A 57,671-nucleotide genomic window follows, 5' to 3' on the forward strand; every position below is an offset into this window, starting at 1 on the left:
AGGCAAAATTTGTGACTACATCATTTAATCCGGCTGACTCATTGTAAACCGTAAGATCATCTTCCATTAAAAGTTTTTGAATGCCTTTTTGAAGTCCCATCCATAAAATATTTTCATCATCTTTATACAAATCATATACCTGATTGGTAGCTAATCCATTTTTCTCGGTAAACATTTTCAGAAGTTTACCATTGTTATCTATAAAAACTACTCCTCCGGAAAGAGTAGCAATGGCATATAAACTGTCATTTATGACCTCAAAATCATAAATGAGATGTTGTTTTAGATAATCATCTACTTCGGTTTCAAAAGGGACAAAATCTGAACCGTCATAATTCTGAAACAAATTTTTCCATCCTCCAAAAAGAATATGTCCCGGTTTATAGTTTTTTGCGATCCACACCTGATCTCCTGAAAATATTTCTGAACCTTTAACTCTTTTAAACCCATCTTCCCTTTTCAAGTCGAATGAGACCATTCCAAATTGAGAACCAATTAGTAAGGAATCCCCTAACATTACAGAATGACTTAAGCTGCCACTATCTGACTCAAAACGAACGAGCTCTTTTCCGTCATATTTATTTAATCCTTCTGAATATCTGAAGTAAAGATTCCCGGTTTTTTCATGAGTGTCGAACTGTTCGGGAACCCTTTCTCCCGGTGAGTAGAATACATCAGACAAGGATTTATATGATAAAGATGACAATGAATCTGAAGCTATAAAGCCAAAGTTGCCGGAACCACTTACAAAGGTAGTTCCATTGGTTGCCGTGAAAATTGAACTGCCCCTTCCTCTTTCACCAATATGATTATTGTACCATTTATTTCCATCAAAGGTTAGCAGGCCTCCTCCATTGCCAAAATGAATATATCCTTGAGTGTCCTTTTCTGCTGTCCAGTTTTGAACATGCCCCCCATATTGTTGGGGAGAAAAATATTGATGCAAAGAAAATCCCTGCCCAAATACAGGCAGGGATATAAGACCAAAAATATTAAGCAGTAGTATGAACCTTATCTTCATGTTTTATTTACAGACATTCTTCCTTGGTAGGATCACAAAAATGACCTTCTATGTGGATTCTTTCTTGAGGATGTGGTTCAGTATTTCTTACAGGCAATCCTTTTTCATATCTGAATATGATCTGATACCCATCTTTTTCATTCAAGAAATTGATCTCAGTATAAGTTGGTGCATGCCTTTCTCCCAGATCCCATTTAACCGGTTTGGTAGTCCAGTTACCCTGTGCATCTTGTACCCCCGGAACTGTAACCACCAATTTTACCTGTATATCTTTGCCTCGTCGTAGTTTCTTAAAATTGATCTGTTTACCCGCGTTGTTTTCCAGTTTATTGGTGAACTGTGGCTGATTAGGGATATTAGATGGATTCTTAAGTCCCGGGAACGTGGAATCAGAAGGTCCGACTATATGCACTAAAAGATCGATCCCTGTATTATTGAACAAGCTGTCGGGTATCTTACCGTGTCGTATCTCAGCATTTAAGTTTTCTACAAAATCAGAAAGTTGATCGATTTCCTGCCCCTCAGGAAAAGAACGTATTTGATATTGCGCATTCACCTGATTAAAAAAAAGCCCGAAAAACATCATAAAAATAAAGACAACCATTGATCCTTTCATGATTCAATACCTCATTAATTTTGTTATTTATTATTATAGGGAAAGCCTAAGAAACTTAAAAATATCAAGGAGTACACCACATAAATGTGTTGTATTGGTAGCTGTGAAAAAGAAAAGCGAATAAAAAAAAGCCTGTTCGTCCATAAACAGGCCTTTTTAGCAGTTTTTAAGATCAATGTAATTAAGATCTTGAGTTTTGCACCCCAAAAAACCCAAACCGTAATTAACGTCTGATACACTTCATTATCGGTAATTTATTCATGAGTCACACTACATACTTATGTGGTTTTATCTAAAAGATCAGATCAAATCAAACGGTCTCTAAGAGCTTTGGCGACGGCTTCACTTTTATTACTCACTTCAAGTTTATTATATATGTTACGGATATGATATCGCACCCCATCTACCGATAAATACACTTTTTTTGAGATTCCTTTGTATGAACAACCCTCCGCCAAAAGCTGCAAAACATTGGATTCGGTATCAGATAATTGAATCTCTGAATTATTTTTTCCGGCATGAAATGAATTAATGACCTTCCGGGCAATATTTGGACTCATGGGAGACCCACCGTTATGAGCAGACCGTACAGCATCGATTAATTCTTCAGGTGAAATCTTTTTTGAAAGATACCCAATAGCCCCATTCTTCAAAGCCTTGAAGATTCTTTCGTCATCATCATGTATAGTAACCATCATAACGGCTACATCAGGATTTCGCTCTCTTATTATTTTCACCCCTTCGGTACCTAATATTCCGGGTAGCTGAATATCTAAAAGAACAACATGGGCTTTCTCGATCTCTGCTTCTTCAAACGCTTTCTCACAGCTGTCGTATTCTGCAATAACACAAAAATCCTTTTCAAAATCGAGAATAGTCTTCCACCCTTCCCGCATGTATTTGTTGTCTTCAATGATGACTATATTGATCATAATAACTTTTATTTGCCCATATATAATCAATTATTTATCCAAAAAAACTACCCAAGCAGGTAGTTTTTACCTTTGCAAAACAGGTTCTCCATTCCGATCAATTTCGATGAAGCCATCAGCCGCCATGCAGCTAATTATTGCTGAATACAAAACGCCACTTTGTTCCTTCTCCAGTTTGGGTCTCTAATGTAAATGTACCACCGATCGCTTCTGCCCTATAGCGCATATTTTTTACGCCATGACCATTATTTATTTGGCCGGGATCGAAGCCGACTCCATTATCAAATATCTCAAGGATCAGTCCTTCTTTTTCTGCTTTGAAGATAACAGAAGCTTCGGTGGCTTTGGAGTGTTTGCTTAGGTTTGTGATACATTCCTTGAAAATGAGCCATAAATTTTGGCGAATCTGTAAGGTCAATGGAAAGTTCAGGTCATTACTTATGTCAAGAGTGTAATCAATATCATGGCTGTCCAGCATGTCAGAGGCAAAACGTTTACATTTTTTCAGAAATGTTTGCCAGTCATCTTTTGAAGGGTCAATGGCCCAAATTATATCGTTGATCTTCTCTTTGGCTTCGGTCGCACTTTCATCAATAATACTTAAGAAACGCTGAGATTCGTTGGGGTCTTTTTGAACCCTTTTTGCTGCTTCACTAAAAAAACTAATGCTGCTCAGTGTACCACTGAGGTCATCATGAAGATCCCGTGCAATTCGGTTTCGGGTTTTTTCTTCTTTTAAAAGGTAGTGAATTCGGTAACGGTAAAAGAGGTATCCCGAAACCAAAATAAATCCTATGATGATCAGAAAATTTCGCACCCTGATACTTTCAATCTTCAGGTTAGCATCCATCAGCTGAGCCTCTTTATTCTGAAGCTGATACCGGACACTCAGCATATTGTTACTCCATTCTTCTCTTTGCTGTCTGAGATCATTATCCAATTCACGTTGAAGGCGTTCATTTTCCAGAGCTTCATCAAACCTCCCCAACGATTCTAAAGCAGATGCTTTTATAGAGTAAATATCTCTTAGTAATTCTTCCAGCTCATGTTGGCCTGCCAGTTGTATATTACGGTCTGCATAGTCCAAAGCTTTTTCATACTCCTGCTTGGCAAGAGCTAACCTCGAAAGAAAATAATATTTATGAAGATCCTCATTAGGCCTTGAGAATGAAGTAGCGGGATTATCAACCAATACCGTCAAGGAATCTGCCTTTTCTACAAAACCCTGGTCTAAATAAAGTTCCCCCAAGCGTACGGTATGAGAATTGGAGATATTGGGAATACGGTAATTTTGACTTATTTGAGCAGCTTGTTCCAAAAATAAGGTAGCGGTTTCCAAATCACCTTTGCTGTCATAAACAGAACTTAGATTACTTCGTACCAGCGATTGAATGGGAGGCGGAAGATTTTCATATTCCAAACAGGGACTTAAGATCTCAATAGCTTTATCATAATTATTAAGCTTTAAAAAACTATTGGATAGTTTTGAAAGAATGTTACATCTGGCGGCAGGACTATCTTCATACTCCAGAAATTTTTGAAACATTTGAATAGCCAAATCATGAGCGCCAACCCTCACATATAAATTTCCCAAATTTCCATAGAAATACTGAATCGGATAAACAACCTCATCTGCAAACTCTTGTTGATATGAAATGGCATCCAGGAATAATGACTCAGCTTCAAGATACTGATCCCTTCTGGAGTACTGCATAGCCAGGAGATTTTCCATCATCAGGAAGGAATCGTGTTCCTCGAGATCACGTAGTTTAATTGAAGCTTTATCGGCGTAATAAATGGCAGAATCAGCGTTTAAAAGCCGAAAAGCATTGGCACTGAAAAATGAAGAAAATGCCTCTTTTTGTTCTTCTGAAATCCCTTCAAGTTGACTGACCTCTTTGGCAACAAGTAGCAGGGAATCTGGTGCATTCCTGAGATACCGATTACTAAGTTCAACATAGGTTCTGAGTTTTTCCTGTGGGGACTGAATTTTCTCTATGTCGTTTTTTATATCTGTTAAACTCATGGGAGGAAGTCCCCGCTGTGCAGATGCCTGAGAAGTTGTTGCTAAGACCGCAAACAAAACGCCAACTAAATACTTCATAATAAACTTCAATATCCTTCAATTATTGACTTTAATTTACATTTGCTTTTTTATAGTTCAAATTAAAATCCAAAGAGTTGTTAGGTCGGGGTTTAAAGCTTAGAATAGAATTTTATTATTAAGCGTTCTACAGGCATGTAAACTATTGCAACACAGTAGATTCGAAAAACGAAGCTAATGGAATTTACTCTGTAATTTTTTTGATGCATAGATTATTATCGAATTGATCTTTAAACACCGGAAACAAAAAAGCCCCAAAACAACAGCTGTTCGGGGCTTTTGAGATTCCTTAATTAAGAACGGTAACTACCTGTTTACGGCATCTCTATCCAAAAATTCTTCATAAAGCTGACTGTGACGGCTGTCCATCGGGATCTTAAATCCTTTAATGAACACATGTTCTATCTTAGTCATTGGCTGAAGTGGATTTCCATCCGAGATAAACAGGTTTGCTTGCTTCCCGGCTTCAAGAGAACCGATTCTGTCGGCTACCCCGAATATCTCTGCAGGATTAATCGTCAAAGCTTTGATCGCTTCTTCCTGTCCTAATCCGTAAGCGGCTGCATAGCCGGCTTCAAACGGAGCATTACGGGTATTCTCAGCATCATTGGAAACGATAGCTACTTTAACTCCGGCTTTGGCCATTAGCCCCGGATTTTGATACGGCCGCTGATAGTTATCATAATCACGGGATGGAGTGTAGAGTGTGGTCGTTAAAACCGGCAATCCGGCTTCAGCGATTTCTTCAGCTACCCGCCACCCTTCTTCGGCACCTACCAGGAAGAAATTCATCCCTTCCTGAGAATTTGTCCATTCAATCGCATCCAGAATCTCCTGCTCACGGCTAACTGTCAAAGCAACAGGAACTTCTCCGGCTAATACTTCACGCATCGCTTCCATCCTTGGGTCATGATCGGGTCTGATTTTGCCTGTGGGACTTTTCTCGTATTCTTTTATCATACGATCATAAAAGCGAGCTTTTTCAAAGAATTCATTGATCTTATTGATCTCACGTTCATAATCCTTTTTGATCTCTTCTTCGGAGCGGTCATCCCACCAGCCTCCTCCGGTTGATGAAGGCAGATTCATAACCAAAGCACCACTTTTCTTAACCGACATGGAGTCGGGAGAATATCCCCAAAGATCCATTACAGCAGCCTTGCCGGCAATAATTCCGGACGAAGGAGCAGACAGGACTGTTGTAACTCCGCTTACCCGTGTTACAGGTACGGCAGCACTGTGTGGATTAAACGCCGTGAAGGCATACATATGCGGGTTGAAATCACCTAATTCGCGGTTATCAACAGTAACGGGTACCGCTGAAATTTCTACCAACCCAAGAGCAGTCCAGCCATCGATGAATCCGGGATATACATGCTTTCCGGACGCATCAATGCGTGTGTACTCGTTGGTGATCTTGGCATTTTGGCCCACATATTCAATCTCTTTTCCACCGATCAGAATAACTCCACCCTCAATAGTTCCATTGGTTACGGTATGAATGGTGGCTCCTGTAATGGCAAATTTACCAAATTCGGGTTTCTCAGTGATCTGGGCTTCTGTCTGGACACTCAAGCCTAACAGCAGCGCAGCTACGACAACAAATATATTCAGTCTTTTCATGATTCTGTCTCCTGTTTAGTTTTGAGCTTGTGCTGATTGTTCGCCAAATAAGATGAATGCATCTTGCAAACACGTATTTTCTTCCCGGTTATCCACAATACGTCGGAAATTTGCACCATCTTCGAATTCGGTACCCGGATTGATATGGATTCTCATGTCATCAGGGTCGTTTTCCAAATCGAAATATTTGGTTCCATCAACAAAAGTCATTTCGGCTTTGCTGTAAATATCGAACGGATGTCCGCTCCATATCACAACGTCACCGTCTTTTCCTTCTTCAATGCTTCCAACACGGTCATCTATACCCAATTGAATAGCCGGATGTAAAGTGATCATCTTTAGAGCATCATTCACTGAGGTATTGCCATAACGCACCACTTTAGCTGCTTCATGGTTCAATGTTCTAAGTAACTGATCATTATCACTATTGATTGAGTTGATCACACCATTGGCATTCAGGATCGAAGCGTTATAGGCTGTTGAATAATACACCTCAAATTTATAAGCCCACCAGTCGGAGAAAACCGAAGTATGAGCACCATTTTTAGCCAATTCGGGTGCTACTTTAAAAGCTTCATTGGCATGCTGAAAGGTATAATTCTTGATCCCATAATCATTAAAAACACGCATCAGCATAAGTATTTCATCCGCGCGGTATGAATGACAATGAACAAGGATATCCCCTTCTATAATATCATTCAACACTTCATAGCGAAGATTTTTAGCAACCGGCACCGGCGGTGTACCTTTTCCGCGACGATCGTAAAGGGATTGAGCCTCAAAATAAGCTTCACGTTTACGCTTATAGTCGAGAGCTTCGTCAAAGTGATTTCGGATCACTTGCTCTACTCCCATCCGGGTTCTTGGCTGTACTCCATTTCCCTGTCCATGCACTCTTGTTGGGTTTTCACCTAAAGCAAACTTTATGGTTCTTGGAGCGTTTTCAAACTTCATTCCTTCCTGAGAAGCTCCATAGCGTAACTTCAATGTTTCTCCCTGTCCGCCAATTACATTAGCAGAACCGTGCATAAGATGAATGGTAGTTGCTCCGCCTGCTAATGCATGATAGATACCTACTTCATTGGGATCAACGGATTCTTCCATGGTTACCTCTGCGGTTACCACATTACGAGCTTCATTGATATCTACACCATTAAGGTGAGAATGAGCATCAATGATGCCGGGCATCACATATTTTCCCGTGGCGTCAACTGTTTCTACTCCACGCGGAGCACGCAGGTCTTTACCGATCTCGGTTATTTTCCCATCACGGATCAAAACGTCCGTTTCTTCAAGATCACCGTTTGTGATCGTAATAACTGTCGCATTTTGGATAAGTACAGAGCCTTTTTCCTGGGCTTTAGCTGTGAATCCAAAGGCAACAAGAGCAATTAAAGTGATTAATTTCTTCATTTTAGTTTCCCTCAAATTCATAAATAGTTCCGTTTGAAATAGCATGCAGTACTTTGGCTTTTTCTTCCGCCATAGGTTTACTGAAAACCGAAAAGCTGGCATTTTTTCCCTTCTCAAGGGCACCATGCGTTTGGCTGATTCCAAGGATCGAAGCCGTATTTGAGGTCATCAGTTTTACTAATTCATTTTCAGTTAGTCCGCCTTCATCCAGCAGAATTTCCATTTTTTCAGACAACTCTTTGAGATCCAAACCAGCGGAAGCATAACCGACTGAAACACCGGCATCCAACAGTTTTTTAATATTGGTGACTTCTGCTTTCCAGGCTTCCAATTGTTTCTGACGATAGGCTTGTTCTTCATCGGAAATCTCCTCGACTTTAGCTTTTTCTTCCTTCTCTTTATCCGATTCTTCTGCCTCTTTTTGCTTCTTATACCACTTTGGCATATCCGTAAAATCGATACCGGCCAAAACAGGGATGTTGCGTTTTTTCAATTCATCCGCCTTGGCATATGCTTCTTTTCCTGAAATAATGACTGCATCAAAACCAAATTCATCCTGCAGTTTGAATAATCGTTCAATGTGCTCTTTTTGATCAACTTCGAAATACAAAGGCGTTTCCTGATTTACCAATGGAAAGAGTGCCTCAAGTACCTGATCCCTTTCAGGGGCAGGCATTTCGGGGTTTTGAGCAAAATATTTCATGTGCTGTTGTAAGGCTTCCGCATCAAACATCACTTGCCGGAATTGAGCCATTACACCCATCAGGGTTGATGGATATGCTCCACTTCCCCAGCCTCCGGGTGCTTCATCAAACGAGCCTGCAAGAGCTAATTTTTCTTTCAGTAAAGCTACATCTTCGGATGAAGAAGCAAGATAAAAAGCCTCCACTTGCCCGGGTAGCATGTACCCATTGGGATATAAAGCCGCTGTGGTGAAACCTGCCTTCATTGCCGATTCAAAAGCTTTGTCATCTTTTAAGAGTTCAGAAGGCCGGCGTTCGGGTTGAATTCCTGCGCGGTCGTAAGGCGGATTGCCGGGATTATCTAATTTTGGCAAATCCTGTGACTTGGGCAGATCCGGGCTGCCCCAAATTGCAAGTCCATCTATGAAGCCCGGATACACGTGAAGACTATCGCCTCCGTCTATCTCATAAGCATCAAATGGTATTGTTACATTGGAGCCAATAGATTCAATGACCCCATTTCGCCAAACAATGGTGGCAGATTCAGTAGTCGATCCATCAGCTTGATGAATGGTAACATTAGTAAGTGCATGTGCAGGAGTAGTTTGAGCTTGTAAGCCAAGCGACCATAATCCCACAAAAAGCAGCACTAAGAATGGTATATATTTTCTCATAGTACCTGTTCTGGTTAGAGTTTTAAGCTGTCGAAATAACTGTATTAATTAACTATTAATAAAGAATGACGAATCTAAATTTTGTAAATATTATCCTATACCCCTCAATGCATCACCGGAGATGGTTTTATATTAAAATTTCAGAAAAGGACTCAGGAAAATGAATATATATAGAAAAGGCCGTGCCCTATTTTACAAAATCTCCGAAAGCTGCTGATCCTAAAAAGACGGTTTTGTAAGAAGTTTTATTTCCAAAACCGTTTGACATCATATCCCGAAAATCTTTTTTGGAAATTTGAGCTTCTGAATATCCCAGGAAATATCCTCCTTTTTCCACGGCAACGCCATTGACTTTAGTGCTCGTTTCTTGCGCAAGTACATGAGCATTTCTTAGGGTGATCAGGAAATCATTTTCGGTTACGGAGGTTTCTCCTGCTTCTTCAAGTTCAAGGCGAATGTCTTCCATGTGTTCTGCGAGTGAAGTTTCCAAAACGGATTTAGCCTGAAGTGTTGCATTTGCAACAGCAATAACGGAGTCAGTAGATACCGCCTGTGCGTATCCATAAAATGAAAGGGAATCGGAGCGAAAATCTGAGGCTCTAAACCAGCCCGGAGTACCCGAATCGGAAGCTGATTCGGTAGAAGATGTACTTTCTGTAGCAGAACAGGCTGAAAATAATACCATTATAACGACACAATATAATAGGGCTTTAAGGGAATGATGCATCAATTTCTTTTTAACTCGATAAATCCTTTTACGTTTTCCTCATTTCTGATCTCAAGAACTACCGATCCATTATCATTTAGATTTCGGCGCATAAGTTCTTCTAATCTTGACAGATCTTCAACCTTTTCTTCTCCAATTTTTATGATCTGTTGATCTTCCCTTAATCCCCTGTTCCAGGCCTCTGTATATTTGTACACGCGATCAACATAGATATCATAAGTATCGGCATCTTCGGGCTTAGCAATTCCCATAACCCTGAAGCCAAGATCAAATTCACGATACATAACTCCTTCTCTATCTTCCGGAATCTCTTGCATTTCCAATGACTCCTCGCTTGCTGCTACTTCAGGAATCTCCCTTGGCTCCAGCATTTTCAGAGTCACATTTTTTTGCAACTCCCTTCCATTGCGCAATATTTTCAACTCCACTATTTCACCGGGACTCAGAACAGCAACTTGCTGCTGTAATTCATTGGCTTCGTTTACATTAACTCCATTTACCTGAAGAACCACATCGCCCGTTTCCACGCCTGCTTCCGAGGCTGCTCCTTCCGGCGAAACCGACATGATCTCCACACCTCGTACCGTCTCCATTCCTTTTTCAATTGCGCGATTGTAATCCACGCCCGCTATGCTTACGCCCAACAGCGCTCTTCGAACTTCACCGTATTCAATCAAATCGCGAGCTACTTTGATCGCCAGGTTGCTGGGTACTGCGAATCCGTATCCCTGATATGAACCGGACTGTGATGCTATGGCAGTGTTGATGCCAATCAATTGTCCGCTGGTATTCACCAATGCTCCTCCACTGTTTCCTTTGTTGATAGCAGCATCGGTTTGTATGAAACTTTCGATACGCATTTGGTCGTCAATGATCTGAACATCCCTGCTCAATGCACTCACAATGCCTGCAGTTACCGTTGAGCGAAGCCGAAATGGATTCCCGATCGCAAGTACCCATTCACCAACATCTATACTCTCTGAATCACCAACCGTCACATACGGCAAGTCACTTCCGTTGATCTTAATAACAGCAAGGTCTGTACTTGGATCATATCCTACTACTTTGGCCTGATATTCTCTTTTATCATTTAGCACAACGCGGAGCCCTTTCTCCACCGCTCCCTCAATAACATGATAATTGGTGAGTATATATCCGTCTTTTGTGATCAATACTCCCGAACCTACCGTTCTTGCTCTTCTTGGTATGATGCGATCCCAAATACTTTCCTCATTTTCTTCAAACTCATGATATTCGTCATTTGGCATCGTTCCTTCGATCGGTACAATAGTTTCGATGTACACAACCGTGGGAGTTACTTCTTCGGCTACTTTTCTGAATAGGAAACGAGCGTCCGCTCTTTCAAGATCTTCATCTGAAATGAAAGGTTGCTCACTACGGGTGATCTCCGTGGTTCTTACTTCGGCAAGGGGAGCCAGTTCTTCGTTGATAGTATACAACGCAATAAGCGTTCCGGCGGTAATACCGATCATAAAAAGAAGAACGGCCGTTAAAATTAGATCTTTGCGTCTCATGAGTTCACCTGTAACATCTGTTCAAAAATTGCATCCGATTTGCGCTCTTTATAACCATCAATATGATATTTAAAGTATACATCTAAATGATGAACAAGTTGCTTGAGTTCACCATTCTCTAACATAATTCCAAAAATAGATGAACTTTTGGAATGTAACGCTAACGAAATAAACCGGGTTTGATTCTCTGATAATTTATAAGACATCTCATCTTCAGATCGATCTGAAATATTTCCACTTGTGATGTTCAGATACGCATACGTTGTTTCTTGCTGATGGGTATCAATCAAACCAATTCCTGTTATTTCTGCCAAACGAATTTGTGCATAAGGAAATATCTGTGGATGTACCTCCTCAGCTTCACCCAGCCACTGAATAAATTTTTCCGCAAATACAAAAACGGGGGTGTTTACTTCGTGCTCATGAACTAATTGCCCCAGCAATTCAAGCACAGAATATAAAATGGCGGCCCGGTCAAAATGTTTTCGAAAAATATCAGCTGAATATGCGGTTGAGGCTTCTGTCAGGGTTTGAACACCTCGCGTTTGTTTGTAATAATAGACCGCATCCAGAATGGATCCCACCTGCAAAATGCCTGAAAGTTTATTTTTTGGGCGCTTAGCCCCTTTCGCGATCAAAGCGATCTTACCATGTTCTTCGGATAATACCGTTAAGATAAAACTCGAGTCCTGATAGTCGATCATTCTTAGTATGATAACACGGGTATGAGTGATCATGCTGTTACTGCCTGCTCTTTCTTATCATTCACTTTCTGTTTCCGTTTCAAGGAATTCGATTCGAAAACTGAAATAGAGATCCAGCATTTCTTCCATCTCATTATATAATTCATATAGTTCCTGAAGTTCGTCTTCTTCCGTCTTAATGATCTCTATGTACTCATTTGTGGTTTTTATATCAAGACTAAACCACTCTTTTTGTTTCATTCCTCTGCTAAACAAAGCCTGTCCGCTATGATGATTGGAGAGCAGTATTTCTTCCACTTCTCCGAATCCGATCGTCCTCATCCTGATCCTGAAATACCTGAAAAAGCGATAGTATTTTGTAACGGTATATTCATCGCGATCGAAAAGGAATTCATGGCGGGAGAAAATTTTCAGCAGCACTGCCAATGCGAATATCAGGAAAAACAGAGCGAACACGAATCCTAAAACAAAGCTGAAGAAGAACAATATAAAATCAATGAGCGTGAAGCTGGCTTCCACGCCAAGAAAAATTAAATCTCGCTGTTTATGTAGATCGTAGTTCAAAGAATGGTTCTGAAGGTTTCATACAAAAAAGGACGCATGTTGCATGCGCCCTCGCAGTATAACAAATATGTTGGATTTTAGTCTAAGTTTGGATCACACCGGTTTTAAATTCCGGGATTTCCGGATTCAGGTTGGCGCAATCTATGGCTTTTGATATTCGCTCGCGAGTTTCCAAAGGATTGATGATCCCATCTACCCAAAGCCGGGAAGCAGCATATCGCACATCCGTTTGTTTGTCATAACGATCACTGATCTTCTTCATGATCTTCTCTTGCTCTTCATCACTCACTTTTTTGCCTTTTTTCTTCATCGCTGCAACCTGAATTTGCATGAGCGTTTTTGAAGCTGAAGCTCCGCTCATTACCGCAATTTTAGCGGTAGGCCAGGCATACATAAACCGAGGATCATACGCACGGCCACACATGGCATAATTTCCCGCTCCGTAGCTGTTTCCAACAACGATCGTGATCTTGGGGACGGTGCTGTTGCTCATGGCATTCACCATTTTGGCTCCGTCCTTAATAATACCGCCGTGTTCACTTCGCTTCCCGATCATAAACCCGGTTACATCCTGGAAAAAGATGAGTGGAATTTTTTTCTGATTGCAATTCATGATAAAGCGAGCGGCTTTATCAGCACTATCGGAGTAAATCACCCCGCCAATTTGCATTTCGCCCTGCTTGGTTCGTTTTACCGTTCGCTGATTAGCTACTATACCAACACTCCATCCATCGATGCGCGCAAAACCGGTGATCAGCGATTGACCGTACCCTTTTTTGAATTCCGTAAAACTGTCTTCATCAACAATACAATCCAGAATTTCATGCATATTGTAAGGGCTTGTTCGTGCTTCCGGCAGTATTTCAAATATGTCACTTGCCGGACGTTTGGGCTCCTTACTTTCCTTTCTGTTAAAACCGGCTGTTTCAAATGGCCCGAATTTATCGACCAAGTCGCGAATGGTTTCGAGCGCTTCAGTATCATCTTCCATTTTATAGTCAGTGACACCGGAGATTTCGGTGTGGGTGGTAGCTCCACCAAGCGTTTCGTTATCAACATCTTCACCAATGGCTGCTTTTACAAGATAACTTCCTGCCAGAAAAACGCTGCCGGTGCCATCTACGATCAATGCTTCGTCACTCATAATGGGCAGGTAAGCTCCACCGGCTACACAACTGCCCATTATAGCGGCAATCTGGGGAATACCTTTGGCTGAGATCACTGCATTATTCCTGAACATCCGTCCAAAATGATCTTTATCAGGAAAGATCTCATCCTGCATCGGTAAATAAACACCGGCTGAATCTACCAGGTAGATCAAAGGTGTATGATTCTCAATGGCAATTTCCTGGGCCCGCAAGTTCTTCTTTGCTGTAATAGGAAACCATGCCCCTGCTTTAACGGTTGCATCGTTGGCAACGATCATACACTTTCGTCCACTTACTTCACCCACGCCGGTGATCACTCCTCCCGAAGGACATCCGCCTTGTTCTTCATACATTTCATAGCCGGCCCATAAACCCAGTTCATGGAATTTGGAATCTTTATCGATCAATTTGTGTATTCGTTCTCGGGCTGTCAGTTTACCTTTGCCATGTTCTTTATCAATTCGTTTCTGACCGCCTCCTTTTTTTATTTCGTCCTCTGTTTTACCAAATTCCTCAATAATATTATGTAACCAGTTTTTGGTAGCGCTTCCAGATTTATTGCTCATGTTATACAATCTTTTAGTTCTTATAATGTTGATTCCAAAGCTGCGTTGAAAATAGGGATTATATTTTATCATTAAACCCCGATATTGGTCATAATCATTCAAAATTTAGTTTTATGAGAAAACACATCTTAGTCCTTCTGCTATTTTTTGGTGTATCAGGTAGTTTGTTGGCGCAAAGAGTCAGCTATCCCCAATTGGTGTACCGAAGCCAAGCCCCTCAGATTTTTGTTGATGAACTTATTTTACCCGGTGAAGAAGGAAAAACAACATTGGCTTTTCTGTTTCGGTTCAACAATGATTTTATTCCCTTCAAAAAAATTACGCTGAATAGCGATCTTGATGCCCCTGCTGAAGCCGAGTTCTATTCCACCATAAGATTGAACGCTGAGGTATTTGAGGGTGAATTAAAGCGTCGCAGAGAACCTTCTGCAAATTCAATTTCAAGAGATTTTTGGTCAGATACCTTGTTTGTTAATTCCTTTGAGGAGACAAAGTCCAAAGATCAATTTGCAGCTGGTTACCTTGAAACCCGATTAAATCCCGGCACATATAATTTCATTCTTCAGCTTTCAATGATGCAGGAAGTAAATGAACGAAACACCCAAAGAAGGGAGATCACCGTTCCGGACCTTAACTCTGACCATTCAGGTGAAGTGTACCTGTTAAAAAGTGTGAGTGATAAGAATGGGCAAAAACAATTGGAATTGATGAATATGGAAGATAATGTGCCCTACGGTGAGGATTTTTATGTCGCAGTTCGCATCCCTGATTATGAGTCTTCCGCTGACTACACCCTACAACTCAACCGGGCGAATATTTCTCGTAACGATACTACGGCCAGAAACCAGGTACTGGAATTAGATATTGAAGATAGTGAGGTGTTTAGCAATGCAACGCTAAAGCTCCAAAATGTTCATCATCCTATGTTGATGCTCGAGCAAGGAGAGTTTGACCATACTTACTTGATCAAGATGATTCCGGCCAGTTCGCTTGAAAATGCAGCCTATTTGTTGAGTCTGAAAAAAAGTGGACAGGAAAAACCTGTTGCCCGTTCATTCTTTCAATCATACTGGGCGGATATGCCGGCCAGTTTGTATAACCTGGATATTGCTATTCGCCATTTGAAATTTATTCTGCCTGAAAAGGAAGTGGATCGCATCAACAAGGGCAACGATCGCGAGCGGGAACAGAAATTCCGGGAGTTTTGGGAGCAACGAGATCCCACTCCAAACACTGTTTTCAATGAATTAATGGCTGAATATTATCGCCGCATTGATTACGCTTTCAATGAATTTGGTTCCCAGGAAAACCCAATGGGACATGAAAGTGATCAAGGTGAGGTGTATATCAAATTCGGGCCTCCAAAAAACAAAGAACGCAGGTTTCCTGAACGCGGAAAAACTCTTGAGATTTGGGAATATCCTGACCGGACTTTCATTTTTGAAGCTTCATCCGGATTTGGAGATTTCAAATTGGTTGGTACGAAATAAGAGATTATGACCACTTTTTCCCCTGTAATCGGTATTTCAGTTGGTGATTTTAACGGCATTGGGCCGGAGATCATCCTGAAAACCCTTTCTGATGGTGATCTTTTGACTTCCTCTACCCCGGTTATCATCTCCCCAAAAGAAGTTTTAGAATTTTATTCAGACCAGCTCGCACAACCTGTAGAGCTGAACTTTACAGAATCATTTGAAGAAATAGTGCCGGGATCCATTAATGTATTTTCGGAGTTTGATTTAGAAACAGAGATCATACCAGGCAATCACACTAAGGAAAGCGGACGCACAGCGATGCGTTCTATTGAAACCGGAATAGATCTTTGTGTCCGGCAAAAAGCGCATGCATTGGTTACAGCGCCAATATCAAAAGAAGCAGTTAACCTGGCCGGGTATACAATTCCGGGACATACGGAGTTTCTTGCTGCTAAAACCGGAACGGATGAAGTACTCATGATGCTGGTTAGCGGTAACCTTAGAGTCAGCCTTGTTACCACCCACATTCCGATCAGAGAGGTAGCCCAAACAATTTCACCGAACCTCATCGAACGAAAAGCAGACATTCTTAGTAAAAGCCTGATTCAGGATTTTGGAATAGAAAAACCTAAGATCGCTGTTTTTGGATTGAATCCACATGCAGGTGACGGAGGTGTTATTGGAAAGGAAGAAATAGAATTCATTGAACCGACCATCAAAGAATTGCAAAGTACACATCAGAATACAGTCATTCACGGCCCCTTCCCTGCGGATGGTTTTTTTGGGCAGCAACTTCATAAAAAGTACGACGGTATTCTGGCCATGTACCACGACCAGGGGTTGGCTCCGTTCAAACTCTTATCCTTCGGAAAAGGAGTGAATTTTACCGCCGGGCTTCCTATTATTCGCACTTCGCCGGACCATGGCACTGCATTTGATATAGCAGGAAAAGGTGTGGCAAATCCATCCTCGTTCAAAGAGGCGTATATGTTGGCCGTTCAATTAGCAAAACAGCGATTTAGTGAAGTCTGAAAAGTCCCGAATTTATTCTGCTTTAGCCCCGCTTTATGACACTCTGATGAAAGATGTGGATTATGAAATGTGGGCCGATTTTATTGATGAGGTCATTCAAACTCATCATCCAAACCCGACTCAGATCCTTGAATTAGCCTGTGGAACCGGGGCCATCAGTTTACATCTTTCCGAGTATGAAGAGTATGAGCTTACGGCAACGGATCAATCTCCTGCTATGGTTGAAAGGGCTAGACAAAAAGCAGCTGAACTTGAGGCTCCCGTACAGTTTGATACCATGGATTTTACCGATATAAAAAGCTCAGCATCCTTTGATATCATTTTTTCTGTATTTGACAGTGTAAACTATCTTCATACTTCTGAAGATATTCTGAAAATGCTTCGTGGCTGCCACCGTATCTTAAATCCTAATGGGTTATTGATCTACGACTTTTCGACGCCTCAAAACTCCCTGGAAGCCGTCGATTACCTGAATAACGAAGAAGGCAGTTTTGGCAATTACCGGTATTTCAGGGAAAGTAAATACGACCCCGAGCTTCAATTTCATTACAACGAATTTGATATCGAGGAAATGTCGGATGATGGCCTTACGGTGATCAACCGTTTCCGGGAAGTGCATAAACAGCGCATCTACTCACTTCAGGAAATGTTGTCAATTGTGGAACAAACCCCCTATCATCTGGTAGCCAAATATGAGGGTTTTGATTTGGTAGATGCAGACGAAAACAGTACACGCATAACAATGGTGCTTCAATGTCAGAAACAGCGGTTATAGAACTTAAAAATGTATCTTTAAGGTTTGATCAGCACCCGGTGCTGAGTGACGTTAATTTTAAACTCCATAACGGTGAGTTTGCTTATCTAATTGGTCCCACCGGGATTGGAAAAAGTTCATTTCTAAAACTGCTGTATCGTGATCTGGTTCCTGATCAAGGAGTTGTTCGCGTAACCGATTACCCGGTCAATAAGATCAGTGACCGGGAAGTACCCATGCTTCGGCGACGTTTAGGGATCGTTTTCCAGGATTTTCAATTATTGGAAGATCGCAATGTACATGATAATGTGGCTTTTGCCCTGCAAGTTACCGGAGAGAAGCCCAAGTTCATTAAGCAGCGTGTACTCGAAGTATTGACGATGGTTGGGCTTAGCCACCGCCGTAAACACATGCCAAGAGATCTTTCCGGGGGTGAACAACAACGCGTGGTCATTGCCCGCGCACTTGCCAACGAACCGCGCATTCTGCTGGCTGATGAACCGACCGGGAACCTGGATCCTAAAGCAACTAAAGATATCATGGAATTACTCCGAACCATCAATAATCGTGGCATGGCCGTTTTGATGGTGACTCATGACTATGCGGTTGTCAAAAAATACCGTGCCAGAACCGTTCGGATGGTAAACGGAAAGACACAAAACCTTGTGTGGAAAGGGGAAAAATTGGTTCCCGAAAAATCCTGATCCGGGCTTACGATAAATCTGAAAACTTCCATCCCACTCACAGCATTAAGCCGAAAAGAGAAATTATTTTTTAATTCGATAGAATTAGAAGCGCTACCAATTTCACCTTTACCATTGTTAATACATACCTTAAGCATTTTTTCAGGCACAGGGTTTACTTTATTCTTGTTTTGAAATAGACTAAGGGCAATGAAATTTAATATTCAACATAGCACAATGACCTCCGTGGAGCTTACCTCTGCCCGGATTGCTATGCCTATGAATATTACTATCACAACGACGATCATTACAACCCCTTAGGGGGTCATTATTTACATATCGCCACACAGGCAAATTGCCGCTCTCTCACTTACTTTAAGTCGTTAATTTTACTCTTATAAATCATGATCGTATTAAAATTTGGTGGAAGTTCTGTAGCCACTTCAAAGAATCTGAACAAAGTACAGGAGATCGTTAAAGATCATTCAAAAAATGAAAAGCTGGCTGTTGTTGTATCTGCCCTGGGGGGCGTTACTAATACACTTCAGGATTGTGCAAAGCTCGCAGCTAATGGCGATGAATCCTATAAAGATCAGTTAGCCGAAATAGAAAAAAGGCACCTTGAAATTTGCAATGAACTCTTTTCGGTAAAAAACCGCAGTGAAGTTCTTACTTCAACAAAATTACTCTTAAACGACCTGGAAGATATTTGCCGGGGCGTGTATCTCATTCGAGAACTTTCCCCAAGGTCGCTTGACCACATTTTGAGTTATGGTGAATTACTTTCCTCAGCTATAATTGCCAAATATTTTGCATCCACCGGTTTGGATTCCGGCCTTATCGACTCAAAACATTTAGTTAAAACAGATAATCACTTTGGCCGCGCATCTGTTGATATCGCATTCACATTCAGCTCCATTCAAGAACATTTCAAGCAAGCCCCGCGGGTTGCAGTTTGTCCGGGTTTTGTGGCATCATCCAAAGAGAACGGACATGTCACTACACTTGGCCGAGGCGGATCAGATTATACCGCTGCGTTAATTGCTGCCGCATTGCAAGCCAGGGAGCTACAAATCTGGACCGATGTAAGTGGGATGATGACCGCAGACCCTCGCCTGGTTCCGAATGCTCATCCTATCAAGCATTTGTCGTATGAGGAAGCCATGGAACTTTCACATTTTGGAGCCAAGGTGATTTATCCGCCTACTATTCAGCCTGTTCTTGATGCTGATATTCCGGTTCACATCAAAAATACATTTGTCCCTCAAGAAAGCGGCACTTTGATCTCAAAAGAAGGCTCACCCAATGGAGATGTGGTTAAGGGTACCTCTTGCATTGAGGAGATCGCGCTTTGTACACTAACCGGCAGTGGGATGATTGCCGTGCCTAATATCTCCTATCGTTTGTTTCGTTCGCTCAGCCAGCAGCAAGTAAATGTGATCATGATCACCCAGGCATCCTCTGAGCATTCCATTACCGTTGGAATTTCACTGGATGATATTGAAAAGGCTCAAAAAGCTATCTCCAGGGAATTTGCCTACGAGATCGAGAATCACAAGATCAACCCACTGGATGTAGAAACCGGACTTTCTATTGTAGCATTGGTCGGTTCACGCATGAAGAAGCAAGTTGGAGTGAGTGCTAAGTTATTTGATACACTGAGTCATAACGGAGTAAATGTAAGAGCCATAGCTCAGGGATCTACCGAATTGAATATTTCTGTGGTAATTGGCAAGAAGGATCTAAAAAAATCCCTGAACAGTATCCATGAATCGTTCTTCCTGTCTGATCGCAAAAAATTAAACTTATTCATGATCGGTGTGGGGAATGTTGGGAAAGTGTTCATTGAGCAGATAAAAGCTCAGCAAGAATATTTAGCCAGGAAGCATAATTTGGACGTGTTTATTGGCGGCCTCGCTAATTCTCGCAAAATGCTTTTTAACGAGGAAGGCATTGACCTGGATTCCTGGCAAAGCCTGCTTGCTGATGAAGGCAAAAAAATGGATCACGACGCGTTTCTGAAAACTATGAAGGAGCTTAATCTGCGAAATACGGTATTTGTGGATTCAACTGCTTCAGCAGAAGTCGCAAAGCTATATCAAGATGTACTGGAAAGCAGTATTTCGGTAGTTACTCCAAATAAAATCGCTTGCTCCTCAGGCTATCAAACCTTCAAAAAACTGACAGATTCCGCTTTAAAATATAAATCCAAATTCTTGTATGAGACCAATGTTGGAGCCGGACTTCCGATCATTTCAACCCTGAACGATCTGATAAAAAGTGGTGATCAGGTGCATAAAATTCAGGCCGTTCTTTCCGGTACTCTCAACTTCATCTTCAATAATTATGATGGGACCAAGAAATTCAGCGAAGTGGTGAAAGATGCCAAGGCGGCCGGATTTACCGAGCCCGATCCCCGAATCGATCTAGGCGGTGTGGATGTAATGCGCAAGATCCTGATTCTGGCCCGTGTCAGTGGATATGAACTGGAATTGGATGAGATCACCAACAATGGATTTGTGCCTGAAGGGTGCATGGATACTGAATCCTTGGCTGATTTTTATGCCCAATTGGACGAGCATGAAGAAGTCTTTCTGAAACTTTATCAGAATGCTGAAGCTGAAGAAAAACGCCTCAAATATGTAGCCACTTTTGAAAACGGTTCATCCCAAACCGGTTTGGAAGCTTTTGCCTCTGATCATCCTTTCTATAACTTGGGCGGGAAAGATAACATCGTACTGTTCTATACAAATCGTTACAGTGAGCAGCCGCTGGTGGTAAAAGGAGCCGGAGCCGGAGCGGCGGTAACAGCATCAGGTATTTTTGCAGATGTCATGAAAATTGCTTCTGCCTAATTGAAAATTAATTACGCATGGATTCTATCAAAGTTTTTGCCCCTGCAACGGTTGCCAATGTAGCCTGCGGATACGACGTACTCGGTTTCGCACTTGATGAGATCGGTGACGAACTCATCATCTCAAAGAAAGAGACCCTCGGACTTACCATCTCAGCCATTTATGGCAGCGATCTTCTTTCCAAAGATCCCAACCGGAATGTGATTACGGTGGCAACGCAAGCCCTGCTCAATTCGCTGGATGAAGCCCCTGAATTCGGATTCGACTTCCGGCTCACAAAAAAAGTACAACCCGGCAGTGGATTAGGGTCTAGCGCTTCCAGTTCAGCAGCCGCTGTATTTGGGGTGAACCGATTACTGGGAGAGCCTTTTTCAAAAACTAAGCTTGTACAATTTGCCATGCAGGGAGAAAAACTGGCCTCCGGCGTTCCTCATGCCGATAATGTGGCACCTTCCCTCCTTGGCGGCTTCACGCTTATTCGCAGCTACGATCCACTGGATATCATCGAATTGGATTACCCGGACGAACTGTATGCAACGGTTGTTCATCCCAATATTGAGATCAAAACATCAGATGCGAAAAGGATGTTGAAAAAGCAGATCGAGCTTCGCGATGCCATCGTACAGTGGGGAAATTTAGCCGGATTGATCCATGGCTTGGCCAAAGAAGATTTTGCATTGATCGGCCGCTCTTTGGAAGATGTGATCGCAGAACCGATTCGCGGGATTCTTATCCCCGGTTTTGAAGAAGCAAAAAAGCGATCTAAAAAAGCAGGAGCCCTGGGCTGCAGTATTTCGGGTTCGGGACCTTCTATTTTTGCATTATCCGAAGGTCTCCAAACGGCGCAGAAAGTAGCCGAAACATTCCGAAGTCTGTTTGAGGAAATCGGACTCGAAAGTTACCAACATGTGTCCGCTATCAACCCAAAAGGTACAGAGGTTATTAAATGAGATTTTATAGCACAAAGGGTCAGGCCAGACCTGTTTCTTTTCAAGAAGCTGTTTTTAAAGGATTACCGGAAGATAATGGTTTATACATGCCTGAAAAGATACCTGCACTTCCCTCCTCTTTTTTTGAAGATATAAAATCGAAATCTCTGGCAGAGATTGGATTTGAAGTTATGCAACTCTTTGTAGAAGATGAAATTCCAGGAGAGACTCTCAAGAATATCATAAATGAAACCCTGAATTTTGATATTCCCTTAAAACAGGTTCAGGGAGATGTTTTTAGCCTGGAATTATTCCATGGCCCTACGTTTGCATTTAAAGATGTTGGAGCCCGCTTTTTAGCAAGATGCCTTAGCTACTTCAGCCGAAAATCAAAGCAAAAGCTCACGGTATTAGTAGCCACTTCAGGAGATACAGGCAGTGCCGTTGCCCAGGGATTTTACGGCGTTCCCAATATAGAGGTAGTGATTTTATATCCCTCCGGAAAGATTAGCCGTTTCCAGGAACAGCAAATGACAACACTGGGCCAGAATATTACTGCTCTTGAAGTGGATGGTGTTTTCGATGACTGCCAGCGTATGGTAAAGCAGGCTTTTCTGGATGAGGAATTAAATGAGCACTCGAATCTAACCTCGGCAAATTCCATCAACATAGCACGAATGTTGCCGCAGAGTATATATTACTTCTATGGCTGGGCTCAAATTCCTAAAGAGAAAAGAAAGAATTTGGTGTTTTCGGTTCCAAGTGGAAATTATGGAAACCTCACTGCGGGGCTTATTGCCCAAAAGATGGGACTGCCAGTTCATCATTTTTTAGCGTGTTCCAATGCGAACGATACGGTACCAAATTACTTAGAAACCGGAGATTATATTCCAAAACCAAGTATAAGTACTATTTCAAATGCTATGGATGTGGGTGATCCGAGTAATTTTACCCGTATGCTCGATCTTTACTCAAATTCACATTCCAACATGAAAGAACATATTTCCGGATTTACCTTCTCTGATGAGGAAACGCGAAATACCATTAGGCAGGTGTATGAAAATACGGGCTATGTTATGGATCCTCATGGAGCAATTGGATGGTTAGGGCTCCAAAAATACTTAGAATCGCATACAACCAACGGCATTTTTCTGGAGACGGCCCATCCCTATAAATTCAAGGTAACTGTTGAAGGTGAAATTGAACGCTCTCTAAAGCCAGTGCTGGAATTTGATCAAAAGAAAAAACAGTCGATTTCCTTTGAAAATAATTTTGATGCCTTGAAAAAATATTTAATAAGCCGTTAAACTACCGATTGAACCAACCCTGGATTTTTTCCCAGGCAATTTTCCGTCCCCTTTGGGTTAACAGTGGCAACATATATTTATATAAAATAAATAACACGAATACGGCTGCGATCATGATCCATATGGCATAATCATCATACTTGTCGTAATAATTAAGGATCTCATTTCCTGCAAAAACGGAAAGCCATACGAAAATGGGCGTCCAGATAAGTACGGTAACTCCAAAATACAGGCAAAATTTCCAAAAACCTGTTTTAAGAAGTCCGGCGCTCAGGTATACGGGAAATCTGCTTCCGGGAATAAATCGACTGGCTACCAAAATTACCGGCCCTTTACTTTCAAACCATTTTTCGGCTGAAAGAACACTTTCCTTTTTTAAAAACCATTTGAAAGGAGCAATATTAAAAATGGAGGTTCCCAAAATTCTGCCGGCAAAGTAAAGCGAAAAATCCCCGAAAAATATTCCTGCAACAGCACCAAATACGGCCGGCCAAAATTCCAAAAAGCCCTGAGCCACCATCAATCCCGCTCCTATACACGCAAGGTCTTCGCTTATCAAGCTGGATAAAGCAATAACAAAAATATAGATATACGAGTAAGGAATTTTTGAGGAAGCCGTCCTCTTCTTGACATCATCGAGGTAAGGAACCAATTTTTCGAGACTGTCTTCCGAAATATCAGCCGTATCTGCTTGCACCGGTTCCAGGTAAAACAATCTTGTAGAATCTTGCGCCCAACTGAGATCGTTTGCCATTGCGATTTTAGAAATACACAGCAACCCGAAAATAAGTACAAAAAACTTGCGGTAATAAGGTCTCAAATCAAGATCAATCTAAATAGCTAATGGTTTAAATGTGCCGTGTTTCTCGAAAAAATCAGCTTCTGAAATCACAGGCTCAAACTGTAGACTCATTTCCTGATGAATATGTTGCGCCAATAATTTTCGATCTTTATCGTGAACCGGATGTGTTGCAAAAGTGACTTTGGCCGTGCATCCTTTTTGTTTTAGGAAATTAAAAAAATGGGTCAAAAAGGACGTATCGTCCCACCAACAAACCGACTCATAAGCCGGTTTTTCGCCTTCAGGAGTGGAATAAGAGAGTGTTGCTACTGAGACCGGTAAATTTATTGCCACGGGATATTTTAGCAATGAAGTCTTAAAAGGTAATATTTCGTAACCAGGAGAAGTGGTCCCCTCAGGAAAAATAATGATCCCCTGGTGATCATTTACATTTTTAGATATAAGCGTATTTACGCGGGTAATATCTCTCTTTCGGTTTCTGTCGATGAAGAGGATTCCGCAGGTTCGGATAATAAAACCTACGAGCGGCCATGTTTTAACATCACTTTTGGCCACAAACAATCCTCTAACCTGGGAGAAAAGAACAAAGATATCGAGGTAGCTTAAATGGTTTGACACAAGCATAAAAGGTGGACCTGGAATTTGGCCTTGTACTTCAACATTAATCCCCAAAATGGAACAGGCAATTTGTCCCCAGGTTCGTAGTAAATACCCCCGGCATTTTTCATAATTAAGGCCAATTATGCTGCCGGCCAAACAGAGCATGATCAAACTATACATGAAAATTGTTGCCGCCAAAAATATGATCAATTTTGATATAGCCCGTAAAGTCCGCATGTCTGAAAGTAACAAATTCTGTTAGAAAAACAGCTGTTTTGTTTCCATCGGAATGTTTTTGATATCAAGCATGATCAAAAAATCTATGGTTTTGAAATCATGATCTATGGCAGGAAGGCTATATACTTTTGCCCCAATCTCAAGATATAGTTTGAAAAGAACAGGCAGTTCTGCCGCTTTATCCTTCAGGTTTATGCTCTGCAAGCACTCAAATCCCGGTTCAACAGGAATTAAATGATTGGTAGCTACATATCCATTATTGTTTAAATAACGATAGAAGTCCCATCCTTCTTCCATTTTCTCAGAAGGGATTGAACTACAGCCAAATAAATATCTCCTGCCGCTATAATTTATGTATCGGGCAACGGCTTTCCACAACATATACAACACTCTCCCATTCCGATGTTCCTGGTGAATGCACGCTCTTCCTAACTCTACGGAATTTAACAGAATTTTTGAGGGAAAAAGATGAATGGAAAATTCCCGGGCAGTATAAAATCCAGTACCATATTCGGCCATTTCACAATCCTGAATACGGTATGTGCCGATAATGTTTCCGGTTAGATTGTTGATAACAATGAGATGATCGCAATAGGCATCAAATTCATCCTTATCCAATCTTAGCTGTTCGGGAGGAAGTTTGGAATTCCCCATTTCAAGATGAAAAATCTGAAAACGCAATCGAAGTGCCTCCTCCACCTCTTGTAGGTTTTGAGCAAGCCGTACCGTATATTTTTTTGTTGAAAAGTTAACGGCTTCAAACTTTTTTGAAGTAATATCAGTTTTTACAGCTACTGAATACATAATGAGATTTTGATCTTTGGTTTTGATCAAAAGCTAAGGTGCAATCTTTACCATTATGTTGTGTTACTATTGTGTTTTTGTATGATTATTTTGAAGAAATATTTAAAGTCTGAACGTTCAGTATCCTGATTGATGCTTTATTACAAGAAATATAAATCTTCCGAGGAAAAAGACTGGGTCGTGTTTGTCCACGGAGCCGGCGGAAGTTCCTCAATCTGGTTTAGCCAGCTTCGTGATTTCAAAAAGCATTTCAATGTGTTGATGGTAGATCTTAGAGGGCACGGGAAGTCAAAAGATCTTCTGCAAAAGTATTATGAAGAAGATTATTCTTTTGAATTCATAAGCCGTGATGTACTGGACGTTTTGAACCATTTAGATATCGAAAAGGCTCATTTTATTGGGGTCTCTTTAGGCACTATCATCATACGTACCTTAGCGGAAATAGCTCCTGAACGCGTCAAATCTTCTATTTTATGCGGTGCTATTACACGACTTAATGTGCGTTCAAGAGTTCTCGTTTTTCTGGGCCACATGTTCAAACGGTTCATTCCATATATGTGGCTGTACCGGCTTTTTGCATGGATCATAATGCCGAAAAAGAGACATGCCAAATCAAGAAACCTATTTATACGAGAGGCGAAAAAACTATATCAAAAGGAGTTTTTACGCTGGTTTAAGTTGACTAATGAAGTGAACCCTCTTTTGCGTTATTTCAAAGAAAAGGAAGTGAAATCACCGATGTTATATGTAATGGGCAGCGAAGATTATATGTTCCTGCCTCCGGTCAAGAGTATTGTAGAAAAGCACAAAAATTCCACATTAAAGGTCATAGAGAATTGTGGACATGTCTGCAACGTGGAAAGACCCGGCGCTTTCAACCGGATCTCTATAGAATATTTAAAATCTCAGGTTTAGTTAATTTTATTTACCTAAACCATTTCGGAGCGTAAACAACCAAGCCTCATCGTTTATCGTATTTCTCACTTCAAGTGTTCGCTCTACCGCTTTATCAAAGTTGGAGAAGCCTTCATAAGCTACATAATTAAAACGAGTTTCCGGGTTGAACAGGATTCGGGTATTATATCCCCTTTCATCAAGCATTTTTTTGAAGTTGTCGGCATTTCTGGGCACCAGAAATGATCCGCCAATCACAAAATACTTGAGATTTCCCGTTTCTTCCTGCACTGTCTCTACTTGCTCCTCATCTTTTTGGTATTCGAGATACTGATCCAGATCAAATGCTTTAGGTACCACAACCATCAGTTCGGGCTTATCTACCGGCATAGCCAGGTCTTCAGCCATCTCCTTCTGCTCGTCGGTTAGTTCTTCTTCCACAGGTTCTTCGGAAACAACGGTAGTATCCGGAACCTGAACAGGCTCTTCTTCAATCACAGGAGGCTCTTTTTCCATTGGTTCCGGTTCAGGCTCAGGCTCGGTTTCATTTGAGGATGCCTGCATAAGATCATTCTCAAAAACCTGGTCCAGATTGGTTCTCATTCCATCTCTGGTATTGTTAAGAACTTCACGTTTAGTAAGTAAACGATCCTTAATCCGTTCCGCTACCGGGTCAACCAATTCTGCCTGTACAATAATGATTAGTTCATTTTCAGAGAAATCTTTTGAGTTGTAACCAAAAAGGTAACGAAGTCCCAGGAACCAGCCGGGAAGATCTTTCAGGATAGGAATTCCCCTGCGTACGGTAGACTGTTCTGTCCGATATAATCCGGCAACATAAGTAGCTTCTCCATCCAGTAAAATGGCAGACGTAGTAGCTTCCTGTTTATTGATGATCGTACTTACTACATCCGGTTGTACTGTTGAACGCTCTACCTGAAGATCCAAATAGATGAAAGAGGTATCTCCATGGTTTATTATTTCAGGGGTAACGGTAAGGATGGTACCGGTACTTTGGAAATTGTCCGTCACATTACCTGCTATATCCCGCTGTTTAATGGAAAAATCCTGACCTACCTGAATATTACCTTCCTCTCCATCAACTACTTTAATAGACGGGGTTGCCAGGATCTTACCCAGGTTATCGGCCTCAAAAGCGCTGAATAAAGCTTGAACACTTATTCCGGGCCCGAATTCGCCCAAATTCACCAATGCGTTGAAGGCATTCTGAGATACACTTGCAGCATTATAGGAATTCACAGAAACGAACTGATCTGTAAATTCCGTAGAAGGCACGGTCTGACTGGGGTCTGCCCCTACAAAATCACCCAATGAAGACGGGACATCACTGGTTAAGGTCGACCAGTCTATACCAATTTCTTGCAATGCACGCTTATTACCTTCAAAAAAGGTAGCATTGATTCGAACTTCTCTGGTTCTGGTATCGGCCTTGGGGAGTTCTGCCTGATCTCCTGACGCTACTGCTCGTTGCCCTGAAGAAACCTGAGCTCCACCGGGTTGTTGCTTGGGCACAATTTCGTAATACTCTTCGAACTCATTGAGCTCGAGCCCCTGAAATCGCATAATATACTGCAGAGCATCTTTCCAGTGCATGGCGGGTAGGTTAACACCAATCGGTCCACTATACCCGGAATTATCTACAATGAATTTATTTTCATATTCCTGAGCAAAGGTATCAATGATCTGAATCGCCTCCTGGTAAGTAGTCGTTTTGTTGAACGTGACAATCTCATCCGGGTTAGTGTATTCTCTTAACGGATCTACGATTTGCCCTTCCGCCGCTCCGGATAATGCAAAGCACACCAAGAGAGTCAAATACGGGATCAATCGTCCTAATTTATATGTGGCAGCTTTTACGTTTCTCATTGCTCTATCTCCAAGGTAACCAATTCCATGATGCCACCTTTGTTGAGGTTAAAAGTAGCGGTTTCATTATTTAGATCTATAGATGATAATTCACCAAGATAAACTTTATCTCCTTCACGCAGAGTTGTTACATCTCCATTCTGATCCACAATAAAGATTCTGGAACCTGTTAAACCAATAAGTCGGCTCCGTTCAATATTTACCATATTATCATCATTTGGCGGGATCGTTTGTTGTATCAGCGGATAGAATGGATTGTAGGTTGATATGCTCTCGTTGAGAGTAAGTTTTCCGGTTTGTTCAACATTCTCTTGAATGGGAATTCTTTCATAATAACTTTCCAGAGTAAAAGAAAAATTTATTTCATCATATTCTGATGCATTCCTGTTAGGAGGGGTCAAAGACAACTCTTTTACTTTATTAAGCAGCTGAGAATTCTCAATTTTGTTAATAAAGTTAACAGCATTTCTGTATGCAGCATAACCGGTGATCTCAGCTATAAGAATCCCATATTGATCCTGTGTCGTTGAATCCGCAAAAACAAAATTAAAATACACTTTAGAGTCAGCAGTACTGTTACTAACCTTATTCAAATAATCAAAAACGAGATCGGGATCAGGATCCTTGAATAAGGACTTATCTGAATTCTCAATGATATTCAGCGCATTTTGGTAGGTCTCATTAAGCTGAGGGAATGCATCACTCGTAGCTCTTTTAGAATTATAATCTTGTCTCAGTTCTTCCAGGGAATCCTGAAGTTCTTCTAATTCAGGTACCTGAAAAAACCGAATATAAGAGTAGGCAGCACCTACAAACAGTGAAAGTGTAACTAACAGAATAATGGTATTTCTGACTGCGTACGACAATTTACTCCTGGTTCTGAATTAATTGCTCAATGCCCTGCACACTTTCAGGGGTATAAATGCTTTCGTCTTCAAAGAAATCCCGTATCAAATATCGGTATTCAAATACTTCTCTTTCCCTGATCTCATCGGAATTCACATTAAGCAATGTGGCTCTTGAGAAAACCCCTGCAAGTTTTGGAATTCGGTCTTGGTAAAGTGAATAACCACTTATAAGTACAGAACCGTCATCGTTTGAACTAAGGGATGTCAACCATAATGAATTCACATCATCCACCCCGCGATTCAACTGATTTAGATTTTCTGACCAGCGAAGCGTTCCTTGATTAAGTTCAGCTAAAAGAGCTAATTTTGCCTGAATTTGTTCAAGCTCTGTACTTATTTGATTAAACCGCTGCACTGTGGGTTCGAGATATTGGATCTGAGATTCTAACGAATTGACTTCATTTTGTAAACGATCGATCTCTGCTGCATTCCGGGTATAGAAATGATTGGATACAATGGGTGTTAGCAGAATAAATAACAATAACATGAAGCCATGCCATTGCAGTTTAAATATCTTTTGGCGGTCTACAACATAGCCCGGCAAAAAGGAGATCTTTGGAAATTTTTCTTTATGAAATCCTGAAGCTGACCATGCTGCCCCAATTGCAGTAGTAAAGGATGAAATAGACGATTCCTGCACTTCACCGGAATCAAATACATCATCAGAAAATTTGAATTCAGAAATATCCAGATCCTGAAAGCGATCCTCAAAAAACTCGATCGCTTTTTCACCGAGAGAATTATTACACAAGATCAACCGGTCAAGGTTGGGCACTTCTCCCGTATCCAGTTGAAAAAGGATCTTTGAAAAAATTGTATTCAAAAACCGCTGATCCTTTATTCCTTCCGTAATGATAGGAGAAACGATCCAAAGTTGATCACCTTTAAGGAATAAGACGCGGCTTGCATTCTCTCCAAACTGAATGACCCCAGTGATGGTATTAGGCTCAAACTCGTAATTAGCCCGTATAAGTCCTAAAAGAAGCGCTTCATCCGGAAGTACCTCATTTATAAAAAGTTTTCCTCTGTAAATCTCTCTGGCCCGGTTTACCAAGCCCAGCAGGTCCGGTTCATCATCGATGGATGTTAACAACAAGGCTCCATCCGCACGAACGCTATATGAATAGTAATCATCTGATTTTGAAACCCCATGCATGGATTCAAGCCGGTCATCAACAATAACCTGCAGATCTTTCTTCTTCGTATCAGAAAAATCAACATCCCTTAAGATTTGAAAAATGGTTTGTCCTGCAGGAATACTTAATCCAAGATCAACCCGCTTACTGTCAATGGAATTAAGCAGGTTATAAAGCAATAGTTCATTAGAGGCCGGGCTCTCAGTTTCGTCCACCATATCGGTGTCCACCACATCCTCTGCTTCATCTAGGTCGTCAAAATCGAGGTCGTCCAGTTCTTCATCAAAATTTTCAAGATCAAGTTCCTCTACTTCACTTTCTTCTTCTGCCCCTTCTTCCTCAAGCCCAAAAATAATGTCTTCATCTTCAAGTTCATCGTCTATATCTCCAAAAACATCTTCAGTGGGCTTGTTAGCTTCCGGGCTAACCCCTTGCTGCTTCTTCTTCAGGCTTTCAACCAGCCTGATTTTATCCAGGCTTAACAGAGTTATTTTTTTTCCATCAGACTGAACTTTGGCCACTTTGAGCCATTCATCGTCGACAACAATACCTGTATATATCTTATTTCCTAACATCTGAATAATTCTTAATAATTCAGCTCACTAAGAAGCTGCATTATCTTGGTTTTGTTGTTTGCATTATTGATGGCACTTTCCTTGGAAATGACCCCTTGAGTATAAAGCCTTTTCAGATCCTGCTCCATGGTATTCATTCCTTTGTCGCTGCCTTCCATCAGCATTTGGTAGATCTCGCTGACGTTATTATTTCTGATCGCGGCTTTAACAGAATTATTTACCAGGAGTACCTCTTTGGCTAAAACGCGTTTTCCATCGAGACTCGGGATTAGTTTTTGACTGATCACACAGGTTAATACATCAGCTAACCGCGTACGAACACGGTTTTGTTCTTCAGTAGGAACTTCTCCCAAAATACGTTCAATACTCTCCATTGCGGATGAAGTGTGAAGGGTTCCAAATGTTTTATGCCCTGAGTCGGTGATCTCCAATGCGGTCATAATAGTTTCAGGATCTCTAAGCTCTCCTATTACAATGATGTCCGGATCCTGACGAAGAGCCTGAATAGCTCCTTCTTTAAAAGATTCTACATCCCTTCCAACTTCCCTATGGCGCACTACGGATTTTACAGGAGCATGAATCAATTCCACCGGAGATGCAATGATCACGATGTGAGAGTCAACGGTACGATTATTCGCATCAATGACGGTGTCTAAAGTTGATGATTTACCGGAACCGGTAATACCTGTGATGAGTGTCAGACCATACTTGTAATACTTTAAGCTCAAAGCTTTTGCAACTTCAGTATGGACATTCAGATTCTTAAAGGGACGGATGGTGTTATCGATCTTTCGCATATTCAAAGCGAGGTGTTCAAGATCGAAATACATATCCGCACGAAAACGTTGGCTTAGCTCTTCATCGATCTTTATTGAATAGGAAAAATCGAGATTTTTTTCATCTAATAGCTTTTTCCTTTGGGTTGGCAGGATTGCATTATGCAAAAGCACATCCGTTTCATCTAAAGATAGGTGTTCAGGCTTTTTTGCAGGTTTTTTGTCACCAAAAATCCGGTACCAGACATGCCCATCACAGCCGGGGCCTCCCAAATCTATATCTGACGCCTCGTTTTTAAGCATTCTTTTCAAGTAGCCTTCTAAGATCTCACCAAGTTCCTCGCGGTGTTCAACACTTAAACTTTCGACGACTTCCCCAATCTTTACATGACGGTCCAATCCCCTTGAAGTACGCGGTATCTGCTCGATTACCGGCGTTACTAATTCAGAAATGTCTTTGGTTTTTGCCGCCTCCATAGTTGTAAAGCCAATTTTAATAGATGACAGTTAATAAGATGCCTGAGCGTTCAGTTTGTTACGAAAAAATTAAAAAAAATTAATAATCCGCAATAATGTAAGTAACTGGGCACACAATTCACATTTAAATTTACCAGTTGGTATCGTTTAAGAGCCGCTTTTTTAAATTCAATAACTGTACATTCATGTTACTGATCTTACGTTGTTGTATTTCGATGATATTTTTTGTGAAGATATTGAACAATTTTTCCGGTTTTTTTCTGAAAAAATTGAGAGCATCGTACCTTTCATATCTCAACAACACACAATCCCCTTCTGCTGTTACTTTAGCCATCCTGTTGTTCTTACTGAAAAGAAAGGTTTCACCTAAAAAATTCCCCTCACCTAAAGTGGCTAACTGTATGTTATCCTTCCAAATACATACTTTGCCTTCTGCCACCAGATAAGCAGAATTCACATATTCTGATTCGTTAAGAATGATCTCATCCGACAAAAAACGTTCTTCTTTTCCAAGTTGAAGGAATTCCAACACATCTTCATAGTGAAAATTCTTTAAAAGCAACGGAGGCTCCTTTAAGAATTTCTTTATGTAATCCGTCATTAGTTCGTCACCGGAATTAGTAATATCGCTACTCATATTAAACCCCTGTAATGGTTACTGCTGGTAGAAAATTAATATGCACCAAGTTAATAGTTAATTTCAAGTTTTACCTTTTATTAATCTTCGATGGTTACAGCAATGACTTCTTCAATGGAGGTTACGCCTTCTTTGATACGTTCACGCCCGGAACCTCGCAGCGTAAGCATGCCTTGAGACATTGCCATATCTTTAATTGCACCTTCATCTATGTCGCCGCCCGCATCTAAAATCATTTGCTTTATTTCTTTAGAAAAATATAATGCTTCGTGAATACCGGCCCGTCCCTTATATCCGGTATTGTTACATTTTTCACAGCCAACTGCCTTATAAAAGGTGGTTTCTGCAATCTCTTCATCCGTAAAGCCAATACCCTTGGCTGTTTCGGGATGAGGCTCGTATACTTCTTTACATTCTTTACATAAGGTCCTGATCAGTCGCTGTGCTACCACCAGATTAACCGCATTCGCGATCAAAAAAGGCTCAACACCCATCTTATATAATCGGGAAATCGCACTGGGGGCATCATTGGTGTGCAAGGTTGAAAACGTCAGGTGACCGGTATTTGCCAACTTGATCGCAATCTCAGCTGTTTTCAGGTCTCGAATCTCACCTACCAATACAATATCAGGGTCATGACGTAAAATCCCTCTCATCGATTGGTCGAACGACATATGATTACTGATCTTGAGCTGCCTCGCGCCTTCAATGATATACTCCACCGGTTCCTCAACCGTAAGCACATTTTTTGTGGGATCTATCACGTAGTACAAAGCCGCTACCAAGGTCGTAGATTTACCACTTCCTGTAGGACCGGTAATGATTACGATACCGGAAGGCTTTTGGATTGATTTAACAAAATTTGCCTTGGCCACTTTCTGAAGGCCCAATTTATCCAGATCCCGGATCACATTACGGTCGTCAAGTACACGTATTACGATCGATTCAAATTTTCGGTCGAACTGTTTCCCTACAATAGGCATTATAGAAACACGATAACGGATACCCACACCGTCAATCTGACGCTGAATAAATCCGTCCTGAGAAGCATCTCGTTCAAACCGGTCTACATTTCGGGTTTTATCCTTGATAACAGCTGATATAGCTTCCGGTTTCACATTTTTTTGCTGATACCACAGCTGCAGTTTACCGTCAAGCCTAAACCTTATGTCGGTAGTTGTTGGTGAACTTGGAACAATGTGCATATCACTCACACCCTGCCGAACAGATTCAACCAGCATCCCCTCAATAAGAGAATTAAGCATACTTTGATTGATCTCGGCATCTATTTCCTCCTCATCGATCTCTTCCTGACTCTGATCCAGATCAGGTTCCTCATACTCAATTTCTTCAAGCAGGTCCAGAAACTCATTCTTCTGCTCATATACCTTCGAAAGAATATCCTCAATAACCTCATATTTACAGTACACCAACTCAGTTTGCTTGAAACTGATCTTATTGAGGATATTCTGAATGTTAGGATCCGAGGGGTCGGCCGCTGCTATGACGATCGAGTTCTTGGTCTTTTGGTACGGAATGGCCTTATGGTGTACCAATTCATCGATAATTTCTTTTGGAAGTTCTTCTATGTTCTCCTTGATATGATCGAGCACCTCGCCGGGTATCTCTTCCAAATCTTTCAGAACTTCACGAAAAGCATAGATATTGGCGATCTCCTTCATGACCTGGTGGCGATTAAGCCCCAGATCCTGGAAAAGTATCTGCCCCAGACGTCGGTTACTTTCTTTAGGTTCTTCAGATAAGATCTCTAATCCCTTCTGAAGTTGCTCCTCTGTGATCACTCCCTTATTAACAAGGATATCACCTATATGTCTTCGAATGTTGATTTTACCCATGTATTACTCTTGCCTTCTTACATACCTGTATTCGGTTTGATCACTGCCGACTCGGAAGAAACTACGGTGATGGCAATCAATGCAATCATTATAAAGAGATTGATAAACAGATTAATCATATCGATCACGGATTGCATCTTATATGTAGTCTGAATTTCATAATATTCTGCTAATTGTTTGGCATTTTCACGCAAAGCACCGGATTCTGCCCCTAACCTGAAACGACTCAGTGCTGTATTGGTGAATACACCGGTCGCCTCCATCGACTCGATGAGGCCTGCCCCATCTTTCAGCATACTTCGGATAGCAACCTCTTTGATCTGTTTTTCCATGTACTTGTTACGGCAGGCTTCAGCTGCTACTTTGATCACCTCAATATTTTGTCCTGAACCGCTGTAAAGCGTATAGAAAACCCGGGCAAAGATCTCAATACTTGTCTTATGCAGAAGATCTCCCATTACCGGTAAATGAATGATGTATTTATCGAGAAGTAATTTACCTTTAGGTGTTTTGATAAAATAGACAAAACCCGCGATAGGTATTATAAAGGAAAGCAATATCATCAACCAATTATCCTGAAGCCAGTAAGCAAGATTTAAAGTCCAGGCCGTCATCGGAGCCTGGGTTTCAAGATCAACCCCAATATCAAGGAAAACCTCTGCAGTTGCAGGAAAAATATATCCCACATAAAAAAGAACCACACCAATCACAGCAATAACCGTGACCATTGGCATCATGAGTGCTCTTCTCAGGTTCTTCTTAAAATCAGCATCCCGCTCCATAAATTTAGCCGTACTCTCGAAAACCAAAGACATGTTACCTGATGTTGAAGCCACACTCAGCATGTAAGCGGCAAACTTACCGAATACATCTTCATGTTTGCCATATACTTCTGAACCCTCCTTCCCATCTTTCAGGTCTTTTTGGATGGTCTTGATGACTTCCTTCATCCTTTTGTTCTGAGTATCCTCGTATAACAAATTCAGGATCTCATCATACGGTAACTGTTGCTTCAGAAGGTCAGATGAAAGGCGAATAAAAGTCACAACTTCTTGTTGAGGCACCCCCCCTTTAAAATCAAATAGTTTTTTGTTGATGCTTTTGACCTTATAACCCAGCTTAACGAGCGCCTTTTCCAGTTCTTCTTTACTGTACGCCTCCTGTTCTCCGGATACGACCTGTTTACCGGGCCGCTGGACTTTGTACATATACATTTTTTTCTCATCCAGGGACTGGATCTTAAGACCGTTTGTCTTAGAAAGCCGGTCAACTTTTTGCTGGGCTTCTTTTTTGTTATCCGCCTCAAACTCAGTTTGCACCATTTTCCCTTTTTGTGAAATTGCTTTCAACCTGAATTGTGCCATTTTCCTACTGTTTGATTTCCGTCTGAGAAACTCTGTTAAGGGTCTTTTGACTAATTTAACTAATTATAAAGAGGATGTATCAATTGAAATTTTACATCTTTCTTTTTCTACTGCAAACTCAGGATAATTTAATCAGTCAAATGTTACAATAAACTAATTTTTTGTCAGAAGTAAGAATAAATATCCGAGGATTTTAAAAAAGATTTTGTTCTTGTAAACGTCTCAAATCCCACAGCGACCGGAATAAATTATTTACGGTTTTTTAACTTCAGCCCCTATATCTTCGTTAAAAATTTATTTGATGACAAAACCTCAGGACGGTAACCCTTACATTATCATCTTTTCGTTATGGATGCTGCTTTTTGCTGCCAGCAGTCAGGTAATGATCATATCTCCCATCCTCCCCCGCATCAGTGAGCAACTCGGAACCCCCGTAGAGATATTAGGAAACCTCGTTACCGTATATGCGATCATGGTTGGTTTTTTTGCCATCATCATGGGACCTTTATCCGATAAGATCGGTCGCAGGAAAATTCTTCTTATAGGTACCGGTTTCATTTCCCTATTCCTTTTTCTCCACTATTTTGTAGACTCGTTTTGGGAATTATTGACCGTTCGTGCATTTGCAGGAATGGCCGGAGGCGTGCTAAGTGGAGCAGCAGTATCATATGTAGGCGATTACTTCCCATATGAAAAACGTGGATGGGCCAATGGCTGGATCATGAGCGGCATTGCCATGGGACAAATATTAGGGATACCTATTGGAACTTACCTTGCCGATCTGTTTGGGTTCCGGGTTCCTTTTTTGATATTCGGGGTTATTATGGCTTTAACCTTTATCCTTATTTTTCTGAAAGTTCCGCAACCCAATGTAGAACTTTCTAAGGACAGAGTAACTCTGAAGGGCTCCCTTGAGAAATACTACAAATTATTACTAAGGAGTGAAGTTAGGGCCGTTGCTATTGCCTATGTGGCTATGTTTCTTAGTATCTCTATTTATGTGGTATATCTCCCAACCTGGTTAGAAAACACCTTCAATGTAAGCGGGAAAGCCATTGCCTCGTTGTTTTTTGTGGGAGGAATTGCCAATGTAATCACCGGCCCCGTTGCCGGCAAGATCTCTGACAGGATCGGCAGAAGAAAGATCATCATCATTTCCTGTTTGGGCTTATCCATTGTGATGGTATCTACAACTTTTGTGGTCACAGAATTCTGGTTTTCATATATACTTTTCTTTTTGGTGATGGTTTTGATCGCGATGCGGATAAGCCCTTTTCAAGCTCTTTCAACGGAGTTGATCAAGTCAGATAATCGGGGTTCACTGATGAGTTTACTGGTTGCCATTGGACAAGTAGGATATGGACTAGGCGGTGCTGTTGCCGGACCATTTTACGTTCAAAGCGGATATGTTAGTAATACCATCATCGGGATGTTCACCATTCTCATTATGGCTTATATTGTATGGCGGCATGTGCCGGAGCCGGATTTGAATAATGAAGATTAAAATCATTAAGCTTTTTTAATATTTAAATTCTTCTTTTACTTTCTAAGGGTCTGTAAAGATCATCTACCAATATTTTTTGTAACATCGTAACGGGTTACCACTCATAAATAGAAAATGCTATGAAAAGGATATTTACGTTTTCAGTTCTAATAATCTCAGCGATCATTGTGTTCGGCTGTACTACAGAAGATGACTTTGTTGTGATACAAGGTAATGTGTCGGACACACAAACAGGGGACGCACTCTCAGGAGCCACTGTCCTGATAACAACTCCGGCCGAATTCAATAATGTTTTTACCAGAACCGATGAAAATGGTAACTATAATCTTGGGGATATCGACATTTCAGAAGTCACAGACTTTACTCTATCGGCATCTGCTACGGGTTACGTTGATGCTGTAAGAACTGTTAAAATTGCCCCCGGCGATAACATCACAGGTTTTAATTTTGAACTCGAAGAAGAAGGCTCCGATGACGACCAGGGTTCAGATGACAATGGCAACGAAGTTGGCGGAGAATCCGGAGGACCTGCTCAGATTCAGTTAACAAATGTAACCAGTCCTGCAATCAATGTAGCAGAAACGGGTGGAATCACCAGTACTACATTCACTTTTGAAGTGCAGGATTCCGCAGGCAGAACCGTTGACCGAGATTATGAAGTGATGTTTGAGATCATACGCGGACCGGGCGGAGGTGAATACATTACCCCGGAAATTGGCAAGACAGACAATGATGGATTGGTAACTTCAAATCTTGTTAGTGGAGACTCTTCCGGAACAGTTAGAATGCAAGCAGTAATTGAGCGTGAAGATATTGGAGTTACGATCCGCTCTACCCCGGTTATAGTTTCAATCAGCAGTGGCTTTCCGCATCCGGCTAATTTTAATGTCGGTCCAAATGTCTACAATTTTGATGCATATGGATTGATAGATGAAGATCACAAAAACAATATCACAGCAAGTGTAGGAGATCTTAAAGGAAATCCTGTTAAACAAGGAACAGCGGTTTATTTCTCCTCAAAATATGGAGGATTAGTAAATGGAAGTGCCACCACTAATGAGAATGGATTCGCTACAGTAAATCTTTCTGCCAATGGAAGCTCTCCTCAAGATCATCCCAATGGTATAGGTTTTATAGATGTCACTGCTCAAACCGTAGATAAAGACAATAATTACATTTACGAAACATTCAGTATGCTGCTTACCACCCCCCAGGCAGTGATATCTGTGGAACCGGATGTGATGAATGTTTCTAACGGTGGCAGCCAAAACTTTGACGTAACAATTACCGACCTTAATGGCTATCCAATGGCTGCTAATACACAAATTGAAATCAATACCGGTACCGGACTTAATGCAAGTGGAGACATTGTAAGTCTTCAACTGGGAGATTATTTCCAAGCAGGTCCCGGAAGTACGGAATTTTCAGTTAGTATTTCTGATGCGGATCCGGATGAAGCCCAAACAACGGATGGCAGTTTTACCATAACAGTTACTTCTCCCTCCGGGGCTGTTACTACCAAAACCATAAAAGGTACACGTGCCAAAGTGAACGGAAATTGATTTCTAATCAGATCACCTAAAAAGCCTGCCCCTCCCGGCAGGCTTTTTTTATATTATCCCTTTCTTACAATCCCTTTAAATCATACCTTTACGGCTCATCCAAAACGTGATCAAAATTAGCTATGAACGCAGAAAATACATTTGAGTACAACAGTCCCAAGCACAAAGATTTTTTAAAGAAATTCCGGGCTTTGGATGGCTCTGAACACATGCTGATTGTATTTGCCGGTGCTTTCTCCACAAACCGTAATGAGGCCATTGATGAGCTTAAGCGGGAAATTATCGGAGAAGCTACTGAGATCGATTTAGCTGATGTGATCACCCCTTACGAAGAAGAAAGCTACGCCAATCTGGATGAATGCATTCAAAGTATAGATGAAAAAGCACCTCTCGTAATTTTCCGAAATGCCGAGCAACTGAACGGCGTTTATACCGGGTTTACATCTTCTGTTGTGAAATATGCCACTCCGCAGGAGAAATATTTTTTGCGTAAGATCAAAGATGTTAAAGCTCCGGTTGTTTTGGAATTCAAAGATCAGGATCAGCTCGACCGTACCATCACCCGTACTGCTGATGCCGTGGTTCTTTTTAAGGCACCTTCTTCCTTAATCGAAAAACTGGCCTGGAAGATGCAAAATATCCACGTACATGGATCGCACTTCCTGTCCCCTCGCCCACATTAATGTATGTCGAAAAACCAGTCAGTTTCTCCCCATTCCTCTACTCTTTGGAATGACATAAAAGCCTCGCTGGCTGGCACTGAACTCGATTTCACTACGGGCAGTATCACCCGGGCCATTATTATTCTCTCCATTCCAATGGTGCTGGAAATGATGATGGAATCCGTTTTTGCGGTGGTCGATATCTTCTTTGTATCCAAGTTGGGCGCTGATGCCGTTGCGGCGGTTGGAATTACTGAATCAGTCCTTACCATTGTGTATGCCATTGGCATTGGATTTAGCATGGCTACCACGGCGATTATCTCACGCAGAATCGGTGAAAAAGATAAAGAAGAAGCCGCCCGTTCAGCTTTTCAAGCCATTCTCGTTTGTGTGATTGTCGCTCTTCCCGTTTCTGTTACAGGGATCTTTTTTGCGAAAGACATCCTGCTGTTAATGGGCGCCAATGCAAATATCATCGACAACCTTTTCATATACACGGCTATTATGCTTGGCGGAAACCTGGTGATCATGTTCTTATTTGTGATCAACGCCATCTTCCGTGGAGCCGGTGACGCTGCCATCGCCATGCGTGCTCTGTGGATCGCCAATGGAATCAACATAGTCCTCGACCCGCTACTCATCTTTGGCTACGGACCGTTTCCTGAAATGGGTATTGCCGGAGCTGCTGTGGCCACTACCATTGGTCGAGGTGTTGGAGTGACTTATCAATTCTACCGGTTGTTTTATGGAAATGGACGTATCCAACTCACCAAAGATCATTTTGTATTGGAATTGGATGTACTAAAGCGCTTGGTGCGTGTTTCATTGGGTGGCATCGGGCAATTTTTAATTGCCACCGCCAGTTGGATCGGCTTGGTTCGAATCATCGCAGAATTTGGAAGTGTTGCCCTTGCCGGATATACCATCGCGATCCGGATTCTTATTTTCTCTATCCTCCCTTCATGGGGAATGAGTAACGCTGCGGCCACGCTTGTAGGACAAAATCTGGGTGCCAATCAACCCGAACGCGCCGAGAAATCAACCTGGATTTCAGCTTTTATCAACATGGCATTTTTGGGGATGATCGGAGTCTGCTTTTTCATTTTTGCGGAAAGTCTTGTCAGTCTTTTCACGAACGATCTTGCCATCATTGAGATCGGAGGAAACAGCTTACGCATCATGAGCTATGGATACCTGTTTTATGCTTTCGGCATGGTGATGATCCAAGCGTTCAACGGCGCAGGCGATACGAAAACTCCGACCTTCATCAATTTAATCTGCTTCTGGATCATCGAAATTCCGCTTGCCTACTTTCTCGCTATCACACTTCAGTGGAATGAATCCGGAGTGTTTTACGCTATTGTGATTGCGGAATCACTATTGGGAATTATAGGCCTTATATTGTTCCGACGCGGAAATTGGAAAAAAGTAAAAGTTTAGCATACCACATGAAAGTAACTGTAAATATGGAAACAGCCGGAAGAAAAGGAAAACAAGTATCCGTCATCCGGGGCATCACCCACAATCCACAAGTAATTGAAAAGCTGGAGAAAAAACTCAAAACCCAGTTAGGAACCGGTGGAACCATCAAAGGCAAAACCATCGAGATCCAGGGAGACCACGTAGAGCGCATCAAAAAAATCCTGGAAAAGGAAGGATATGAAGTAGCTTAGTTACAAGAGGTTAGGCTCAAGGCGCAAGATTTATGTTCAACGTTTTGATTTTTTTTTGTAAGGATCAAAGATTTCATTGCTCTAACTAAGCAAAGTTAATCTTGATAATATCTACCAACATGAAAAATTTCAAAAATCTTATTGTTTGGCAGCGAAGTATGGAACTTGCAGGGCAAACAACCAAAATTGTTCAAAAGTTACCTAATGAAGAAAAATATACCTATCGAGATCAAATAGTTCGATCCTCAATATCAATCCCTTCAAATATTGCCGAAGGCAGTAGTAGAAATAGTCGCAAAGACTTCAAACGATTTCTTCAAATTTCACTTGGCTCAAGCTTTGAATTAGAAACGCAGCTATTGCTACTTGAAAAGAACGGTATTTTGAATGAGTCCATTCTCAAAACTGCATTTTCTTTAAATGAAGAAGTTCAAAAAATGCTTCAGTCCCTTCTAAAGAAATAACTTGAACCTTGCACCTAACACCTTGCTATTTTTAACTACAATTTCACCTTACTCTCCTGCTTGGGATCTAAATCATACAAAGAAGAAGCCGTGGCCTGAATGGTTTTATACCACTCGTTTCCAAACTTATCGTTGATGGTGTAGAAATCAGCAAAATCAGGTTTGCGGATGGTCATTTTCCACTCTTGCGTTTTGGATTTAAACGTCGGATCCACATGTAGTAGCTCGTGATAGAGCATCATCTCCTTAGTATCATTATCCAGCATATCCCATAATTCACCGGAAATTTCGATCAAATAATCGTTACCGGAATAATGCTTTACTTCGCGGCTGGCTTTCATGCATTTCGCTGCACGCTGCTTAGACAGATTCGGATACACTAAAAAATATCCGATTTCAGCAGGACCAAATTCCATTTTATGCTTCTCTATAACCTTTTTAGCGATGGCTTCCACTTCCGGAGATTCCATCAGTTGTTTGGTAGAATGAACCGTTGCTTCTGCTTTTAAATAATCGTTCTCTGGCATGAATAATGGTTTTTAGATTAATAAATTTGATTGAATGGAAAGACCTGGCAGATTTTAAAAACCTGACAGGCCTGTATAGACTTGAAATTCAGTTTTATGACTTCGGCACTTTAACAGAAGTAGCTACTATGGAATATTCCTTTTGAGGGCCTTTTACACTTTCAGGATCTTTGCCGGCATCTTTTGCGTAATGCTTGGCCTGATCTTCTGTGAGTTCTTTCACCTCAAAAGTTCCAACCAGGGTCACCGTTTTACCTAAGGCATCGGTGGGAATGAAAAAACCATAATCTTTAAAAGTAATTCGAGCCGAATAGCCGTCTTCATTCGCCACAAAAAAGCAGCCCTTCTTTTGGCAAACTTCTGCTACTTCGGTTGTTAACGTGATTTCTTTCCCGGAATATTTTTCTGATTCATTTACCAGTTCAACCAAGCTTTCACTTTCGTCCCATTCGGAAACCTCTGCCCCAAAAACCTCATGAGATTCAGTCACTTGTACGGGTTCAGACAGCCGAACTACTTCAGAATTCTGTGCAAAAGAAAGAGTTGAAATGGTAGCAAAAAGTATAAGAAATAGAGATTTTTTCATGACTTAAAATTGGTTTTTAGGGAACACCAAACATACAAAGAACTACCCCAAAAGTTCATCCAATTCTTTGAAAAATTATGCCTTTTGTGTCTGCTTTTAAAACCACATTCTGCTGATCGGATGCGAAACGATGAATAAAGCTGTGAATTCCTATAAAACATCTGAATAGAACGCTGATTAAGCGGATTGAGCGAATGGTCACGAATTTTTGTTTTAATTTGGGATAGATCGAACGACCGAATTACGGATGGCGATTTTCCCTTCTCAACTCTGCCCAGATCTCCATCTGACCGATTACCGTTTGATGGATCGCTAAGGCTACGTTACTCGGACCCACCTATCGGTCAGACGGCTCAGAACCGGCAGACCGATACTCTTAAAGAAATATGCTTTTTGAAGGTCACATCACATTTAAACTATCCTTTCTGTCGTTGTTGGCAGAAGTAGATTTTACGTCCGCCTTTTTTTATTTCCTGAATCTCCTGACCGCATTTATAGCACGGTTTTCCAGTTCGGTTATAGGCATAGAACCGGTAATCTTTTCGGGATGCTCCCTCCCTTTTCAACGCTTCCACCAATTCCGGTTCAACCACAATTCCTTTTGTTTTGTAAGAACGACGTGAAAGCTCCAGCGAATAATGAGCAAGATCTTCAATCTGTTGGTCGGAACAATCTCTGGGCCTGAAATCCGGATCCACTTTGGCGCAGAACAAAATCTCACTGCGTAAATAATTTCCAACACCACTCAGAAACCCCTGATCTAAAAGTAGTGTAGCAAGTTTTCGATTCCTGAAATTCTCATCCTGATAACGTTCAAGCATTTCTTCATAGCTCGTATCAGGGTGAACTACATCGGGACCTAATTTCTTAATGTAATCATGGGATTCAACCTCCTCACTTTTAAGCATCTCAATTTCTGAGGCCGAATAAAGAAAAGCAGCTCCCTCCTTGGTATGAATAGCCACCCTGAGCGAGCGATTGGTATCGGGCTCATCTCCATTCTCGCTCATGATCCATTTTCCGTATAGCTGGTTATGTGAGTATAAATTCAGCCCACTATCAAAGGACGTAATAATGGCTTTTCCACGGGGAGTAACAGAGGTCACTTTTTGTCCGGTCAATTCTTCTTCAAACTTCTTCAACTTATCAAAAGCGAAGTACAGATTCGTAATTTCCTTGTTTGCAATGGTGTTACTGATCTGATCAGCGGCTCTCCAGATTTCGGGTCCTTCCGGCATAAAATTTTATGTTCTTAAGTTATTTGTTGATAGTTTAGCATTTCTACAAAATGAAAGAAAAATACGTTTCATGAAGGCCATCGTCACCCTTATCTCAGGATTTTTTGGGATTCTTTTTTTTGAAGGATTTGCCCGGCTGATCATCACCTTTTATCATCGTATAGAATTTAGTTTTTATGGCGTATCTCATCTTCCTGCGGATATATGGATGTATGTGATCTTCGCCTCCGTGATCACTAGTACCTGGCTAACTTCCATGCTGGTACTTACCATCTTGAAAACCGACTCTAAGAGATATGCATTTATTTTTGGAGGGATGATTCTTTTCTGGAGAGGTTTCGAGATGAGCAATTCCTGGAATTCAGAACCCATGTATTATTTTTTTATAGTAATAGGGTTACACATTTCGGCCGTTTATCTTGCTTATTTAGCATATTCTCGGCAAGAATCTGTTGATGAAAACAAAAATTGAAAACTGCTTTTTACCACCTGAATTACTCTAGTCTTTGCATCTTCAGTTAAATTAGTAAATTACACCTCGTTCCGCTGCTCTGCTTCGGAATGCCTCATTGAGGCTCCGCCTCAACCTACCGGCTCGTGCTCGTCTGAACACTGAATAGCCCTGAAATTCAAAACCATTTTGATATTTCCACCTCTTATTTTGATTATCTAACCAAGAAGTGGTCCGACGATTGAAACCGGCAGTAAACTATTTCCAACTCACCATTCCTTCATAAACAAAAAAGATTTATATACATTCAGCAGAAAGTCTCAATCTTGAATTGTTATAACACATGAAATTCATTTCACTGATTAATCTCTTACTACTTGCCTTCCTTTCATCTTGTAGCTTAAATGAGAAAACGAACATCAAAGAAATCGCATCTCCAGCCGGAGAAAACAGCATGTATCCTCGATTGTTTACTGACAATACCGGAACTGTTTTCATGAGTTGGCTGGAGCAAAATGATAAATTATCCTCCCTAAAGTATGCCTCATTTAAAAATGGGAACTGGAGTGAACCGCAAGTGATTGCAGCCGATTCTGGATGGTTCATTAACTGGGCTGATTTCCCTTCCATCATCGCTCAAGATGGAAACCCCATGGCCGCACATTGGCTGAATAAGTTGGCAGGCGACACTTATGCTTATGAAATAAATATGTCTGTTTTTGATGGAAGCTGGGGTGAACCGTTTACGCCACACAAAGACGGTACACCCACAGAGCACGGCTTTTTAAGTATGATTCCCACCTCCGATTCCGCCTACTTTGCCACGTGGCTGGATGGAAGAAATACCGAAAACCGCTCTGATGACGAATACGGAGATCTCCAAAAAGCCATGACTTTACGGGGAGCATTGATCAGTAAATCCGGGCAGGTCTTAGAGAAATACCTGCTGGATGACTCAGTTTGTGACTGTTGCAATACAACGGTTGCAAAAACAGAAAAAGGAATTATAGTTGCTTACAGAAACCGAACAGAGAATGAAATTCGTGATATTTATACGGTAACGGTCAAAAACGGCATTGTTTCCGAACCTCAAAAAGTACATTCAGATAAATGGGAAATTGCGGCCTGCCCTGTTAATGGACCAGCTATAGCCACTGATGGTAACAAGATTGCCTTAGCTTGGTTTACCGGAGCGGATGGGGAACCAAAAGTGAAAATGGCTCTTTCTGATAATGCCGGGAAAGATTTCGACTCTCCGATCATACTTGATGAACATTCAACGTTAGGAAGATTAGATATTGAAATGGTTGATGGTAAAATTTGGATTAGCCGAATCACCAAACATCAGGAAGAGAATGCCTTAAAGATCTCAATGTATGATTATACCGGTAATAAGCTCAGTGATCATATCATAGAAGAAATTTCAGGAAACAGAAATGCCGGTTTTCCTCAAATTACTAAAGCGGGAGATGGTATTTTGATTGCGAACACAAATGAAGAAAAAGGTAAAACCAAAGTAAAGGTCAGATACCTGAATTGATCAACCAGCTGATCGCTTCTGGAAAGATGCTGCAGCTTTTTAACTCTTAAATCTCGTTCCGCCGCTCTGCTGCGGAATGCATAATTGAGGCACTGCCTCACCCTACCAATTGAACTTGAGCGACATATAACACCATAGAAATCATCCCGAAAATAATATAACGGGTATTAAACCATCGCCTCCCTCATAATTAATCGCTGAAGAAAGCCGCCAATGCACTGGATTCTTAACAAAACCGGCTTTTACAGGATTAAAATGTATGTATTCCATTTTTTGACGCATCATTTTTGAAGTAAATATTTGTTTGGGATGCAGCCCTTCCTGCCAAACCTGATGTTCACTATCCCGATGATTTCTGAGCTTCTTTGACTTTAGTTCCTTCAATAAAACTTTACTTTTCTTTTCCAATAAATAGTCAATGATGCTTCTTCCGGTAAATGATTTAAATGCCCGTAATTTTTCTGATAATGATTCATCCTCAGCAATAAGGTGCATGTGATTGGGCATAATGACATATCCATATAATTTTACCCCATTCTCGTTTTGCAAATAACATAATGCATCCAGGACGATCTTCGTGATATTAGGATTCATAAACACCGGCAGACCTCCCACTATAGAGTTTGTAAGGAAATACGGATGGTAGTTTTCGTGAAATTTGTAGCGACTTCGTCCCATAATTTTTGGCTTTTATTTAGTAAGAGCCGTTTGGGAGCAATTCCTTACAATTTATTTTTGTATGGGCTTTTTATAGGTTGAGGCTGAGCCTCAGTAGAACATTCCGCAGCAGAGCAGCGGAACGAGAATAAAGATGCTGCAGCTTTTTAACTCTTTATTTACTATTCACTTTCCTCAGCACTTATAAACTCAATACGGTCAGAATAGATCACCCCAACTATATTCTCTCCGCCAGAAACAGGAACAGCTGTTAGTGTGAATGATTTGTCGCCCGGCTCCAATGAAAACTCTCCTAATTCACTATCACTGGCTTCAATGTTCAAATGATCCAGGGTAATGTTTTGATAGGTTCCCCCACCGCCACCAAGCATTTTATTTTTTCTAAAATAAGCCTGTGCTAATGTTGAGGCATCCATCATTTTTTGGCGGAGTGCTTCCTGATTCGCTTGAATGTGGCTATCCTGCATAGTATTAATTGCCAGAATTGTTGCAATTGCTACTACTACCGTGACTAAAAGAATTAATACCAGTTGTTGTTGTCCCAAGGTTAAAGAGAAATTGTTCGTTTAAATAAAAAAACCTTCTCACAAATAATGTGGGAAGGTTTAATAAATAAACTTATACTTTTAATTGGTTGGTGCGGTATAATCTCCCATTGAAAGATTATCAGGTGAGACAGTACCTTCAATCGTTCCACCGGCAGAAGCTGGTGTTGCAGTTACTGTAAATTCGTCGTCTGATCCACTTGCTGAAATACCAGAAAGTACATATGTACCATTAGCATTTGCTGCGGATAATCCACCGTTAAAAACGCTATCCGATGGAAATGATATATCATTGAAAGTTAAACCTGCAAAGCTATTGCCTCCTCCACCCATCATAGATGGCTTCATGTAATATGCTTGAGCAGAAGCTGCAATTTGACCTATATCTTGACGAGCTGCATCTACGTTAGCTGAATCTGCGGCAGAACCGAAGGTGTTGATAGCTACAACCGTCGCGATACCTACGATGATTGTTACCAATATAACGAGTAATAATTGTTGTTGACCCATGACGATCTCCTAAGTTGTGTTTGTTTTGTTGTTTGTTAAACTGTTCGAATTTATTCTGTTGCAAAGTTTGATAATAACTGCATCAAAATAAATTAGATTTTATTTAGTATTAATTGTTTGTTTTACGATCACAAGAGTGACCCGTTGGCTAAGTGTTACAAAATAAACTTAATTAAAAAATTTTAATATTTACAAAACTATTTTGTCCTTCATTTGTAACAAGCGTTGGAGAATACGAAAATATAACATCAATGGATTGTTAATTTATTTCCAAAAATGATGGCATTATCCCCAAAAGGATCACATTGGGGATACTTCCCCACCCTGCGGCATGAGTATCAATTCTTCTACTGCACTTCTTGGGCTTAGTTGGGAGATTGAGATAATCAACTTCCCAACATCTTCAGGATCAATCAACTTAACAGGATCAATATCTACTCCTTTCCAGGAAGTTGAATAGGTTTGCCCCAGGTTGATGGCGGTAACGGCTACACTGGTGCCCATCAGCTCTTTTCGAAGAGAACGTGTATAACCCAAAAGAGCATGCTTTGACATGGAATAAGCCCCACTGTCGCCCAGTCCCTTCAAAGCCCCCATGGAAGAAATATTTACTATAAATCCTCTTTCCTGCTTTTTTAAAATCGGCAAGACTTTCTTAGTAAGGTTAAAAGCTCCCAACGCATTGATCTCGAACTGAGCGCGAAACTCGTCTGTCGTTGTTTCTTTTAATTTTTTAAATAGAAAAGAACCGGCGTTGTTTACGAGGATTCCGGGATCAAAAGACTTAAAATCCAATGCTTCTATTTCTCTTTCATTCGTTATATCTGCGGTAATGATATCTACTTTAGAAGCTCCTTCCTTTAAGCATTCGCTTCGAGCTGCTTCCAATTCCTCTTCACTTCGGGCCATCAGCACCAAAGGATGATCCGTCTCCCTCGCAAATACTTTAGCTATGGACAATCCAATTCCTTTGCTGCCACCGGTGATGATTACGGATTTTTTGCTCAACATCTATTTTTAGTTATCTCACTTTTTATTCATGAATCTTGATAGTAAGGCTTTATAAATAGTAAGTCCTTTTTACTCTGAGAGTCAAAATAAACTTCTACATTCTTAATTCCTTATCGAATGTTCAGCCCTTTTTCAATCGTCAGACCACTTCTTGCTTAATCAATCAACCTACTCGGTGGAAATACCAAAACAATAGCAAAAATTCAGAGCTTTTCAGTGGACGGACGAGGATCGGGACTTTTGAAAACAACCAGAAATCGTCCGGCCACTGAATTGGTTTCAATACTTACCCAACCTAAAAAATTTCAACCGGCAGGTTTTTTGAACAATTATGAAGTGATCTGACGAATCGCGGGGGCGACATGTATTAGCTGTCAATTTTTAGTCACCGCTCGGCAAGTAAAGAATTATTGGGAGATTTTTTGCTTGCTGAGTTCAATCGTCAGACCACTTCTTGCTTAATTAATCTACATATTCGGTGGAAATATCAAAGCAGTCCCTACATTGGAGCTTTTCAGTGGTCGGACGAGTATTTGGACTTTAATATCCTTGGTAGTGTTGACATTGGATCTAAAGAAAAGTCTCAGAGACTGCTCAAATCATGGAACCTTCAGAAACTTGTGCGTCTGCAAGCTAATTCCCCATTCCGGATTTTCTTTCACATAATCCACAATTAAATCTATGGATTTAGGGGTTTCCCATTCAGGTTGCAGAAGCAATCGGGTTCCTTCGGGACATTTAGCGGCGTTGTCCTCAGCCCATTTCAGATCTTTGTTGGTGAGCACCACGACTTTCAACTCATCCACATAGGCAAAAACTTCTTCGGTCGGTTTCTTAAATCTTTTGGGTGAAAGCGTGATCCAATCGAGCTGCCCGGATAACGGAGAAGAACCACTCGTCTCGATATGAACTTTCATTCCTTCTGATTTCAACCCCAGCGTGAGCGGCAAAAGATCATGTAATAGAGGCTCTCCGCCGGTTATTACTACAAAAGGAGCTTTGCTTGCTTTGGCGGCATCCACCAATTCTCTTACGGTCATTTTAGGATGCCCTTCCTCTTCCCAACTTTCTTTCACATCGCACCACCAGCAATTGACGTCACAACCTGCGGTTCGGATAAAATAAGAAGCGCGTCCGGTATGGGCACCTTCTCCCTGAATGGTATAAAAATGCTCCATGATAGGATACTCAACATACCAAATATCCTGTTCCGAAATTAAATCAGACTGTTTTTCAGTTTTAAACATCTTTATCGGTGTATTCTACCCAGCTTGTTTCAGTTTCCCAAACGGTCACCGTGAGTTCAATGCCTTCCGGGATACGGCTTTTTGTTTCTTTGTGAATGTATTCTGCTATTCGCTCTGCCGTGGTATTTTCCGGCATCAATTCATTCAAGAATCCATGATCGAATCCTCCCTTTTCAGAATCTTTGGCCGCCCATTTCAACTCTTTGAAATCACATACCATATCCGGTGATTTCAAATACTGAGAAGGATTGAGTTTGTGAGATTTTGCCGTCATTTTAACTCTGTAAGAATGGCCATGCATACGTCCGCATTTACCGTCATAACCATCTATAAAGTGAGCAGCATCAAATTTAAATTCTGTATGTAAAGTCCAGGTCGGCATTAGTGAATAAAGATTTTATCTAATAGGAGGATTTGAAAACTTCTTTCAACAAAAAAAGCCACGTTTGTGGCGTGACCTTAAATTACAGGTTTTTCTGCAAAATTACTCAGTTCGCTTTATGGAACATCCTACCACAGAGGTTTCCTTGATCAGAATCTCATTCCCACTTGAAATAGCATTGATCGCATCTTCCAGGAATTTCTTTTTTGAAGCACCGGCGTCATCCGCATTATCATCTATGGCTCCATGATAAACGAGCTTTAAATCTCCATCAAACAAAAACACTTCAGGGGTACGGGTAGCACCAAAAGCATCCGCTATAGCATGATCTTCGTCCAAAGCGTAGGGAAAATTGTATCCCTGTTTTTGTGCTCTTCGTCGCATATCCCCCATAGATTCTCCCCTGCCTCTGATCCGCTCATTGGAGTTTAAGACGATCATTCCAATGTTATTGAAATCCGCCATAGTTGAGATTTCATTATAACGTGACTCCCATTTTGCAACCCAAGGACACGTATTTCCACTGAATATCACCAACAAGCCATTGCTGTCCGATATTTGGATCAGGCTCCAGTCTCTTCCCGAGGTGTCTTCAACTTCCTTATCGCCGGCCGGAAGTTCATCCCCGATCCTGATCGATGTTTGTGCTTGTACTGAAACCACGCCGAGCATCAAGATCCAAGGTGGTAAAAATATAAGTCTCATCATTTTGATCATCCGCTTTCCTAAAATTGGATTTACTTTATTATAACTATTGGCATTAGTAAGTGCACCTTTAGTTTTTGGGATCCGTTTCGTTTAAAAGAGCCGGATCCCAAAAATGTTTCTCCATATTTACGGTATACTCTTCAATAAACTCGATCCCTTCTTGTTCCAGTCTTTCACGCATCGAATCTCCTTCAAAATAAGCCCGGCCGGTTAACTGTCCAAGTCGATTAAGCACTCTGTGTGCAGGTATCTCAAATCCCAGATCTTCGGCTGTGTAGGTATTCAACGCATATCCAACCATTCGGGCACCGGATCGAACCCCCAGATATCCTGCAATTGCCCCATACGAAGTTACCCGTCCAAATGGGATCTCTGCAACCACCTCATACACACGATTATAAAAATCCCGGGTTGAAGCTTTTGTCATGACAACAAAGTTTCTATTTCAAGGTGATTCTCTGAAAAACGCTGATCCCGCTTGAGGATCAGAAGGGCTTGCCTTCCCAATGATTTGTAAAGCCCGAGTAATTCTTCGTCCTCTTTCAGTCGTTCAATATGATCACGAACCGTCTCAACATCACCTCTGGCAATTGGCCCTGTTAAGGCTTCTTCTGTTCCCAATTCCCGAACATTTTCTAAAGTGTTCTCCATAAGTGGAGCGAGTGCTTTCAGAGCTATTTTGGCCGAAATATTCCCCTTCTGAGCAATTACAGAAGCAATTTCCGCTAAGACAACTAAATAATTTGAAGCCACAACCGCAGACATATGCAAAAATGGTTTCGCTTCTTTGTCAACCCGAAACGAGTTGCTTTCCAGTTCATCGGCTATGTTCTCTAATAAACAGAGGACTGCTTCATCCCCCTCCATATCAAACCATGTTCCTTTAAAGCTAAGCATGTTCGGGGTGACCGCTTTCATGGGATGAAATGATGCCACCATCGCCCCGTTTTCCTTCAATGGTTTCAAGGCTTCTGAGGTAAGCGTCCCTGAACAATGCACCAAAAACTTTCCGACCAGTTCTTGTGTGTTTTCAGCTATTGTTTCTGCAACGGGAATAATGGCATCATCCGATACCGTAATAAAAATTAACTCCCCTAATTCATTAGAGTGGCTCGGCAATCCTGTTTTGAAATGTGTTTCAGGATGAGATTTGATCAGGTTTTCAGAGCAGGTGCTTCGGGAAAAAACCGTAATCACTTCAAAATTTTGATTGGAAAGAGCCTTAAGCAAGGCGGTCCCCACACGTCCAGGTCCTATGATGGAAATACGGGGTTTCTTCATACTACACCATTTGATGTTGTCTTCTTATGGCATATCCGCAAATGTGCTTGGCGGTTTCAATATGGTCCAAAAACTCAACATTATATCCCCAGGAACGGGCAACCATAATGCCACTCATAAATGCCCGAGCTCCTTTCACCGTTTTCTCATTGCTGTTCAGGTAATGCATCAATCCCGATTCCTTGTTGTCCAATACCAGGGATCGGATCTTCTCAAGTTCTTCAGGGCTTGAAGCAGGCACATCGCAGCAAAAAACGATCAATGCATTTTTTTGTAGGAGCAGTTCATCTAATGTAAACGCCAACTCTCGGACAATGGCCGGATCATAATCACCGATTTGCAGGCTTACTACCTCAAAATCATCGAAACAGGCCTGCAGAAAAGGAAGCTGTGTGAACAAACTCATCTCCTTACTATAGCCTTCATCTGCAATAAAAAAATCGTCTTCTTCATCACAAAACTCATTTCTGAGGTAATCATTCACCGGAACCTTCCCAAACCGGGTTTCAAATGAAGTATTAGAAGGCATGGCCAGTTTCTTTTGTAAATGACCGGTATAAGATTCGATAACCACCACCGTATTAAAACTCTGATTGACCACCGTTTTGTAAGCTGTGCAGACTTCGCCGAGGTTATTTTCGTCCAGATTATTAGGCACGAATAACATGCGCACTTCCTCTTCGAGGCTATTTAAATGAGGAGCTTGTTCAATCTGCTGACGAATCTCTTTTTTAGAGAGGTTGTGAACATCCATAATGCTGATCTGTATCTAAGGTTCTTTAAGCTAAAAAAGCCCAAAGAAATCTTTCCCTATTCCCGAAGGAATGATTTCTCTGAGCTTCAGCGATATTGTATCAAATTTATTGGCTTTGATAAGCTAATGCTATCTGATGATTAAGTTGTTTGAAACTACAAATTTCGAAGTAATATTCATTGTTAAATCTGACGGAAAAGCGGTTTTTTTTATTTTTGTGAATCTGAACCTCATTGAGATTGGTTCGGAGTCCCGTTCCCATGCATTTTACGGCCGCTTCTTTTATAGTCCAAAGTTGCACCGGGTTTTCGCGAAGTAAATATGCCTGTTCTTCCTCACTCAATATTCGCTTTAGCACTCTTTCATTTACCACGCGACTTTTTTGTTCTACATCCAGCCCCATATCAATCGTTTTAGAAAGCGCACAAAAAACATGGCTTTGAGAGTGCGAAAAACTAACGAAAGCATGCTCCCCTTCAATCTCAAAAAAGGGTTTTCCCTCTTCATGTTTTGACAGTTTGATGATGGAAAGATCCAAACCTGATTGTTCGAGCAGATATCGAAACAGATGGCGAGCTGTAAGAAATTCAGCTTGCCGTTTAGGATTCAGGAAATTTGAAAACTCTATTCCCTCATGCTTACTGAGCACATTTTTTGAATACCTATCCGAGATTCGGGCATATCCCAAAATCACTTTCTCCGGCCAGTTCTCAATCTTTGAAGTGTCAATTTTTTCCATAGAGGAAAAGTATCAAATTTTGCAGGCGGATGAGAATAAAATCAATAGAAAAGCAAAAAATGACGGAGAGAAAGGTTCCACCAAAACAATCTTCGTTTCTACATTCGGAGAGAAAGCGGGACAGGCTTCTCATCCCTCCTTTCTGATATCAAAAAAATCATCCATTAGGTTTGAAAGATGGGTTTGAAAATGAATGCGGAGAGGGAGGGATTCGAACCCTCGGTACCCCGGAGGGGGCACACTCGCTTTCCAGGCGAGCCCATTCGACCGCTCTGGCACCTCTCCGTTAATAATGATGAACAGCCCGTCGAAGGGCGCCTAAGATAGAAGTATTTCAACCCTATATCAACGAAATTTGTAGTTAGTTTTTAAATAAATAACGATCCCTAAAACCTCCGAAATTTGACTTCCTTTTTCTTATTCAAATCGGCATTTCTACATACCTGGAATACACTGTAAATAATTAAAATTTTTAGCTGCACTACATTCAAAAGCCAACTCTGAAATTGTTCACAACATAACTGCGAACGGGTTGACCGTCATCTCTGGCCGGAGTAAATTTCCACTTCGAAGCCGCTTCCATGACCGCCTTCATCAGGCCATACCCAATATCGTTCACCACTTCATATTCCTCTCCCTCGTAAACCCTAATCTCCGAAATATAGAAATCTTCGACCTGACCATTCGTCCCGACCAAAAAGGTTACTTCGATCAACGCTTTTACGTTCGCGCGCTTAGCAGCTTCGGGTATGGTCGGTTCTACGATACGAACTAACCCTGCCGGCTGCTGAGGACTTCCAATGATCTCTCCTTCTCCTTCAGTTTGAGCGGTACCTTGTTCTCCGGTAGCATCATATTTTGTGAATATATCGTCAAAATCAGGGAAGTCGATCTCTTCCTCAATAACTCTATCATTAGGTACGGGAATCGGTACGACCGGTTTTGGCGGAGCTGCAGGAGCTGTGGTTTGTTTGGTGATGATGGCATTCTCCACATAGGTTACCTCTTCAGCAAAAGTATCCACATATGCTCTTGGAGGTTTTGGCTGAACCGGCCACAGTTTAAAAACACCGATTAGGATCAACTCCGCAAATATTAAAGACAGCATGAACCGATGCTCGTGGTCAAGCTCGCCGTAATAGATATCGCGGATTTTATTGATCAAGTTATTCTCAATTCGTTAAGCTGTTCTTCCATGATCTTACGGGTGTGATCTTTTAATGATTTCATATCATCAAATGAGTCGGGATCGATGGCATCCAATACCTTCAGTTTGAAATTTACTTTTGGATTTAGCTTTTTTGATCCCGGTGGCATTGCCTTATATCCTCCGTTAATGACCATGGGCTGTAGTGCAAAACCATGCTCTTTTGCCAAGAGGAATGGCCCGTTCTTAAACGGTTTTAACTTCCCATCCATTGTGCGGGTGCCTTCAGGAAATATCATAACCGGAACCAGGTCTTTTAGTGGTTTTACCAAATTATTGAGTTTCTTAAGAGCAGTTTTACTTTTTCGGTTGATGGTAAGATGGCCCGTAAGCCATACCAGCCAGCCCATCACCGGGATGTAAGTGAGACTGCGCTTGGACACCCATTTCATTTTCCAGGGAACATGATAGATCAGTGCCATATCCAAAAAGCTTTGATGATTGGATACAAAAACGGTAGGCTTGGATGGATCGAATTTGTCGACACCCTCAAACTGCATTTTCCAAAATGGACTGGCTTTCATCATGCATCTCGCCATAATCGAAAGGGTGAAATTTGGAGCCTTTCGGTACGGATCGAAGGGAAATGTAACCAAAAACACCAGCGATATGATCACAAAAAAGACCAGAAACAGCACTGAGAAGTAGGTAAATACAAAGATACTGAAGAGGGTGCGCAACATGGTTAATTCAAACTTAGAAGTGCTTTTCGAACAAAACCATCATGTTTTTTAAGATGTTCTTTTGCTTCTTCTAATGATAGATTTCCAAGAGCCATGAGCAATGCGGTTTTAACATGTCCGTTGGTAGCTTTTAGCAATTCTTCTGCTTTTTCATAATCAATTTCTGAAAAGATCATAAGTATGCGCTTAGCTCTTTCCACCAATTTTTCGTTGGTAAGCATCAGGTCAACCATCACATTTTCATAGATCTTACCCTGACGGATCATGGCCCCGGTGGTGATCATATTCAATACCATTTTCTGAGCCGTACCGCTTTTCATACGGGTACTTCCCATGATCACTTCCGGCCCCACCGGTACATCGATCAAATAGTCCACCTCTAAATCTATCTGCTCTGCGGGAACGGTAGTCACGAGGATGGTTTTGCATCCTCTTTTAGCGGCTTCTTTTAAAGCACCGTGCACATAGGGCGTTCTTCCGCTTGCAGCTAGTCCACATATAACATCAGGTGGAGCAGCATTGGCTTTATCAACGTCTTTAGCTCCAATTTTTTCGGAGTCTTCCGCCCCTTCCTGGGCTACAAACATTGCGTCTTTACCTCCTGCAATAAATCCTTCTACCTGTTCGGGGGGAGTTCCAAAAGTAGGCGGACACTCTGCTGCATCCAGCACTCCTAATCTTCCACTTGTACCCGCTCCGAAATACAGTAAACGTCCACCCATTTGAAAAGCATCTGCCACCAATTCGATAACGTCAGCGATCACATCATTTCGCTTGCCAACTTGTTCTGCTACGTTCTTGTCGGCTTCATTGATCAATTGTGCGATTTGCAAAGGCGAAGCCAGATCGATCTCTAAAGTGTCCGGATTTCTCCCCTCCGTTGCCAGGTTTTCAAGTTTAGTAAATAGTTTTTTGCGCTCTGTAGAATCAGTTGTCATTGTTTATTTTTATTGTCTTTTTCGGTTTTTCCACCATAATGCGGTTTCTGCGGAATTTTCCATTTCATAGGATGCTTCACCATTTTCCCGGTTTATATTTTTTAGCAGTGATGCAGCCACCGCAATGTCTTCAGCCGGTAATTCGGGCTGCATATTTTCAGGGGTGAAATGATCTTTTACGAAGTGGGTATCATATTTTGCTTCTATAAAAGCAGGATGATTAAGCGTAAATTCACAGAAAGGGATCGTAGTTCGGCAACCGGCGATCTCATATTCATCCAGCGCCCGCAACATTCTTTTTCTTGCTGTTTCGCGATCCGGCCCGTGGACGCTCAGCTTGGAGATCATGGGATCATAATTGATCGTAATCTGTTGCCCTTCTTCCACCCCTGCATCTACCCGAATGCCTGATCCGGTCGGTACTCTGTGTTTCTTAAGCAATCCCGTACTGGGTAAGAAGTTTTCTGCAGGATCTTCCGCATA

56 protein-coding genes and 1 tRNA gene (2 of these 57 running past the window's edge) are annotated in these 57,671 nt (G+C 41.4%); 16 read left to right on the plus strand and 41 right to left on the minus strand.

Going from position 1 to position 57,671, the window contains the following annotated elements; translation table 11 throughout:
* The 12 genes from B151_RS0107485 to B151_RS0107540 all read right to left on the minus strand — a co-directional run.
* Positions 1-1,021: the start of a sensor histidine kinase gene (locus tag B151_RS0107485; RefSeq protein ID WP_020402997.1), read on the minus strand. Its footprint begins 1,868 nt before the window's first position; only the first 1,021 of its 2,889 coding nucleotides appear in the window; the start codon lies at positions 1,019-1,021; its stop codon lies off the left edge, out of view.
* 7 nt (positions 1,022-1,028) lie between these two features.
* Complete coding sequence (locus B151_RS0107490; RefSeq protein ID WP_020402998.1) at positions 1,029-1,637, minus strand: hypothetical protein; 609 nt, start codon at positions 1,635-1,637, stop codon at positions 1,029-1,031.
* A 305-nt stretch (positions 1,638-1,942) separates the two neighbouring features.
* On the minus strand, positions 1,943-2,569 hold the full coding sequence (locus B151_RS0107495) for a response regulator transcription factor (RefSeq protein ID WP_020403000.1): 627 nt from the start codon (positions 2,567-2,569) through the stop codon (positions 1,943-1,945).
* Positions 2,570-2,699: 130 nt separating this feature from the next.
* On the minus strand, positions 2,700-4,673 hold the full coding sequence (locus tag B151_RS0107500) for a tetratricopeptide repeat-containing sensor histidine kinase (protein ID WP_020403001.1): 1,974 nt from the start codon (positions 4,671-4,673) through the stop codon (positions 2,700-2,702).
* Positions 4,674-4,979: 306 nt separating this feature from the next.
* Positions 4,980-6,296 (minus strand): amidohydrolase family protein, encoded by a 1,317-nt coding sequence (locus tag B151_RS0107505; protein ID WP_020403002.1) that lies wholly within the window; start codon positions 6,294-6,296, stop codon positions 4,980-4,982.
* Between the two features lie 15 nt (positions 6,297-6,311).
* Complete coding sequence (locus B151_RS0107510; protein ID WP_051069727.1) at positions 6,312-7,709, minus strand: amidohydrolase family protein; 1,398 nt, start codon at positions 7,707-7,709, stop codon at positions 6,312-6,314.
* 1 nt (position 7,710) lies between these two features.
* Positions 7,711-9,066, minus strand: a complete 1,356-nt coding sequence (locus B151_RS0107515) for an amidohydrolase family protein (protein WP_020403004.1) — start codon at positions 9,064-9,066, stop codon at positions 7,711-7,713.
* Positions 9,067-9,253: 187 nt separating this feature from the next.
* Positions 9,254-9,751: a hypothetical protein gene (locus tag B151_RS0107520; protein ID WP_020403005.1), complete on the minus strand. Its 498-nt coding sequence runs from the start codon at positions 9,749-9,751 to the stop codon at positions 9,254-9,256.
* 41 nt (positions 9,752-9,792) lie between these two features.
* On the minus strand, positions 9,793-11,328 hold the full coding sequence (locus tag B151_RS0107525; protein WP_020403006.1) for a trypsin-like peptidase domain-containing protein: 1,536 nt from the start codon (positions 11,326-11,328) through the stop codon (positions 9,793-9,795).
* A complete protein-coding gene (gene recO, locus B151_RS0107530; RefSeq protein WP_020403007.1) occupies positions 11,325-12,065 on the minus strand; it encodes a DNA repair protein RecO in 741 nt (246 codons plus the stop codon). Before recO ends, B151_RS0107525 begins: the two co-directional genes overlap by 4 nt.
* 24 nt (positions 12,066-12,089) lie before the next feature.
* Positions 12,090-12,596 carry a hypothetical protein gene (locus B151_RS0107535; RefSeq protein ID WP_020403008.1) on the minus strand — a complete coding sequence of 169 codons (507 nt, stop codon included), beginning with the start codon at positions 12,594-12,596 and terminating at the stop codon, positions 12,090-12,092.
* Between the two features lie 82 nt (positions 12,597-12,678).
* Positions 12,679-14,310 carry an acyl-CoA carboxylase subunit beta gene (locus B151_RS0107540; protein WP_040516730.1) on the minus strand — a complete coding sequence of 544 codons (1,632 nt, stop codon included), beginning with the start codon at positions 14,308-14,310 and terminating at the stop codon, positions 12,679-12,681.
* A gap of 113 nt (positions 14,311-14,423) precedes the next feature.
* Here B151_RS0107540 and B151_RS19465 point away from each other — a divergent pair, with 113 nt between their 5' ends.
* The 7 genes from B151_RS19465 to thrC all read left to right on the plus strand — a co-directional run bounded on the left by B151_RS19465 (position 14,424) and on the right by thrC (position 23,345).
* Positions 14,424-15,800 carry a GWxTD domain-containing protein gene (locus tag B151_RS19465; protein WP_020403010.1) on the plus strand — a complete coding sequence of 459 codons (1,377 nt, stop codon included), beginning with the start codon at positions 14,424-14,426 and terminating at the stop codon, positions 15,798-15,800.
* Positions 15,801-15,806: 6 nt separating this feature from the next.
* Positions 15,807-16,817: a 4-hydroxythreonine-4-phosphate dehydrogenase PdxA gene (gene pdxA, locus B151_RS0107550; protein WP_020403011.1), complete on the plus strand. Its 1,011-nt coding sequence runs from the start codon at positions 15,807-15,809 to the stop codon at positions 16,815-16,817.
* Positions 16,807-17,592, plus strand: coding sequence for a class I SAM-dependent DNA methyltransferase (locus B151_RS0107555; RefSeq protein WP_020403012.1), 786 nt, complete (start codon positions 16,807-16,809; stop codon positions 17,590-17,592). The genes pdxA and B151_RS0107555 overlap by 11 nt, the downstream gene beginning before the upstream one ends.
* Positions 17,571-18,275 (plus strand): cell division ATP-binding protein FtsE, encoded by a 705-nt coding sequence (gene ftsE, locus B151_RS0107560; RefSeq protein ID WP_020403013.1) that lies wholly within the window; start codon positions 17,571-17,573, stop codon positions 18,273-18,275. Before B151_RS0107555 ends, ftsE begins: the two co-directional genes overlap by 22 nt.
* Before the next feature lie 383 nt (positions 18,276-18,658).
* Entirely contained in the window at positions 18,659-21,109 is a 2,451-nt protein-coding gene (gene thrA / locus B151_RS0107565) for a bifunctional aspartate kinase/homoserine dehydrogenase I (protein ID WP_020403014.1), read from the plus strand.
* 17 nt (positions 21,110-21,126) lie between these two features.
* Complete coding sequence (locus B151_RS0107570) at positions 21,127-22,059, plus strand: homoserine kinase (protein WP_020403015.1); 933 nt, start codon at positions 21,127-21,129, stop codon at positions 22,057-22,059.
* Complete coding sequence (gene thrC, locus B151_RS0107575; protein ID WP_020403016.1) at positions 22,056-23,345, plus strand: threonine synthase; 1,290 nt, start codon at positions 22,056-22,058, stop codon at positions 23,343-23,345. The genes B151_RS0107570 and thrC overlap by 4 nt, the downstream gene beginning before the upstream one ends.
* 1 nt (position 23,346) lies before the next feature.
* Here thrC and B151_RS0107580 read toward each other — a convergent pair whose 3' ends face one another.
* The 3 genes from B151_RS0107580 to B151_RS18215 all read right to left on the minus strand — a co-directional run bounded on the left by B151_RS0107580 (position 23,347) and on the right by B151_RS18215 (position 25,818).
* Entirely contained in the window at positions 23,347-24,099 is a 753-nt protein-coding gene (locus tag B151_RS0107580; protein ID WP_020403017.1) for a DedA family protein, read from the minus strand.
* 78 nt (positions 24,100-24,177) lie between these two features.
* Positions 24,178-24,927 carry a lysophospholipid acyltransferase family protein gene (locus B151_RS19470; protein ID WP_020403018.1) on the minus strand — a complete coding sequence of 250 codons (750 nt, stop codon included), beginning with the start codon at positions 24,925-24,927 and terminating at the stop codon, positions 24,178-24,180.
* Positions 24,928-25,005: 78 nt separating this feature from the next.
* Entirely contained in the window at positions 25,006-25,818 is an 813-nt protein-coding gene (locus tag B151_RS18215) for a GNAT family N-acetyltransferase (protein WP_020403019.1), read from the minus strand.
* A gap of 102 nt (positions 25,819-25,920) precedes the next feature.
* Here B151_RS18215 and B151_RS0107600 point away from each other — a divergent pair, with 102 nt between their 5' ends.
* Positions 25,921-26,703 (plus strand): alpha/beta fold hydrolase, encoded by a 783-nt coding sequence (locus B151_RS0107600; protein ID WP_020403020.1) that lies wholly within the window; start codon positions 25,921-25,923, stop codon positions 26,701-26,703.
* 6 nt (positions 26,704-26,709) lie between these two features.
* Here the strand turns inward: B151_RS0107600 and B151_RS0107605 are convergent, their stop codons facing one another.
* The 7 genes from B151_RS0107605 to B151_RS0107635 all read right to left on the minus strand — a co-directional run bounded on the left by B151_RS0107605 (position 26,710) and on the right by B151_RS0107635 (position 36,298).
* Positions 26,710-28,569: a type II secretion system protein GspD gene (locus B151_RS0107605; protein ID WP_020403021.1), complete on the minus strand. Its 1,860-nt coding sequence runs from the start codon at positions 28,567-28,569 to the stop codon at positions 26,710-26,712.
* Positions 28,566-29,435 carry a hypothetical protein gene (locus tag B151_RS0107610; RefSeq protein WP_020403022.1) on the minus strand — a complete coding sequence of 290 codons (870 nt, stop codon included), beginning with the start codon at positions 29,433-29,435 and terminating at the stop codon, positions 28,566-28,568. The genes B151_RS0107605 and B151_RS0107610 overlap by 4 nt, the downstream gene beginning before the upstream one ends.
* A 1-nt stretch (position 29,436) precedes the next feature.
* Positions 29,437-31,188 (minus strand): PilN domain-containing protein, encoded by a 1,752-nt coding sequence (locus tag B151_RS0107615; RefSeq protein WP_020403023.1) that lies wholly within the window; start codon positions 31,186-31,188, stop codon positions 29,437-29,439.
* Positions 31,189-31,199: 11 nt separating this feature from the next.
* Positions 31,200-32,441 carry a type IV pilus twitching motility protein PilT gene (locus B151_RS0107620; RefSeq protein WP_020403024.1) on the minus strand — a complete coding sequence of 414 codons (1,242 nt, stop codon included), beginning with the start codon at positions 32,439-32,441 and terminating at the stop codon, positions 31,200-31,202.
* A gap of 130 nt (positions 32,442-32,571) precedes the next feature.
* Positions 32,572-33,078, minus strand: coding sequence for a Crp/Fnr family transcriptional regulator (locus B151_RS0107625; protein ID WP_020403025.1), 507 nt, complete (start codon positions 33,076-33,078; stop codon positions 32,572-32,574).
* Between the two features lie 80 nt (positions 33,079-33,158).
* Positions 33,159-34,934: a GspE/PulE family protein gene (locus tag B151_RS0107630; protein ID WP_020403026.1), complete on the minus strand. Its 1,776-nt coding sequence runs from the start codon at positions 34,932-34,934 to the stop codon at positions 33,159-33,161.
* 17 nt (positions 34,935-34,951) lie between these two features.
* On the minus strand, positions 34,952-36,298 hold the full coding sequence (locus B151_RS0107635) for a type II secretion system F family protein (RefSeq protein ID WP_020403027.1): 1,347 nt from the start codon (positions 36,296-36,298) through the stop codon (positions 34,952-34,954).
* Between the two features lie 301 nt (positions 36,299-36,599).
* Here B151_RS0107635 and B151_RS0107640 point away from each other — a divergent pair, with 301 nt between their 5' ends.
* The 6 genes from B151_RS0107640 to B151_RS0107665 all read left to right on the plus strand — a co-directional run bounded on the left by B151_RS0107640 (position 36,600) and on the right by B151_RS0107665 (position 42,163).
* On the plus strand, positions 36,600-37,802 hold the full coding sequence (locus B151_RS0107640; RefSeq protein WP_020403028.1) for an MFS transporter: 1,203 nt from the start codon (positions 36,600-36,602) through the stop codon (positions 37,800-37,802).
* A gap of 119 nt (positions 37,803-37,921) precedes the next feature.
* Positions 37,922-39,364: a carboxypeptidase regulatory-like domain-containing protein gene (locus B151_RS0107645; protein ID WP_026166555.1), complete on the plus strand. Its 1,443-nt coding sequence runs from the start codon at positions 37,922-37,924 to the stop codon at positions 39,362-39,364.
* A 122-nt stretch (positions 39,365-39,486) separates the two neighbouring features.
* Positions 39,487-40,047 (plus strand): hypothetical protein, encoded by a 561-nt coding sequence (locus B151_RS0107650; protein WP_020403030.1) that lies wholly within the window; start codon positions 39,487-39,489, stop codon positions 40,045-40,047.
* 3 nt (positions 40,048-40,050) lie between these two features.
* Entirely contained in the window at positions 40,051-41,466 is a 1,416-nt protein-coding gene (locus B151_RS0107655; RefSeq protein ID WP_020403031.1) for an MATE family efflux transporter, read from the plus strand.
* Positions 41,467-41,474: 8 nt separating this feature from the next.
* Entirely contained in the window at positions 41,475-41,699 is a 225-nt protein-coding gene (locus B151_RS0107660; protein ID WP_020403032.1) for a translation initiation factor, read from the plus strand.
* A gap of 119 nt (positions 41,700-41,818) precedes the next feature.
* Positions 41,819-42,163 (plus strand): four helix bundle protein, encoded by a 345-nt coding sequence (locus B151_RS0107665; protein ID WP_020403033.1) that lies wholly within the window; start codon positions 41,819-41,821, stop codon positions 42,161-42,163.
* Between the two features lie 35 nt (positions 42,164-42,198).
* Here B151_RS0107665 and B151_RS0107670 read toward each other — a convergent pair whose 3' ends face one another.
* The 3 genes from B151_RS0107670 to nei all read right to left on the minus strand — a co-directional run bounded on the left by B151_RS0107670 (position 42,199) and on the right by nei (position 44,514).
* Positions 42,199-42,690 (minus strand): putative metallopeptidase, encoded by a 492-nt coding sequence (locus B151_RS0107670; protein ID WP_020403034.1) that lies wholly within the window; start codon positions 42,688-42,690, stop codon positions 42,199-42,201.
* A gap of 94 nt (positions 42,691-42,784) precedes the next feature.
* Positions 42,785-43,276, minus strand: a complete 492-nt coding sequence (locus B151_RS0107675) for a DUF4920 domain-containing protein (RefSeq protein WP_020403035.1) — start codon at positions 43,274-43,276, stop codon at positions 42,785-42,787.
* A gap of 416 nt (positions 43,277-43,692) precedes the next feature.
* Complete coding sequence (gene nei / locus B151_RS0107680; RefSeq protein ID WP_020403036.1) at positions 43,693-44,514, minus strand: endonuclease VIII; 822 nt, start codon at positions 44,512-44,514, stop codon at positions 43,693-43,695.
* Positions 44,515-44,584: 70 nt separating this feature from the next.
* On the opposite strand from nei, the gene B151_RS0107685 reads away from it, so the two are divergent.
* Together B151_RS0107685 and B151_RS18220 are read left to right on the plus strand one after the other, a co-directional pair.
* Positions 44,585-44,986, plus strand: a complete 402-nt coding sequence (locus tag B151_RS0107685; protein WP_020403037.1) for a hypothetical protein — start codon at positions 44,585-44,587, stop codon at positions 44,984-44,986.
* 322 nt (positions 44,987-45,308) lie between these two features.
* Complete coding sequence (locus tag B151_RS18220; protein ID WP_020403038.1) at positions 45,309-46,505, plus strand: hypothetical protein; 1,197 nt, start codon at positions 45,309-45,311, stop codon at positions 46,503-46,505.
* 141 nt (positions 46,506-46,646) lie between these two features.
* Here B151_RS18220 and B151_RS0107695 read toward each other — a convergent pair whose 3' ends face one another.
* The 16 genes from B151_RS0107695 to accC form a co-directional block, all read right to left on the minus strand.
* Entirely contained in the window at positions 46,647-47,183 is a 537-nt protein-coding gene (locus B151_RS0107695; RefSeq protein ID WP_020403039.1) for an REP-associated tyrosine transposase, read from the minus strand.
* A 161-nt stretch (positions 47,184-47,344) separates the two neighbouring features.
* The gene (locus tag B151_RS19475) at positions 47,345-47,728 is read right to left on the minus strand and encodes a hypothetical protein (protein WP_051069725.1); all 384 of its coding nucleotides are present in this window, start codon (positions 47,726-47,728) and stop codon (positions 47,345-47,347) included.
* Positions 47,729-47,809: 81 nt separating this feature from the next.
* Positions 47,810-48,238: a hypothetical protein gene (locus B151_RS19480; protein ID WP_020403041.1), complete on the minus strand. Its 429-nt coding sequence runs from the start codon at positions 48,236-48,238 to the stop codon at positions 47,810-47,812.
* A gap of 300 nt (positions 48,239-48,538) precedes the next feature.
* Positions 48,539-49,249, minus strand: a complete 711-nt coding sequence (locus B151_RS0107710; RefSeq protein ID WP_020403042.1) for an SDR family NAD(P)-dependent oxidoreductase — start codon at positions 49,247-49,249, stop codon at positions 48,539-48,541.
* 599 nt (positions 49,250-49,848) lie between these two features.
* A complete protein-coding gene (locus B151_RS0107720; protein ID WP_020403044.1) occupies positions 49,849-50,496 on the minus strand; it encodes a 7-carboxy-7-deazaguanine synthase QueE in 648 nt (215 codons plus the stop codon).
* Positions 50,489-50,878: a 6-pyruvoyl trahydropterin synthase family protein gene (locus B151_RS0107725; RefSeq protein WP_020403045.1), complete on the minus strand. Its 390-nt coding sequence runs from the start codon at positions 50,876-50,878 to the stop codon at positions 50,489-50,491. The genes B151_RS0107720 and B151_RS0107725 overlap by 8 nt, the downstream gene beginning before the upstream one ends.
* 102 nt (positions 50,879-50,980) lie before the next feature.
* Positions 50,981-51,586, minus strand: a complete 606-nt coding sequence (locus B151_RS0107730) for a redoxin domain-containing protein (protein ID WP_026166557.1) — start codon at positions 51,584-51,586, stop codon at positions 50,981-50,983.
* Positions 51,587-51,653: 67 nt separating this feature from the next.
* Positions 51,654-52,013, minus strand: a complete 360-nt coding sequence (locus B151_RS0107735; protein ID WP_020403047.1) for an MGMT family protein — start codon at positions 52,011-52,013, stop codon at positions 51,654-51,656.
* The gene (locus B151_RS0107740; protein ID WP_020403048.1) at positions 52,010-52,867 is read right to left on the minus strand and encodes a Rossmann-like and DUF2520 domain-containing protein; all 858 of its coding nucleotides are present in this window, start codon (positions 52,865-52,867) and stop codon (positions 52,010-52,012) included. The genes B151_RS0107735 and B151_RS0107740 overlap by 4 nt, the downstream gene beginning before the upstream one ends.
* A gap of 1 nt (position 52,868) precedes the next feature.
* On the minus strand, positions 52,869-53,621 hold the full coding sequence (gene amrB / locus B151_RS0107745) for an AmmeMemoRadiSam system protein B (RefSeq protein ID WP_020403049.1): 753 nt from the start codon (positions 53,619-53,621) through the stop codon (positions 52,869-52,871).
* Positions 53,622-53,727: 106 nt separating this feature from the next.
* Positions 53,728-54,360 carry a 4'-phosphopantetheinyl transferase family protein gene (locus tag B151_RS0107750; RefSeq protein ID WP_020403050.1) on the minus strand — a complete coding sequence of 211 codons (633 nt, stop codon included), beginning with the start codon at positions 54,358-54,360 and terminating at the stop codon, positions 53,728-53,730.
* A gap of 196 nt (positions 54,361-54,556) precedes the next feature.
* Positions 54,557-54,645, minus strand: a tRNA-Ser gene (locus B151_RS0107760).
* Between the two features lie 202 nt (positions 54,646-54,847).
* The gene (locus B151_RS0107765) at positions 54,848-55,525 is read right to left on the minus strand and encodes an energy transducer TonB (RefSeq protein WP_020403052.1); all 678 of its coding nucleotides are present in this window, start codon (positions 55,523-55,525) and stop codon (positions 54,848-54,850) included.
* The gene (locus B151_RS0107770) at positions 55,522-56,250 is read right to left on the minus strand and encodes a lysophospholipid acyltransferase family protein (protein WP_020403053.1); all 729 of its coding nucleotides are present in this window, start codon (positions 56,248-56,250) and stop codon (positions 55,522-55,524) included. Before B151_RS0107770 ends, B151_RS0107765 begins: the two co-directional genes overlap by 4 nt.
* A 2-nt stretch (positions 56,251-56,252) precedes the next feature.
* Positions 56,253-57,188: an N-acetylmuramic acid 6-phosphate etherase gene (murQ, locus tag B151_RS0107775; RefSeq protein WP_020403054.1), complete on the minus strand. Its 936-nt coding sequence runs from the start codon at positions 57,186-57,188 to the stop codon at positions 56,253-56,255.
* A 9-nt stretch (positions 57,189-57,197) separates the two neighbouring features.
* On the minus strand, positions 57,198-57,671 hold the 3' end of the coding sequence (gene accC / locus B151_RS0107780; RefSeq protein WP_020403055.1) for an acetyl-CoA carboxylase biotin carboxylase subunit. It continues 1,023 nt past the right edge of the window; only the last 474 of its 1,497 coding nucleotides appear in the window; the start codon falls outside the window, past its right edge; it ends in the stop codon at positions 57,198-57,200.

The sequence above is a fragment of the Gracilimonas tropica DSM 19535 genome, from assembly GCF_000375425.1.
Classification (GTDB): domain Bacteria; phylum Bacteroidota; class Rhodothermia; order Balneolales; family Balneolaceae; genus Gracilimonas; species Gracilimonas tropica.

Bases quoted from the DNA above. Each gene is read 5' to 3' on its own strand.
- B151_RS0107655 (WP_020403031.1), top strand. From the start codon at position 40,051: ATGTCGAAAAACCAGTCAGTTTCTCCCCATTCCTCTACTCTTTGGAAT.
- B151_RS19465 (WP_020403010.1), top strand. From the start codon at position 14,424: ATGAGAAAACACATCTTAGTCCTTCTGCTATTTTTTGGTGTATCAGGT.
- B151_RS0107710 (WP_020403042.1), bottom strand. From the start codon at position 49,249: ATGTTGAGCAAAAAATCCGTAATCATCACCGGTGGCAGCAAAGGAATT.
- B151_RS0107720 (WP_020403044.1), bottom strand. From the start codon at position 50,496: ATGTTTAAAACTGAAAAACAGTCTGATTTAATTTCGGAACAGGATATT.
- murQ (WP_020403054.1), bottom strand. From the start codon at position 57,188: ATGACAACTGATTCTACAGAGCGCAAAAAACTATTTACTAAACTTGAA.
- B151_RS0107600 (WP_020403020.1), top strand. From the start codon at position 25,921: ATGCTTTATTACAAGAAATATAAATCTTCCGAGGAAAAAGACTGGGTC.
- B151_RS0107640 (WP_020403028.1), top strand. From the start codon at position 36,600: ATGACAAAACCTCAGGACGGTAACCCTTACATTATCATCTTTTCGTTA.
- B151_RS19470 (WP_020403018.1), bottom strand. From the start codon at position 24,927: ATGTATAGTTTGATCATGCTCTGTTTGGCCGGCAGCATAATTGGCCTT.
- B151_RS0107500 (WP_020403001.1), bottom strand. From the start codon at position 4,673: ATGAAGTATTTAGTTGGCGTTTTGTTTGCGGTCTTAGCAACAACTTCT.
- B151_RS0107660 (WP_020403032.1), top strand. From the start codon at position 41,475: ATGAAAGTAACTGTAAATATGGAAACAGCCGGAAGAAAAGGAAAACAA.
- thrA (WP_020403014.1), top strand. From the start codon at position 18,659: ATGATCGTATTAAAATTTGGTGGAAGTTCTGTAGCCACTTCAAAGAAT.
- B151_RS0107735 (WP_020403047.1), bottom strand. From the start codon at position 52,013: ATGACAAAAGCTTCAACCCGGGATTTTTATAATCGTGTGTATGAGGTG.
- amrB (WP_020403049.1), bottom strand. From the start codon at position 53,621: ATGGATGTTCACAACCTCTCTAAAAAAGAGATTCGTCAGCAGATTGAA.
- B151_RS0107495 (WP_020403000.1), bottom strand. From the start codon at position 2,569: ATGATCAATATAGTCATCATTGAAGACAACAAATACATGCGGGAAGGG.
- recO (WP_020403007.1), bottom strand. From the start codon at position 12,065: ATGATCACTCATACCCGTGTTATCATACTAAGAATGATCGACTATCAG.
- B151_RS0107490 (WP_020402998.1), bottom strand. From the start codon at position 1,637: ATGAAAGGATCAATGGTTGTCTTTATTTTTATGATGTTTTTCGGGCTT.
- B151_RS0107520 (WP_020403005.1), bottom strand. From the start codon at position 9,751: ATGGTATTATTTTCAGCCTGTTCTGCTACAGAAAGTACATCTTCTACC.
- B151_RS0107750 (WP_020403050.1), bottom strand. From the start codon at position 54,360: ATGGAAAAAATTGACACTTCAAAGATTGAGAACTGGCCGGAGAAAGTG.
- B151_RS0107635 (WP_020403027.1), bottom strand. From the start codon at position 36,298: ATGGCACAATTCAGGTTGAAAGCAATTTCACAAAAAGGGAAAATGGTG.
- B151_RS0107650 (WP_020403030.1), top strand. From the start codon at position 39,487: ATGAACGCAGAAAATACATTTGAGTACAACAGTCCCAAGCACAAAGAT.
- B151_RS0107740 (WP_020403048.1), bottom strand. From the start codon at position 52,867: ATGAAGAAACCCCGTATTTCCATCATAGGACCTGGACGTGTGGGGACC.
- pdxA (WP_020403011.1), top strand. From the start codon at position 15,807: ATGACCACTTTTTCCCCTGTAATCGGTATTTCAGTTGGTGATTTTAAC.
- B151_RS0107605 (WP_020403021.1), bottom strand. From the start codon at position 28,569: ATGAGAAACGTAAAAGCTGCCACATATAAATTAGGACGATTGATCCCG.
- B151_RS18220 (WP_020403038.1), top strand. From the start codon at position 45,309: ATGAAATTCATTTCACTGATTAATCTCTTACTACTTGCCTTCCTTTCA.
- B151_RS0107730 (WP_026166557.1), bottom strand. From the start codon at position 51,586: ATGATGAGACTTATATTTTTACCACCTTGGATCTTGATGCTCGGCGTG.
- B151_RS0107665 (WP_020403033.1), top strand. From the start codon at position 41,819: ATGAAAAATTTCAAAAATCTTATTGTTTGGCAGCGAAGTATGGAACTT.
- B151_RS19480 (WP_020403041.1), bottom strand. From the start codon at position 48,238: ATGGGTCAACAACAATTATTACTCGTTATATTGGTAACAATCATCGTA.
- nei (WP_020403036.1), bottom strand. From the start codon at position 44,514: ATGCCGGAAGGACCCGAAATCTGGAGAGCCGCTGATCAGATCAGTAAC.
- B151_RS0107770 (WP_020403053.1), bottom strand. From the start codon at position 56,250: ATGTTGCGCACCCTCTTCAGTATCTTTGTATTTACCTACTTCTCAGTG.
- B151_RS0107645 (WP_026166555.1), top strand. From the start codon at position 37,922: ATGAAAAGGATATTTACGTTTTCAGTTCTAATAATCTCAGCGATCATT.
- ftsE (WP_020403013.1), top strand. From the start codon at position 17,571: ATGTCAGAAACAGCGGTTATAGAACTTAAAAATGTATCTTTAAGGTTT.
- B151_RS0107675 (WP_020403035.1), bottom strand. From the start codon at position 43,276: ATGAAAAAATCTCTATTTCTTATACTTTTTGCTACCATTTCAACTCTT.
- B151_RS0107510 (WP_051069727.1), bottom strand. From the start codon at position 7,709: ATGAAGAAATTAATCACTTTAATTGCTCTTGTTGCCTTTGGATTCACA.
- B151_RS0107525 (WP_020403006.1), bottom strand. From the start codon at position 11,328: ATGAGACGCAAAGATCTAATTTTAACGGCCGTTCTTCTTTTTATGATC.
- B151_RS0107630 (WP_020403026.1), bottom strand. From the start codon at position 34,934: ATGGGTAAAATCAACATTCGAAGACATATAGGTGATATCCTTGTTAAT.
- B151_RS0107515 (WP_020403004.1), bottom strand. From the start codon at position 9,066: ATGAGAAAATATATACCATTCTTAGTGCTGCTTTTTGTGGGATTATGG.
- B151_RS0107725 (WP_020403045.1), bottom strand. From the start codon at position 50,878: ATGCCGACCTGGACTTTACATACAGAATTTAAATTTGATGCTGCTCAC.
- B151_RS0107625 (WP_020403025.1), bottom strand. From the start codon at position 33,078: ATGAGTAGCGATATTACTAATTCCGGTGACGAACTAATGACGGATTAC.
- B151_RS0107505 (WP_020403002.1), bottom strand. From the start codon at position 6,296: ATGAAAAGACTGAATATATTTGTTGTCGTAGCTGCGCTGCTGTTAGGC.
- B151_RS0107670 (WP_020403034.1), bottom strand. From the start codon at position 42,690: ATGCCAGAGAACGATTATTTAAAAGCAGAAGCAACGGTTCATTCTACC.
- B151_RS0107580 (WP_020403017.1), bottom strand. From the start codon at position 24,099: ATGGCAAACGATCTCAGTTGGGCGCAAGATTCTACAAGATTGTTTTAC.
- B151_RS0107695 (WP_020403039.1), bottom strand. From the start codon at position 47,183: ATGGGACGAAGTCGCTACAAATTTCACGAAAACTACCATCCGTATTTC.
- B151_RS0107540 (WP_040516730.1), bottom strand. From the start codon at position 14,310: ATGAGCAATAAATCTGGAAGCGCTACCAAAAACTGGTTACATAATATT.
- B151_RS0107570 (WP_020403015.1), top strand. From the start codon at position 21,127: ATGGATTCTATCAAAGTTTTTGCCCCTGCAACGGTTGCCAATGTAGCC.
- B151_RS0107615 (WP_020403023.1), bottom strand. From the start codon at position 31,188: ATGTTAGGAAATAAGATATATACAGGTATTGTTGTCGACGATGAATGG.
- B151_RS0107620 (WP_020403024.1), bottom strand. From the start codon at position 32,441: ATGGAGGCGGCAAAAACCAAAGACATTTCTGAATTAGTAACGCCGGTA.
- thrC (WP_020403016.1), top strand. From the start codon at position 22,056: ATGAGATTTTATAGCACAAAGGGTCAGGCCAGACCTGTTTCTTTTCAA.
- B151_RS0107685 (WP_020403037.1), top strand. From the start codon at position 44,585: ATGAAGGCCATCGTCACCCTTATCTCAGGATTTTTTGGGATTCTTTTT.